Source organism: Candidatus Campbellbacteria bacterium, assembly GCA_028817035.1.
Lineage (GTDB): Bacteria > Patescibacteriota > Minisyncoccia > Phycocordibacterales > JABAAK01 > JAPPQH01.
The window spans coordinates 1-55443 of record JAPPQH010000008.1 but is presented as its reverse complement, the minus strand read 5'-3'; the positions used below and the strand labels follow the sequence as shown (position 1 = coordinate 55443).

The window sequence follows — 55443 nt, the reverse complement described above, 5'->3', positions numbered from 1 at the left end:
TCATCACATTTCCTCCTTTTTCTTTGCGGAGCCCTTTTGCTCCACTGGTTTTATTATACCATATGCCAAGTTGGTTGTTACTACTTGAAAAATATAGCACTTTTGTCTGCTCTTTCTGTCCGAGATGATTTTGATATAATTATTATATGTCTAATCAAACAACAAAAAGAATAAAGGAGATAGAGGAGGAGATGCAGATCCCTGGTTTTTGGGATGATAAGAAGCGAGCAGCAGAGCTTACACAGGAACTTCATGAATTAAAAAAGTCGGGTGGGGGTTCAGAGAATTATCCAGCCATATTGACTATTATCTCAGGGGCAGGGGGTGATGATGCTGAAGATTTTGCGAGGATGCTTTTTGAGATGTATTATAAATTTTTTGAAAGAGAGGGGTGGGAGGTTGCTATTATTGAAAAAAAAGAGACAGAGCACAAGGGTCTAAAAAGCGGGAAAATGGAGGTCCTAAAAAAGGGTTCTTATGCGACATTAAAAAATGAATCGGGTGTCCATCGGCTTGTTAGGGTTTCTCCTTTTAATGCAAAGAAACAGCGACACACTTCTTTCGCGCTTGTTGAAGTTATACCCAAACTTCCGCCACTCAAAGAGGTTATAATAAACCCAGAGGATGTGGAGGTGTTTCTTGCTCGTTCAAGTGGTCCTGGGGGTCAGAATGTAAACAAAAGGGAGACATCAGTTCGTATAAAACACAAAGAGACGGGCATACTGGTTCATTGTGAGGGTGAGAGGTCACAGGCAAGAAACAAAGAGTGTGCACTTGAGATTTTGCGTGGAAAACTTTTTACGCTGAAAAAAGAGCAGAGGGAAAAAGCAAAATCAAGTTACTCTTCTAAGGATGTTTCTATTGAATGGGGCAATCAGATAAGGTCTTATGTTCTCCATCCTTACAAAATGGTGAAAGATCATAGGACAAATTATGAAGAGAGGTTTCCAGAAAAAGTGTTTGATGGGCATATAGGGTGTTTTCTAAAAAACAAAAATGATTAAAAGACGCAGATACAAAAAAATACAAACGGTGGGCAAGGTCATTTTCTCGTTTGTGATTGCGTTGCTGATTTTTTTTCTATACTATTTCTTTTTTAATATCATAAGTGGTGAGAGAGCGGCATATCATTCTAAAGACAAGACAGAGGATGTGGCGAATGATGAAAAAACACTACCAATAAAAGTAATTCATTTGGAAACTCCAGATGAGGTAAGGTCAATTTATGCGACTGCTTGTGCTGTTGCGACGCCAAGTTTCAGAAAGAGGATTAAACACATATTAGACACAACTGATATAAATTCAATAGTTATTGATGTGAAAGACTTTTCTGGGACAGTTCAGTTTATTCCTCACAACAAGCCGCATAAAACAAAAGACGCTGATGGTTGTGTTATTAAAAATTTGAGGGAGTATCTGCACGAACTTCACGAAAGGGGGATATATACTATCGCAAGGGTTACTGTGTTTCAAGACCCATACTTTGCGACTCGCAACCCTCACCTTGCGGTTCAGAAAGAGTCTGACAAAAGTGTATGGAAGGACAACAAGGGGCTTTCTTTTGTAGATCCGCTTGCTGCTGTCTTTTGGCAATACATAGTTGAGATAGCGGTTGATGCATACAATGAAGGTTTTGATGAAATAAATTTTGACTATATAAGATTTCCATCAGATGGTGATTTGAGTGATGTGTATTATCCGCTTTCAGAGAGTAGGGTTTCCCAAGACCCTGACTTTGGAAAGGCAGAAGTGATAGAAGATTTTTTCAAGTATATAAATGATGAAATGAGAAAGAAAAGAAACATCCCTACATCTGCAGATATATTTGGTCAGGCAGCGGTCAATACTGACGACTTAAACATTGGTCAGGTTCTTGAAAAGGCGTTGCCTTATTTTGATGCGATAGCGCTTATGTTGTATCCATCACACTTCTTACCAAACTTTGCCGGTATCCCAGATCCGAACAGACAACCTGGTAAAGTGATTGAGCATTCACTGTCGGTCGCAAAGATAAGAGCAGTTGAAGCAGGTTATGGGGCAAAGAACCTTCGTTCTTGGGTTCAAGATTTTGATTATCCAGTTGCATACGGCAAAGATAAAGTCGTTGCACAAATAGATGCGATTGATGATGCGAGTGTTGGAGGTTTTATGGTTTGGGATCCGTCAGTCCGATACACGCCTACGGCTTTTGCGGGTTCGCAAAAGGTGAATAAAAAGGGCGTTGAAAATTGATGGCGTGGGGTATATAATTACTTTTATATGATTTTTTCAGGTGCCGAAGAAAGGATTACATACATAGGAGAGACCCAAACCCGAGGTCGCTTGCAAAAGTTCGGCATAAAAGCAAAGGACAGGGCAACGCACATGTATGTCATAGGGAAGAGTGGAATGGGAAAATCAACTCTTCTTGAGAATATGGCAACTCAAGACATAAACAACGGCGAGGGGCTTATGCTTATAGATCCTCACGGAGCCAGTGTTGAGACATTGCTTGATATCATACCAGAGAGAAGGGTTGATGATGTGGTTTATTTTGCACCTTTTGATACTGATTATCCAATAGGGTTTAATATAATGGAAGATGTGGGTTATGAGAAAAGACATCTTGTTATGTCTGGTCTTTTAAGCGCTTTCAAGAAAATATGGGAAGAATCTCAGTGGTCATCTCGTATGGAATATCTTTTGAGCAACACAATTCTTGCTTTGCTGGAATACCCCGACTCAACGATAATTGATGTTGGAAGGATGTATTCTGATAAAATATTTCGAAAAGATGTTATATCTCAGATTAAGGACCCACAAGTAAAAAAATACTGGGTTCAGGATTTTGCAAGTTACACGGATAGATATGCCGCTGAGGCAACGCCAGCAATTCAAAACAAGATTGGGCAGTTCGTGGCAAATCCTCTCATAAGAAACATAGTCGCACAAAAGAAGTCTACCTTTGACCTTCGTGAAATAATTGATAACAGAAAAATATTTCTTGTTAATATATCAAAGGGGCAGATAGGTGAGGTTAACGCTTCTCTTTTGGGTAGCATGCTTACCACGAAACTTTATCTCGCTGCTCTTTCAAGGGCAGAAACATCACCGAGTGAAATGAAAAAACTTCCGCGATTTTTCTTTTATGTTGATGAGTTTCAGTCCATAGCCAACGGCTCTTTCACAGACATCTTGGCAGAGGCAAGAAAGTATAAACTCTCTTTGATAATCGCACATCAGTTTGTTGGGCAGATGGAGGATGAGATACGCGATGCTGTCTTAGGAAATGTTGGAACGATAGTGAGTTTTAGGATAGGACCGCTTGATGCAGAACTTCTTGAAAAAGCGTTCGCCAATCAGGTGTTACAGGAAGACCTGATTAATCTTGGATTTAAAGAGATATACACATCCATAAGCATAGATGGCGTGGCGACAGATCCGTTTTACGCTGAAACACTCCCACCTATTGAGTCAGATCAAGAGTCTTTTCGTGATAGAATTTTATTTGCATCTCGTGAAAAATACGCGAGAAGGAGAGAGGAGATAGAGAAAGATATAATGGTAAAAATAGAGATGGATATGAAACAAGCGGGGGCTCTTGGCGGACAAGGGGGCAAAGGCAAAAAGGGTTCATTTGGTGGTGGCGGTGTTGGTGGCAATCATGGCAGTGGTGGCGGTGGTCGACCAAAGGATAAAAATGGTAGTAATATAAACATACCACCAAAAGAAAAATCATTAAAAAATCTTCTTACGGATATTAAGAAAGAAGGAGAACAAAACCAAGAGTATGTGAAAAAACACAAGGAAGAGGTCTCCAAGATTAAAAAGGGCGAGATACCGCCAGGTCCAGAAGAAAAAGGGGAAAAAGATGAAGGGTGGGAATCAATATCATCTTTATTAAAAAAAACACAAAGAGAAAATGATAAATAAAGTAACTTCAATAGTATTATTAAACTTCTTGTTGCTTGCGGTGATGATGCCGCAATCTGTTTTTGCAGCAATTAGGATAACCGAGGTGATGTATAATCCTGAGGGTTCAGACGCTGGCAAGGAGTGGATTGAAATAACAAACGATGGCAGTAATGCGGTTGTTATTTCTGGTTTGCGTCTTGAATACACCACAAGCACTGACCCACGCAACATACCCATAAACGAACACACAGGAGGTGGCTCTATCTCGGCAGGGGAAACCGCGATAATAGCGCAGAGAGCAGATGAGTTTCTTAACATTGACGGCAAGTCGTATAGTGGAAAAATATTTGAAAGTCGTTCGTTAAGTCTTCCACAAAGAGACGATTTTGAGAAAACAATATCAATAAAAGTAAAAGACAGTCCTACAACAATTGCAACCATAACATACAACCCATCTTTAGGGGCAAATGGTGATGGCAATTCACTTCATTTTCCATCAAGTAGATCTTCCTACGCAGACTCTCCCAACCCAGGGACATTGCCATCAAGAAGTTCTTCGCCATCTTCTGGCTCAAGTTCAAGCGGTGGTTCATCATCAGGTGGCGGTGGGTCAAGCACTTCACAGCGTCAGCCAAAATCTTTATTTATTGATGAAATTTCAATAACAACAAAACCAAAGTATGCATTTACGCGATTGCCCATAGAGTTGAGCGTGGAAGCGCTTGATAACAACGGCAATAAATTAAAAAACCTATCTTATGTTTGGAATTTTGGTGATGGAAAAACTAACAAAGACAATCATGTAAAACACAAATATTCAATAGAGGGCAGTTATGAAATTGTCGCCATGACGACTTATCGTAGTAGGGAGATTATCGCAAGAAAGACAATTGATGTCGTAAAACCAGATTTTAATATCAGTCCTGCCGCAGAATATGTTGAAATACAGAACAACCACAATTTTTCTGTTAATGTTGGTGGCTGGCGTATTGTAAGCGAAGACAAATCATTTGTGTTTCCACCGTTGTCAATGATTACATCAAAGGGAAAAGTCCGCATTGATCACAACACACTTAACTTTTCTTTTTCAGAAAATGAATACCAACTAACTTATCCAAACGGCACAATAGTTGCAACATCATCAAAAGAAACTAAAGAAAAGGAACCTGTCGTCACTCCACCTCCTGCGACCACAACCATACCACCAGCGTCACCAGCATCACCGACAACGCCAACAACGGTAGTGCCTGCCGTCTCGCCAACACCTCCTTCTAATCAAGTAGCTAATAGGGAAGTAGCACAACCACAGCAGAGCGAAGAAAAACCATTTAACCTTTTACTTTGGATTGTTATAATAATTGCTTTGGTATTTGTCGCTTTGATTCCCATATTTACAATTCTTTTGCGGACAAGGTTGGAAAACATAAGCGAAAAAGAACGACTCCAAAAAATCAGCAACAAAATGAAAATTGAAGAAGTTGAGGGGTAGGGGAGACTTATTCTCCATTTATACTTTGATAATTATATATTTTTTTCTATAGTGTCTATTATATTTTTAATATCTTCATTATGTTGAGAAGAAGATATGGCAAAAATCTTTATTACATCAATAATAAAATTATTTTTATTTCTCTTTATTTCAAGTGTCACTTGCTCGTTTTGTTCTGCTTCTCTAACTATTAAACCCTTTTTCTCCTCAAATCTTGTTATTGGTATACATAAGAAAAGCATTGCCTGAACCCCAATTGCTTTTTGTTTTCTATCAATTTTAACCTCAATGGAATATTCATCTTTATTTTGAAAATATAGCAATAATGGATAATGTTCCATAAACAAATCAAAATTTACCCCCATTAGAGACATTTGCTTTTGTTCTTCTCTTTTTATATTGAACCTCTCTTCAATAAATGCTGTTTCAATTCTTGCTTTTTCAACGAATTTTTTTAACTCTTTGAATTCTTCTTTTGTAACCAAGTTATTTTTTATAGCATCAATTAAATATTCACTCAATTCAAAAGTATATTTTGTTTCCCCTTTTCTTTGAAAGCTAAATTTGGATTTGCTAAGTTTTTTCTCTTTTGTATCATAGCCAATCTGCCATTCAATATAATTATCTTGTGTCAATTTATTTTGTCTTGTGGCAAAGGGAATACCATAATCCTTTTTATCTTTACGATATTTGACTCTTGCTTTTCCAGTATGTTTTGTTAGTGGTAGGGATATCTTTATCATATTTTTTTATGCAAAACATTCAGGATTTCATTTTTGCTTAATGATCGAACTCCAGCAGTATTATTTATTATATGAGAAAAATCTGTCTCCTTTAATTTATCAATTACATCATTTCTTAATGCTCTACAAAAATAATTTGATTGAATACTGTATTTGCTATAATCTTTATCAATAAAAACCTTTCCTGTATTTCCTCCCACTCTTCTTATTGCAAATTCTGCTTTATCTGGTGTTGTATATTCAATAAAAGTATTTTCTAAATCCTCGTATACCCTTTTTACCCCCCTTTTTACCCATATTTGAAAAATGGATGGTACATCGTGTTCTTTGTTATCAACCAAGAAAGACCTTTTTGGCAAATCTTCTTCATAAACTACGTGAAAATTTAAATTCAATTTTTTTTGTATACTTTCTTTTCTAAATGTCTTTGGCAATATAAATACTATGTGAGTTGCCACCTCACTTGCTTTATTGAAAAATTTTATAGCCAAACTGCTTGCAAAACCAAATGGTGGGTTTCCTATAAATATAGCATTTTTAATATTTTCTTTTTCAAAATCTATCTCTAAAAAATCCCTTTGCCTTGCTTTTGTCTTTGGGTTTATATCAAAAGCAACAATCTCTTTTGTAGTATATTTTTTCATAGGTTTTATAAATGAGCCATTGCCAACAGAAGGTTCAACAAATATAGTATTCTTGTCAACTTTTCCTATTTTTTCAAAAAAAGTTTTAACAACATACTCTGCAATTTGTGGTTTAGTAAAAAATTCATCATTTCCTCCATTTATTTTTCTTTGCCTTAAATTGTTCATAGTATAAAAATTATAACAATATAATGAAGACTTTTGTGAAAAAATCACAAGAAGTTTGGGCATCCTATCAATCCGTGGATTAGGGCTGCTGGGCAAGGACTCGAACCTTGATTACTTGGGCCAGAACCAAGCGTCCTACCATTAGATGACCCATTTCTTGCTCTACATTATAGCACTCTCTGGTCTTGCGACACTTGTCCAGCTTTTGGCAAACCTCACGGGTTGGAAGGCAGAGCGAAACAAACAAAAAGTCCTCAAAAAAGAGTTGGGGAGACTTATAAATGAGGATTTTTAGTGTATAAAGATTTTCCCTGTTTTTGTAACACTAATCATTTGTCCATCTTTGAGAATGTTTTTTGCATTTTTAACGCCTATCACACAGGACTTTTTCCACTCTCTTGCGTGTATTGCAGCGTGTGACAATTCTCCTCCATTCTCAACCACCACACCATTTGATTCCTCAACCAACTTGTAATATTCTGGTCCAAACGAAGACGCGACAAGAATAGATCCTTTGTGAAACTTTTTCATATCTCTTACAGACCTTAATATGCAGACACGACCTTTTACATCTTTAGGATAAATTGGGTTGCCGTGCAACACTTTTACCCCTTTTATATTTTGCTTTTCAAAAGACATATTAAGTTTTTTAAGATGTCGTTGGACATCTTTACTGGAAACTATAGACCCATCTATAAAATACATAGTTTTTTTCATCTCTTTTGTCTTATTCTCCTTAAACATATCAAGAGTTGATGTCATCAGTGCTTTTCTCTGATTATTTTTTAGGGATTGTATAAATGGTGCTACGATATCCATATCAACATCCGAATATTTTTCAAGAAACTTTCTGTGTTTTATCGCCATCTTATTCTCTCTTTTTCCCACTTCAGGGTTTAGTGCAAAAGAGTGTGTTAGGGAATAGAGTGGTGTGAATTTCTCCACCACCCTCATATAACGCAAAAACTCCGACTTATTTGTCACCAACCTCTTCTTGTCCAAATAATCTTTATTTTCGAGAATCATATTTTTCATATCCTTGTATAGAATTTTATGGAGCCACCTTTTATCTTCCTTCGCTCTGCTTATCACCAGTCCTATATATGCCTTGAATTCCTTTTGGTCTATATATTTTGTTATCATTTTCTTTTTTGGGTTGTATTTCAAAACACAGGATTTCAGGTAAAATCCATTAAATTCTTTCTCAAGAAACTCATTCATTGACTTTAACAGATGGTGGTCTAATATGAATAAATCTGCATATTCTCGAACCTCTTCCAGTACATACATCTTGTTTGGGAATTTGGTTATAGGACGAGACTGAAAAATATAGAGCTTGTCTCCTATAAACGCCCATTCCACATCTTGGGGACATCCAAAAAGTTTCTGGAGATTATCTCCAGCCCTCTTAAGACGGGAGATTTTTTTGGGCGATATTAATTTTCCGTCATATATGACACGATTCCGAACAATTTCGCACACCTCGGGAGTTGTCTTTCCTGATACAATTCTGCTGACCCCGCCCTTCGCCAGCTCTATCCTTACATCACCCCTTCCGTTATCAGTGAACATAACACCAGATATATCGGGTTTTTTCATCTCCTGTATCACCACTGCCATCCCATCTCTACCCCCAACAACCTCCTTTATCTTACTGATAAGTTTAGATCTACCTACATTTGTTATGGAATTAAAAACCCCAGCATAACTTCTAGTTTTTTCATCCTCACTAGAGAATGATGATCTGACTATAACCTTGTCCGTGCCAAGCTGGTCAAATTCTTTTAGAACCTTTTCCTGCATCTGCTCCAGTGGATATTTAGTAGGCACAATAAAACCACTTGCAACATTGTGTCCTGCGATTTTAATTTTTTGTAAACAATAGCCCTTGTTACAAACATCACGCCTACGGGATATTTTACTGAGCGAGTGAAGTCTCATTATAATTATTATACATCAATATATGTATAATGTAAAATATAATTATTGCTGCTGGGCAAGGACTCGAACCTTGATTACTTGGGCCAGAACCAAGCGTCCTACCATTAGACGACCCAGCAATTAATCTATTGTATCAAATTATCCTCTAAAATGATAAACTGGTATTTAATGAATAAGCAGATTTCCAAATCGGAATATATGATGTTTCTGAAACACCCTGCGTGGCTTTGGCTTAAAAAGTTTGATAAAGATAAGATTCCGCCACCAGATGAAAATTTATTGTCGCTTTTTCGTGAGGGTCAGAGGTTTGAAAAAGTTGCAGAGCAGATGTTTTCTTCTGCCACAAAGCTTGGTTTCAGTGATTTTGGTGAATATAAAAGACTTACAGGCAAAACAGGTCAAGCAATCCGAGACGGAGCAAAGGTCATCCTACAAGCGCGTTTTGAAGCGCCATTTGAAAAAGAGGGGAGTATAACCTGTATATCAGATGTAGTAGAAAGAGTGGAAGACAATACATTTAATCTGTATGAAATAAAGTCAAGCACATCTCTAAAGCAAGACCACATAAAAGATCTTGCATTTCAAAAAGCAGTTCTTGATAGAGTGGGCATAGATGTCTTCAAGGTGTATGTGATATATGTAAACAATCAATACACAAGAAATGGTGAGATAGACCCAAAAGAAATTTCTTCTATAGATGATATAACAAGAGATGTGTCAGAACTTAAAGAAGAGACAGAAGATAAAATAAGAAGTGCTTTCAAAATCTTAAACGAAGAGACAAAGCCCGATTTCTCACCGAAGCTTGCAGAGCAGGTGGCATTAAAAGAATGGCTGGATATTTGTGAAAACATTTACGGAAAGATACCAAAAGAAAGTTGCTACAATTTGTGTAGACTGAAAGTAGATCAGTTAAGCGAGTTTGAAAAATTGGGAATAAAAAAAATAAAAGAAATTCCAGATGACTTTGATCTTAATTCGTACCAACAGAGACAGGTTGTTATAACAAAGAAGGGGGGGAGGGAGATAGACACGGAAAACATAAAAAATTTTCTCTCAAACATAAAATACCCGTTATATTTCCTTGATTATGAGACTTTTTCAAAAGTAATACCGCCTTTTGATGGTCTTAGACCATATCAGCAGATACCTTTTCAATATTCACTACATATCATAAATAAACCTGGTGAGGACTTGGTTCATAAAGAGTATTTACACAAAGAAAATAGTCTATCAATTGAACCCCTTGTTCAACAATTAAAAAATGATTTGGGGGAAGAGGGTAGCATTGTGGTGTGGTACCAGACATTTGAGAAAGGGTGTAATACGCTTATGTCTGAGTTTGTCCCTGCAGAGAAAAATTATTTAAAAAGTGTTAATGAAAGAATAGTGGATCTTATGATTCCATTTTCAAATGGCTATGTGTCAGATGCGGAGTTTTTCGGCAGTTCTTCCATAAAGAATGTTCTTCCGGTTATCATCCCAGAGTTGTCATATAAAAAACTCAATATACAGGAAGGCGCTTCCGCACAGAGAATTTGGGCAGAAATTGTGTTGGACGGAAAAAACCCTACAAAGAGGGAATCTTTATTCAACGATTTATCAAAATATTGTGAGCTTGATACGCTTGCTATGGTAAAGATATTTGAGAAGCTGGATTATTACACAAAACAAAATTGATTTTTTATCACATATCACCTTTTTTGTAGTATAAATATTATTAGGCGTTCTTTATACGCAAAAAGGAGGAAGTGTTATGGAAGCAGTAGCGGGTGAACTAACCCAAATGTTCGGACAAGTGACTCTTAGTTTGCCAGAAGGTGGGCAGTCGCTTTTCCTTAAGGGTGGAGTGGGAGGTACGACTCTTGAGGGATGTGCCGGAAGGAAGGATTCTTCGCTAGATTCTGATCCTTGCGAAAATACACCACAGCATTCTCTCGGCAAACTGGACCCCCACTCAACTACTCTTTATCTTTGTGAAAAGTGTCTTCAAACCTTTTTTGCAAAGGTAGAAGGAGAAGGAGAGGCCAAAGCCAACGAGTGGCTCTCACTCTTTGATAGAATCAAAGAAGACAAAAGTGGGCTAACAGTCTACTAGCCTCTGTTTTCCCCCCAAAAGGGAAAACAGAGGCTCTTATTTTTTTATATCTCATCTATAAAAGAGAATGTCGCAATAACAGGCAAGTGGTCGGAGCCATTGCCCACTTCTTTCAGAGTTCTTTCATTTATTAAAGACAGTTCGTCAGGATCATAAAGTATATGGTCAATCCTAATTTTTGCATTTGAAGAAGGGTAGGTAAAGTCATCCTCCTCAAATATTTTTTTGGTTATCACAATCTCATCCGAGTCAAAGAATGCATCAAGCGTTGTGTTTCCCTTGTCGTCCCGTATGTCGTTGTTAAAATCGCCAAGCAAGATAACAGCCCCTTTGTCTTTGTATTCTCTGTAAATTTCAAGGACTTCTTTTGATTGCACAATTGCACCATCAGCAGAGAACGCATCAAGGTGTATGTTTATAACAAACAATGGATAAGACCTCCCAACATCCAACTCAACAACTTGAGCCAAGCGATCAAAATAAAAACTATCACGAAGGGGTAGTTGTTTTGGTCGGGTAAGTTTTATTGATTTGTGATTGACTATTTTAAATTTTGAAAAAATTGCCTGTCCGGAAATTGTTCTTCCAAACCAACGGCTCGGTTTCGTGATTGGGTAGGGGATAAAATTCTTATTCCAATTTACAGCAAAAGCAGAATACGGTGATGAGAGCGCATCGGCAACCTCATCCACTTGGTCTATATCTTGCGACCTTTTTGAGTCCCTATCAATCTCCTGTGTGGCAAGTATGTCTATCTCAAAATCTTTTAATATCTCTTTCGTTTCCTCAATGATAATGTCGGGAGTGCGTTTTTCCTCAATAAAACCAACACTTTTATCTACCGCAAGCCCCTCATTTGCAAACCCTGAAAAATAACCAACATTATAGGTCACGATATTAAAAACATCCCCCTCTTTTGCCACTTCAAATTCTTTTTTATGAGCCACCACTTCGCCTTCTTTTAGGGCATCTCCGCTTGCCCAAAAGAACCAAAGAAAAAACAATAAAATGACTATTAATAAATACCTAAACATAACACTATATTACCATAACTGGATATTGCTTGATTGACGATATGTTGTATAATAAAGTTACATTAGTAAGTATTAACAAAAATAATAACTATATGGAAACACAACAGCAAACGCCTACAGTGACTACTGATAAAGTAAAACTATTTAAGAGATTTTTGATTGCAGATGTTTTAATTCTGATTGCTCTTGTACTAACAAATACTTTAGGAGATTCAATGTATGAAACAGCAGCGCCAGCTGTTGATATGCTTGAGATTGGTTCTCTTGAAATATCTTTGTTTCTTGCAAACCTTGCTCTCATCATTTTTCTATTCTTTGGGTATCTTGGTTATGTTCTTGGTCTAAAGAATTGGGGAAGAGTGTCATACACAATCGGGTTTGCTGTCTTCATTGTATTGGCTTCCATTTCCTCCCACTACACAAATTCTTTTCTGATTGAAAATCCAGAAATTCTTATGGACTTGGATAACACAAGTTCCTCGCCTGCTTTTGTAACAGCACTTGGTCTTGTGAAGACATCCTTGAGCGCCATTTTGGTTTTTATGTCTTGGTCTACAATTAAAGACAAATTCAGATAGGATTCGCAGTATACAAAATAAAATTAATAGTATAATTTGTTGTATATATGGATGACAAAGAAGAGGAACTTGTATTATCCAAGCGCTTATTAAACAAAAACCTAACTTAAGATATGTCATTGTTTTTCGCTTTCAAAAATATTACACAAGAGCAAAGAGAGTCAACGATAAAGACCCTCATCACATACAGCACGCCCGACCAGGACTTCTTTATAGCCCTTGTTCTTTCAACGGTGATGGCAACATTTGGGCTATTGCTTGACGATCCTGTGATAATAATAGGAAGCGTTTTCATTGCTCCACTTCTTTATCCTTTTATGGCTTTGTCGCTTGGTTTCTCTCTGTCTGACTCCACCCTCATATCCCGTTCAGCAAAAACAATTTTTCGCTCTGTTGTTTTGGCTTTTGTTGTGTCTGTCGTTGTTGTTCTTTTGTTCGGTCAGATAGGTGATATTGAAAGTAGTGAAATAATCGCAAGAAACAGTGCATCACTACTTTACTTCTTTACAGCAATAATCGCTTCAACTGCGGCTACCATATTCATAGTTCGTAACAAAAGAACAAATACCGCTCTTGCGAGTGCCGCAATCTCTGTATCTCTTATCCCTGTTTTATCAACATTTAGCATAGCAACGGCAACTCTAAATCTTGAGTTAATGCGTGGCTCGTTTTTGCTGTTATTGATAAACATACTTGGTGTTATTTTTGCAAGTATCATACTGTTTTCCATTTTTGATTTAAGGGAAAAGAAAAAAGTAGCAGAAAAAACAGTAATATCAGAGGAAAATCGCGTTGAAAAAGAGGCAAAGAAGGCAGAGGCACTTGAAAAGAAAGAGGACTATGTTCAAGAGAAAAAGAAAGCGCAAGATAAAAAAGAAAAGAAAGCAGAAGACAAAAAGGAAGTAGCAAAGGAAGAAAAAATTGAAAAAGCAGACGACCCAACGCCAACCACACCGCCAAAACCCCAACAAAAACCCAAAGAATGACACCGCAAAAACAAAAAGAAAGAAATGCCCGTGCAACCAAACTCATAAAAGGGCTTAATAAACTTTTTCCAGATGCAAAACTCGTGTTAAATTACAAGACACATTGGGAACTTATGGTTGCTGTTCAACTCTCAGCACAATGCACAGACAAGAAAGTTAATCAGGTTACAAAAACACTTTTTAAAAAATATCCAAAGTTTCAGGACTATATAAACGCCGACAGGGCAGAGTTTGAGAAAGACATACACTCAACTGGTTTTTATCATAACAAGACCAAAAACATTCTTGCTGCCGCTAAAATGTTAGACAAAGATTTTGGTGGTAAAATGCCGAGAAACATGAAAGAGATGCTTAAGTTGCCAGGGGTGGCGCGCAAAACTGCCAATGTCATTTTAGGCAACCTTTTCAATGTGGTTGAGGGAATCGTTGTAGACACCCATATGATCCGTTTTGCGCGCCGATTTGACCTTACGGACTACAAAGACGCAGTAAAAATAGAGAGAGATTTGATGGAGGTGATACCAAAAAAAGACTGGTTTGCTTTCACCTACAAGGTCGTTGAGTATGGAAGGTCATACGGCAACCCAAGAGGGAATAAAGACCTACACCAGAAAGACCCATTAACAAAAATCTACCCAAAAGCAAAAAATTTCTGGCCTTAATTTCTGTCACAACCTTAACCAACCCCCACTCACTCAATTAAATTAAACAGTAAATATAGTTGGAATTATAAGAGGTCGTTTGGTTGTTTTTTGGAACAAAAAGTCCTCCAAATCGTGTGAAAGATTTTTCTTTACTACATCAAGGTTGATAGGGTACATATTCTTTATGGTCTTCTCAACCGATTTTTTAATCAACACCCTTGATTCCTGCAATAGAGTTTGTGATTCTCTCAAATACACAAAACCTCGTGAAATTATGTCAGGAGATTTTTTCAGTTTTCTTGTTCTCTGATTGATGATAATAATTGTGGTAAATATCCCATCTGCTGCAAGCATGGTCCTGTCTCTTATAACCATGTCTTGTATGTCTCCAATTGTCAGACCGTCAACTGTTGTCATTGCTGATGGCATTTTTTCTTTTAGAATCTTACCCTTAACTTTGCTACCACTTTTTGTGAACTCTACTATTGACCCGTTGTCTGGGATAAATATGTTTTCCTCTGGAATTCCTACCACTTTTCCTATTTCTGCGTGAACTCTAAGCATATAATGATGACCGTGTACAGGAATAAAGAATTCAGGGTCCATTTTTTTATGTATCCACTCAAGCTCTGCTCTGTTGGCATGCCCACTTGCATGAACATCACTCGTGTTGTAAGTGATTATCTTTGAGCCCTGCCTTGAAAGGTTGTCTTTAAGGATCTGAACAGCAACCTCATTTCCAGGAACAACGGAAGAGGAGAGCACTATCGTGTCGTCTTTTTCAAGTCGGATGTGTTTGTGGGTTTTGTTTGAAACGCGCATAAGAACTGCGTATCTGTCGGCTTGTGCTCCGGTCGCCAATATCACAATTTTATTTTTAGGATAATCACCCATTTTTTCAATAGGTATAAATGTCCCTTTTTTAACTTTTAGGTATCCTGTTTCTTGAACTATTGCGACATTTGTTTTTAAGCTACGACCATCAACAATAACTTTTTTATTGCAGTGCTCAACGGCTCTTATTATGTTTGAAACCCGTTCAAGTTGAGATGCAAAGGTTCCCATTATCAACCGTCCCTTTGTGTTTTTAATTATTTCAGCAAGGTTTTTGTCAATTAATTTCTCTGGAAGTGAAAAGCCTGGGTTTTCTGCGTTTGTGGAGTCCGCGAGTGAAACGAGGACCTTGTCTTTCTTGAACCTTGAATACTCTTTTACTTCGTGATCAGCGACCACACCATCCGTATGGTCAAGTTTTACATCACCAGTATACACAACATTTCCAAGTGGCGTGTTGATTATTATTCCCATAGAATCGGGAATTGTGTGCGTGACAGAGAAGAATTTTATAACAAAGTTTTCACCCAACTCTATAACGCTGTCCGCCTGAACATCGTTGTAATCAAGTGGTTTGTGTCCTATGACTTCTTCTTGTCGCCTTTTTATAAATATATTGGTTAGGTTTCTTGAATAAATAGGGGGGTAGCCAAGCCTCTCAGCAAGAAACATTATCCCGCCTATGTGGTCTAAGTGTCCGTGGGTGATAAGCATCGCCTTTATCTTGTCTTTGTTTTCTTCAAGGTATCTTATATTAGGAAGAACATAATCTATACCAGGAGCGCTTGGGACACTAAACTGACATCCACAATCCACTATCACAATCTCATCACCACATTGAACGGCAGACATGTTTCTGCCAATCTCTTCCACTCCGCCGAAAAACAATATGCGAACATCACCTTTTGCTATGGGCGGTATTTTTTTAATCAAGTCTTTCGACATGTGCTTCTCAGAAAGTTCAAGGTGGATATATTTTTTCTTCTGCATTATTTTTCTGCCTCTGCCTACTCTTCGGACACGATTCTCAAAAGGTTTCTTCGTGGCTATAGATGATGACCTTGATGGAGTGGTTGAAGGCGTTCTCTTGGAATTTGTCATACCCCATTTGTGCTCACTACCTGTGTTTGCCACAGAACGAACACCACCGACCCTTTTTCTTTTTATGTCGGAACTTGAAAAATATGAACTTGTCTTTGCGTTTGTTTTTGACTCCCTTTCCTTATCAGAGGAAGAGGAAGTACTTTTTCTGTAAACCATAATTTTCGTTAACTATATATAAATTATATTTCTAAATGTTTTCTCGAGCCAAAATCTTCCAAACTTTTGTAGTTCTGAAATGCCACCTGTCTATGTTTATAAAACGATTCTCTGGGCTTATCACTTCATTCACTGAAATTCCTTTTAGAGAATTTGGAATCAAATAACCGAAAAGTGGGGAGTAGAGAAATACAGCAGGTAATACATCCTGTATTTCTTCCTCAACACTATTATATAACTCTTTCCTCTCCACAATGTCAACCCCCCTTGCTTTTTCAAGGAGATCATCCACCACAAGATTAACATATGCAGGGATATTAAGCCCAGGATCGTTTATCTGTGAGGAGTGCCAGAAATGGAACAAATCAAACCCGTGTGACAACCCATACCCAAACAACGCCGCCTCAAAATCTCTGGGTCTTATGTTTTCCTCTATAAATTTATCACGAGATTTTGTAAATATATCAACCTCACCGCCAATTTTTTCAAACGCAAGACTGACTTTGGTTGCGACTGAAATCTGTTCGGGTGTGTCTATTGTGATTAGGTCAAAAGAAAGTTCGTGGTCGTCTTTCTCAAGTACACCTTCTTCATTTTCACTCCATCCTCGCTCTTTCAGAAACTCAAGAGCATCATCCAACTCACTCTCACCACTCTTTGAATTTTTTGTTGGCGGAATCGGTCCTGTGGCGCTTTCTGCGATACCAAACAAAACATCATCAATAATTTCTTCTCTCGGAACTGTTGCATTAAGTGCATATCTTACATTTTCATCTGCAACAACTGCCGATCTATTTCTGTTAAAAAAGATACCAAATATCCTCAAAGAATTTGCGGTATAGAAATCATACGCATCATTTTTTTCTGCAAGGTCTCTTAAAAACGCATTACGATTCTGAAGAGATACAGAAGTTACATCTCCGCGGTTTATCGCCTGAAACAATTCATCTTCACTATCATGTAGCGCAAACTCAAGTGTTTTTATGTATGGTTCGCCCAACACATTACCACTAAAAGCCCTCAATACATATTTTCTCGCCCTTTCGTCACCAAAGGTCTCAATATCTTCAATGAGATATGGACCTGAACCAATAGGTCTTAAATTCTGTTCGTGAAATATGATGTCGCTATATGTTTCTGTTCCTTCCGACCACAGATGGCTTGGCAACACACCAACAGTTGTATTGTAAATAAAAGGGGAATACGGCTGTTGCAGAGTAAATATCACTTTATCTTTTGATGGCGCAAACACAGAAACACCCTGCCAAGTTATCGCAAGGGGACTCCTTACATCAGAATCTTGAATTGCTTCTATCGTGTAAAGCACATCATTTGAGGTCACTTTTGTCCCATCGTGGAATATCGCATCATCTCTTATCTTAAATTCATAGTTTATACCGTCATCCGAAACAGTCCATGACTCCGCAAGGTTGGGGACAATTTTCCCATTATCTCCCAGCCTTGTAAGACCAGAGAAAATAACCGAAGCTATATCTTTATCAGTTTGAGTTCGCGCAATGACAGGGTTTATAAACCGAACATTTCCAACAAGACCCTCAACAATAACCCCGCCATCCTGCGGGACAACAACCGTCAAATCTGTATTGTTTGAGAATAGATAAGAAAGCGGTATTACGATTATAAGCAATACAAGAACTATTTTTAATTTGAAATCCATGTTCTATTAGATAGATGCACCCATCTATACGAAAATAGGAACAACAACCGTAGCGATGAACAAAATTGCAACGATTATCGTTATATAAAACAAAAACTTATCAAAACCTCTTCGTGTCTGATGTCCCGTGCTTGTTGTATCACCACCACCAAACGCACCACCAACACCCGCCTCTGATTTTTGGAATATAATCAGGACTATCAGTAGGAACGAAAGTATTATCTGTATGTAAGGCAACGCCTCAATCAACCATTCAAACATAATTTATTAAATAGATTATATCACAGCTTATGAAATTGTGGCAATTGCTTATCGGCAACCCCCATACCCCATTGTCACCACCACCGCTTTGCCTCACTTGACATAAATCTGAGTTTAATAATATAATGCCTTTTAATTAAAGCAATTTTTATATGGATAAAAACAAAGTAATACCCCTATATGACAGGGTTTTGATTAAAAAGCGCGAATTAAATGAGGTTTCAAAAGCAGGAATCATACTTCCTGAGATGGCAAAAGGTGACTCTACAAATATAGGAGAAATTATTGCCGTTGGAGAAGGAAGAAAAGATGAAAAAGGCAACCTCCAAAAAATAAGCGTAAAAGAAGGTCAGACCGTTGTTTTCAGTTGGGGCGACAAAATAGAGTTAGACAGAGAAGAATACTTCATAGTAAATGAGAATAACATTTTAGCAATTATAAACAATTAATTTAACAAAACAAAAATTATGGCAAAAGATATAGCATTTCACGAAAACGCGAGAAAGAAAATAAAAAAGGGAATAGACAAAGCTGTTAAATCAGTCGCAGTAACCATCGGACCGCGAGGCAGAAATGTCGCACTTGAAAAAAGTTATGGCGGACCAACCATAACAAATGACGGTGTTTCAATAGCAAAAGAAATCTCTTTCAAAGATCCGTTTGAAAATATGGGCGCAGAGATGGTAAAAGAAGTCGCAAGCAAAACAAACGACCTCGCAGGTGACGGAACAACAACATCAGTCATCCTTTTTGACGCCCTTGTGTCAGAAGGTATGAAATACACAACACTTGGAGTGGATGCTATGAGTGTTCGCAGAGGAATGGAAAACGCGATGAAAGATGTCATAGCAAAACTCAAAGAAAACGCAAGAGAAATAAAAGGGCAGGAAGAAATAGAGCAAGTCGCAACAGTTTCTGCAGAATCTGAGGAAATAGGAAAAATAATAGCCGAAACAATCCAAAAAGTCGGTAAAGACGGAGTTGTTACCGTTGAAGAGTCCCAATCTTTCGGCATTGAATATGATGTAGTAGAGGGGATGGAGTTTGACAGAGGGTATGTCTCGCCATATATGATTACAAACCCAGAGAGAATGGAAGCGGAATACAAAGATGTCGCAATTTTGATAACAGACAAAAAAATATCAGGGATAAAAGAAATCCTACCTTTTCTTGAGAAAGTCGTTCAGGGCGGAACAAAAGACATAGTTATAATGGCTGATGAGATAGAAGGAGAAGCGCTTACAACATTCGTGTTAAACCGACTTCGCGGAACATTTAATGTCCTCGCCATAAAAGCCCCAGGGTATGGCGACCGAAAGAAAGAAATGCTCTCCGACATTGCAACCGTTGTTGGCGCGACTGTCATATCAGATGAAACAGGTCATACATTTGAAAACGCAGACCAAAGCGTTCTTGGTCGTGCAAGCCGCGTGATTTCCAAAAAAGAAAAAACAGTTATCGTTGGTGGCAAAGAACAGGAGAGCGCGATTGAAGAAAGAGTAAAACAAATAAAAACACAAAGAGAGCAAGCGACCTCAACTTATGAAAGAGATAAATTTGATGAAAGGATTGCGAAACTCACAGGCGGTGTTGCCGTGATAAAAGTCGGAGCCGCAACAGAAACAGAAATGAAATATCTGAAATTAAAAATTGAAGATGCGGTAAACGCGACAAAAGCAGCGATTGAAGAGGGAATAGTCCCAGGAGGAGGTTCTGCACTTGCCCACATAGCGAGCACATTAAAACCAGATTCCAAAGTTGAAAATATCGGTGAAAAGTCAGGTTATGGAATAGTCATAGGGGCTCTTTCATCTCCGCTCAAACAAATCGTTTCAAATGTCGGCAAAGAAGGCGACGAAGACGGCTCCGTTGTCGCAAGCAAAATACAGGACGGAAAAGAAACCTCTGGATACGATGCGAACAACGACAAAATTGTTGACGACATGATAAAAGCGGGAATAATAGATCCAGTCAAAGTAACACGAAGCGCCCTCCAGCACGCCGTATCCACAGCATCACTATTCCTAACCACAGAAACAGCAATCGTAGACATACCTGAAGATAAAAAGGACGGACCACAAGCGCCAGGAGGAATGGGCGGTATGGGTGGCATGGGCTTCTAAACTTGACAAAAATTTGATATTTTTATATATTAATAAACAGTGCAGATGAAAGTCTGTATTGTTCCTAAGGGGTTATTTATTAACCTCGAAGTGTTTTCTAAATGGTTATCATGGATGGAGGTACCAACTATGTCCGAAAAACCAAGTTTGATAAATCCCAAAGCAACCCCGAAAGACCTTGTAGAGATTTTGAGGGGAGATGTTCCGGTTAGCGTTAATTGGGACGAAGTGATTCGTCACAAAAACGCGACAGAGAAAGTCTTAATGGTTGCCCTCGGTCTCATTCATCTTGATGATGAAGAGGGGTTTGATGCTTGTTTGCGTGGCGACGAAAAAGAGTGTCTTAGGGAAATCGTCAGAAACCCAAACAGGACACCCTTTATTCTTCTGTCAGTAGCCAAGCGTCATCTCGGGCTTCGGGTGATACTGGACTGCTTTCACGAGATTGAGGTCGTGCCAGATGGGCTGTTTCGTTACTTGTACGGACTTATGGGCAAAGGGAAAAAAGTCTGTGAGGTAATTGTAAGGCACCCACAATGTCCGCGTAGCATTGTCAAAGGAGTGCTAAAGAAAATGAACAGCGATGATGGCAAGCTCTACTTTGGCAAGGGAATCGTGATGTCAATTGCTGCTCGCAAGGACTTGACGGCGTCGATGTATAGGGATCTCTTTGAAGGCAAATTTTTCGCCCATGCCACCAAGGACCGGGATGTGCTTGAGAGATTCATTGGAATCCTTGCACGCAACCACGCAACCCCACCTGGTGTTTTGTCAAAGGCTCTCACTTTGTACTTGAAGGTAACCAATCTCAGTTACCAGTTCTTTGTAGGACCTATTCGTCCCTTTTGGGAAAATCCGAATCTATCTTCCAAAGACTTGGAGAGGGCTTTTGAGGCAGCACGCAAATCTGGAGGCTGTTTTCGTTTCTCAGATGTTGAAGAGATTGCTCGCCACCCAAACTTTCCAGAATCCCTGTGTGAAAGGTTCGAGACTGCGTTCGTAAATAGAGAGAAGAAATTCGCGAAAGCAGCTTGAAGCCTTGTGTTTCCGGCGGTTCGGTACTACCCAGTACCGAACCGCCTTTCTATTTATTAACGCGAACAGCTCCGCTGTTCGCTTGACCGCAACTCATAAATTCGTTGCGGTCGGACTCATACCTCTACAACCTATCATTTGCGCTTAGTCGCTTGACGCAACTCGCAATCGCTCACTCCGTTCGCTTCTATTTTATTATCGCTCGTGGCTTCGCCACTCGCTTGACTTGCCTCGCAGGCTCGGCAAGGTCAAGTTTCACGCCCTCCAAATCCCCACTTTACATTATTCGTAATTTTATGTTAAAATAACCATATATGATTTATTTGATAATAATAGGAGCGATATTAGTTCTATTAGTTTTGTTTGTAATAGTCCTTTACAACCGATTTGTTCGTCTAACCAACAGAGTAAAAGAGGGTTGGGCAGACATTGAAACACAACTAAAAAGACGATACGACCTCATACCAAACCTTATAAACACCGTAAAAGGTTACGCAAAGCACGAGAAAGAAACCTTTGCACAGGTTACAGAAATGCGAACAAACGCGATAAACCAACATGGCACCCCTGCAAAACAGGGACTTGCGGAGAACATGCTAAGTGGTGCTCTAAAATCACTTTTCGCGGTTGCTGAAAATTATCCTGACCTAAAAGCAAATACAAACTTCTTGGAGCTTCAAAAAGAATTGACCGACACAGAAAACAAAATTCAAGCAGCACGAAGATTCTACAACACAGTTGTCCTTGATCTAAACAACGCTTGCCAAACCTTCCCATCAAACATCGTTGCAGGTATTTTTGGATTCAAGCAGAAAGAATTCTTTGAACTTGACGAAGCAGAGCGAGATGCGGCAGAAAAACCAGTTGGCGTATCTTTTTAATTAAAAGATAAACCATAGAAAAAATGGCGTCATTATACACCCACAGAGATTCCAACAAAAGGAAGACATTTTTCTTAATGTCGTTTTTCTTTGTTCTTGTAATTGCTTTTGCGTGGGGAATAGGTTGGTATCTTGAGGCAAGCTGGATTCTGTATCTTGCCGTTATTTTTGCGATAGGAGTTAATTTTTTTGCTTACTGGAACTCTCACAAAATCGCACTTGCACTCACAGGCGCAAAAGAAATAACAAGAAAGGAATACTTTGACCTTTGGAATGCAGTAGAAAATCTTTCAATTACAGCAGGACTTCCGATGCCAAAAGTTTATATAATAAAAGACAGATCACCCAACGCCTTTGCGACAGGGCGCGACCCCGAACATGGAGTTATCGTGGTTACAGAAGGGCTACTTGAAATTTTAAACAAAACAGAATTGGAAGGCGTAATCGCACATGAATTGTCCCACATAGGGAACAGAGATATACTCGTCTCAACAGTCACGGTGATCCTTGCGGGCATCATTGCGATTGTCGCTGACATTGCGCTTCGTCTTATGATTTATGGAGGAAAAGGTAACAGCAAAGGCAACACAGTTATTTTTGTAATCGCAATTGCAGGAGCAATACTCATCCCCATCGCAGCGACTATGATAAGAATGTCCGTTTCAAGAAAAAGGGAATACCTCGCAGACACAACTGGCGCACTTTTAACAAGATACCCAAAAGGACTTGCTGATGCACTTGAGAAAATAAAAAATAACTCACGAAGAATGGAAAAAGCAAACCACGCAACAGCCCACCTTTTTATAAACGACCCGTTTAGCGAACCTCCAAAACAAAAACTCCACCCAGAACGATCCTTTTTTATGAAACTCTTTGCGACACACCCACCGATAGACGAGAGAATAAAAATCTTGAGAAACAAAGCCCCAAGAGAATAAAGGGCAAGAAGGGTAAGGGTTGTTTTAAGACAATTAAGACAAAGAGCTGACTATTATTACAATCTCCCCCTTCACCTTGTCTTTGTTTTCTGTGAAATAGTCAAGAACTTCCTGCGCGTTGCCCCTAACAAATGACTCATATATCTTAGTCATCTCCCTCGCAACGATAACCTCTCTTGTCTTTGGCAGATACTCACAAAGGGAAGTCAACGCCTTTATCAACCTATGTGGCGACTCATAAAAAACAATCGTCTCTTCATTCTTTGCGACATTCTTAAAAAAAGTCATCCGTCCTTTCTTGTGTGGTGGGAAACCAAGAAAAGTAAAAGAAGAAGACGGCGCACCAGAAGCCGAAAGGGCAGACACAACAGCAGACGCACCTGGGATGACACGAACGACATCAGGATCTTTTAGAAAATTAACAATACCGCGAACAAACTTCACACCAGGGTCTGAAATAGCAGGCGTTCCAGCATCAGAAACAAGCGCGACATTCATCCCCTTTGAAATCATATCTGCCGCCTTGAATATTATCTTCTCATTGCTATGCGTGTGATAAGCAAAACATTTTGTCTTTATCCCGTAGTGTGAGAGCAACTTTCTTGTGACCCTTGTGTCCTCGCAAAAAATAGCATCCACCATTTTTAACATCTCAATGGCGCGAAAAGATATATCCGAAAGATTGCCTATCGGCGTTCCTATTACATAAAGTTTACCCAACATAATTTATTTTTATCATTGCCTCTTATATATAGCATATAATAATAGTAATGAATATAGAAACCAAAGGACAAGTATTCACCCCAAACGGCATAGTCCAGCAGATGCTCTCGCTCAGGAAGAGAAAGGGGCGTATCCTTGAGCCAAGCGCTGGGAACGGCGCTTTCTCAAGTGGGCTGAAAAATTGTGTAGCAATAGAAAAAGATAAAAATATCGCCACACCAAGCGCCACAGCCCGCGACTTTTTTGATTATTCACCCTCAGAAAAATTTGGCACAATAATCGGCAATCCGCCATATGTCAGACACAACGACATAGAAAACGACACAAAAAAGAAACTTGACTACAAACTTTTTGACAAGCGAACCAACCTTTATCTTTTTTTCATAGAAAAATGCTTAAAACACCTGAAAAAAAATGGTGAGTTGATATTTATAACACCGCGAGAGTTCATAAACCTGACATCAGCAAGACATCTGAACAACCTTATGTTTCAGCAGGGAACAATAACACACTTTATAGATCTTGGAGACAAAAAAGTTTTTGATAGCGTATGCCCAAATGTCGCCATATGGCGATTTGAAAAAGACAACTTCTCAAGGCAGACAAACAAAAATCAGTTTTTCAATTGCATAAACGGAAAAATCACATTCACAAAAAACAAAAACCTACGACTACTCAGCGACATCTTTGATGTCAAAGTTGGCGCTGTAAGTGGCGCAGACACCATTTTTACAAACAAACAAGGCAACGCCGAATTTGTGTGTTCAAAAACATCAGAAACAAATCAGACAAGAAAAATGATATACAACATAAGACACACAGAGCTTTTTAAGCACAAAAACATTTTAATCAAAAGAAAAATCAAAAAATTCAACGAGAACAATTGGTGGAAATGGGGAAGAGACCATCACAAAAGCGACAGCCCGCGGATATATGTAAATTGCAAAACAAGAAACAAAAACCCATTTTTCACACACAAGACAAAAAACTATGACGGCTCAGTTTTAGCCCTCTTTCCCAAAAAACAAATAAACATAAACAAAGCAATCCAAGAATTAAACAAAACAAACTGGCAGGAACAGGGATTCATCTGTGGAGGACGATTTATATTCTCCCAAAGATCTCTCTCAAACGCCATTTTGGATATGGACTTCTAGTCACCCCGTGATACAATTAAATATATGAAAACATCAACAATATTTTATATTATAGGTTTTGTGATACTGGCAATAATTCTTTTTTTCATAACAATATTCATCTTAGTATTTAGAGATATCTCCGACCCTGCAAATTATGAAATGATAGATAGAACTGACAAAGAAATAGAAGAAGTAGGAGAGGTTATCATTGCAAACCCTCTTGTTGAAAGGGCAATTGAGATAGAAACAGAAAAAGAATGTCTTGATGAAGGCGGAAAATGGACATGGCTCAACGCCTTCTTTATGGGATGTGTTTTAAGTTATGAAGACGGTGGCAAAGAGTGTAGTGAAAACTCTGAGTGTAGCAGTGGCAGTTGCATCGCCAAAAACTTTAGAGATCAAAAGAGTGGAAAGGGAATATGCAAAACCACAACCAGTAATCAAGGTTGCCAAGGACTCATAGATTCTGATGTCATTGAGTGCCTATATGACGACATCCTATACAGATGTACCGAGGACTCAACAGAAAGAGAATGCACAGAACTTCAGTAAGTATCCTCTAAAAAGAAAATGTTCTGTGATGTTCGTTTGTGTGTCCCACACTTCCAATTCCAACACTCACACCCTCAAGCGCTTCACCACCCAATGAAACCGGAGTAAAGTAAATCGTTCTCTCCAACTCTGGAACAATAACACCATCTTTTGAAAAAATGCGGGGCAGGGAATTAATGTAGGACATATAATACTCTCCATCTGACTTCTCAAACACAACCAAAAGAGCAGAATTGCCTCTTAACCTAAACTCTAAATCAGTATCCACGCCTCTTTCATTGGCATCCTCTTGAAATTTGTGACGGGACACTGAATTGTCATCAACAAACGCATTTTGCAAAACTTCAGCATCAATCAAGAAATTAACTTTTGGTCTCTTAGAAAAACCGACCACCGCAAACCTTTCAATATCTTCTATCCCCTCATCTGCAATACTCAGAACATAATGTCCCTTAGCAGATGTGGATGAGTTGCCGAAAGCAAAATAAATCAAAACCAAAACAACGACAACAATAACAACCCTCAAAAAATTATTCATACCAATATCATACCACACCCCACTTTTTTAGCAAGGGCACAGAAAGGACAGCAAAATAATGAATTAAGCACTTTTTCACAAGAGGTTAATTTTTAAATACACTATCTATAACTTGTTTCAAGATATTATACCCAATTTTTCTTGTAGAATTATGATTATGGATGTTAGATATAGAGTCGTTTCATTGTTTTCAGGATGTGGAGGTTTAGATTTGGGTGTTTTAGGTGGCTTCACGTCTTTGGGGAAAAAATATCAAAAACATAAATTTGATATTGTATGGGCAAATGATTTTGATAAAAATGCTTGTGACACTTTTCGGAAAAATATTGGGAGCCATATTGTGTGTGGAGATATAGTTGAACTTTTGAAAGACAAGAAAGAGTTTTTGAAACTTAAGGATATTGATGTTGTAATAGGTGGTTTTCCTTGCCAAGATTTTAGTGTTGCTGGCAAAAGGATGGGAGCAAAAACAAAGAGGGGAAAATTATATAAAAGTTTTGTTAAAGCTGTGGATTTATTGCAACCTAAAATTTTTCTTGCGGAAAATGTAAAAGGTCTATTGTCAATAGGAAACGGTATGTTTATGGAAAAAATTAAAAATGATTTTAAAAGTGTTGGGTATAATGTGGAACACAAACTCTTTCGTGTTGCTGATTTTGGTGTCCCACAAAAAAGAGAGAGGGTACTTATGATTGGAGTTCGTGGTGGATTAGACAACTTTGTTTTTCCAAAACCCTCAGTAAAAAATTGGATTCCAGTTGGTCAAGTAATAGCAGATTTGGAGTATGTGCCAGAGGGTCTCGTCCATAATCACTTTTGGAGCAAGGCAAGGAAAAATAAAGGACAAGGCAACATCTCTATCAATAAAAATGACATTGCACCGACTATGCGAGCAGAACATCATGGCAATATAGAATATCATTGGAATAAAAAAAGAAGGTTGTCTGCGAGAGAGGTGGCGCGCATTCAGTCGTTTCCTGATGATTTCATCTTTCTTAATTCAACATCTCAAGCATATAGACAAATTGGGAATGCTGTTCCTCCTGTGATGGGCTGGTATATAGCGATGGCAATAGAAAAGTTTTTGTCAAAGTCTTCATGATTTATACAGAGAAAAAAGACACTAATGAGAATGACTTTATTTCCTTGCTTGAAAGCACAAAAATTGCTCTTTTAGAACGCTTTTTAAAGGTTGCAAGTTGTCAACCTTTAGATTTTGAAAGGATTGTTTATGAAACAATGTGCTCGATTGCCAAAGACACTAGTTTTCAGGACTCTATTAAACAAACGGAAAAACTTGAGTTCCCCGATATCTTGGCAAAAGAGTATTTTGGTGTCGAAGTAAAGATGACAAAGAAAAATACATGGTTATCGAGAGGAAATAGTATATTTGAAACATCGCGAGTGAAAGAGGTTAAACGAATTTATATTTTGTTTGGGAAATTTGGCGGTAAATTTGATGTTCGGTATGGTCCTTATCAAGATTGCATGTCGTCAATTAAAGTGACACATTCTCCAAGATATGTTGTTAATATGGATTTGCCTCAAGATGAATCAATTTTTGAAAAGATGGGAATCAACTATAATAACTTTAGAGAAAGTGATAAAAAGATTCAGTTAGTCAAGGAGTATTACAAGGGACAACTAAAAGATGGTGAAGAATTGTGGTGGATAGATGATGAGAAAGAAGAAACACATATTTCTCCAGTTATTCATCCATTTCAAAATCTTGATGAAGAAGAGAAAGAGAGATTTGTTATTGACGCAATGATTTTATTTCCAGAGATGTTTGGGAAAAGTTCACTAAAGTTTGAGAGAGCGGCAATTTACCTGATTGCAAAGCATAATGCTGTTTGCCCTAATTTGAGAGATATTTTTACGGCTGGTGGGCAGAGAGAGATTGAGGTAGGGGGATTGGTTCATTTAGTTCCACAAATTTATGAAAAATTATTTGAGAGAGCGTCGTTGATTAGAAAGAGAATTTTTGAAATAAAAGAAGACAAACTTTTGTATTATTGGCGTCTTAAAAGAATTGAAGGTGATAGGCTATCTCAATGGAAAAAGTTATTAAGAAAAGAAGGATTGCCAAAATCTTTTGAAATTAAAGACAGAACAAAAAATATTTCTGCTGCTGATTTTTTTGAAAGTGGGATATCAAAAAACATTGACGATTAGTATATAAAACCACCACATTAATACCCAACAAGCAAGATGCCCTTTAGTGGCAAATCTAATCTACTTGAGGAATACAAAGTATCTAGGAATTTTTTTATTTCTTCAAAATCTTTTTGATTTCTATAAAAATTTCTTACACCTAAAATCAAAAAATCTACATCTTGCATAACACAAGCTTGGAATATATCTTTTAAAAACTGATTATTTGTCAATGCTCTTCCTGCCTCTATTTCCATAACAATTTTTTTAGAGAAATTGATTGCGTCAGCATGAAAAGATTTTTCTGGATTGTTATTTCTTCCATATAAAACTGGCACAACTATTTTTTCCTCAGATTTTTTACCTCTCTCAACCCGATATCCCAAACTTTCTAAATCTTTGCTCAGCACTTTCAAAACCTCATTGCTTTTCAGATCTTTATTATTAGATGATATTTGTCCATGATTTTTAATAAAACACTCAATAGTTTTCTTTAACATCCCATTCTCATTTATCTTTTTATCTCTTGGGTAGTATTGATATTGTAATTCCATATCCAAATTATACCAAAAGTCCTCGCTAACTGCGGAGAGAGTGGGATTTTTCATCTGCAGGGCAGATGAAACTGTTTTCTAAACTCGCTTCGCTCGTTAAGAAAAAAGCACCGAACCTATAGCCCTAACGGGCTCGCTCGTTTCACTCGCTTCTATTTATTAACGCGAACGGCTTTGCCGTTCGCTTGACGCAACTCATAAATTCGTTGCGATCAGACTCACGCCCTCCAACCTGCCGATTTCGTTTCCATGCTTGCTCGCAGGCTCGCAAAGGTCAAGTTTCACGCCTTCCAATCTATTTTGTTCGTTGTGCGCAAAGCACATCTTTATTTTGTATGCGGAGAGAGTGGGATTCGAACCCACGGTGCGATTGCTCGCACGCCCGCACTCCAAGCGGGTGCCTTCGTCCACTCAGCCATCTCTCCGTATCGTATTCTACCAAATATATTTTACTTTCGCCCCTCACACCGCCATCACCATCACCATCACACCGCCATCACCATCGCACCATCACCACCCACTCTTCTGCATCTTCACCCCCAACCTTTCTGCCTCCTCGTGTTCTTACTCTTTCGCGCCACCATCACACCGCCACCCTCACGCCACACCATCGCACCATCACCCCCCAACACAACCCACTTGACCGACACAAAAAAATCAATCAAAATATAATACAATGCTTAAAGGCAAAAACAACACAATGGAAGACCGTGACGGATGGATATGGTTTGATGGAAAGTTTGTTCCTTGGCGAGATGCAAAAACCCATGTCTTAACACACACACTGCATTACGGGATGGGTGTGTTTGAGGGTCTTCGCGCCTATGACACAGAAAAGGGCTCAGCCATATTTCGCCTTAAAGATCACACAAAGCGGTTGTTCAACTCGGCAAAAATAGTAGGAATTAAAATCCCTTTCACCGAGGAAGAATTAATCGTAGCGCAGAAAGAATCAGTTAAAAAGAACAACCTCAAAACTGCCTATATAAGACCAATGGTTTTCTATGGGGCAGAGAGCATGGGTCTTCACGCAAATAATCTAAAAGTTCATTGTATTGTCGCGGCATGGTCTTGGGGTTCTTATCTCGGCGAGGAGAATATAAAGCGGGGCATAAAATTAAAGACCTCATCTTTTCCACGATTTCATCCCAAGGCGGAGATGTGCGGTGCCAAAACAAACGGATGCTACATCAATTCCATAATCGCATTGCAAGAGGCTCTTGATGCGGGTTGTGATGAGGCACTGATGCTTGACATTGATGGACATGTCGCAGAGGGCAGTGGAGAAAATATTTTTATAGTATCAAAAGGCGCTCTATACACGCCACATCCCACCGCAGCGCTTAACGGAATTACCAGACAGACAATAATTAAGTTTGCTGAAGATGAGAAAATATCAGTCGCTGAGAAAAAGATCACTCTTGAAGATGTGAAAAAAGCAGACGAAGTATTTTTGACAGGCACCGCCGCTGAGGTAACACCTGTTCGTGAGATTGATGGTTGCAAAATAGGGAGTGGTTCGCGAGGACCCATCACACAAAAACTCCAGAACATTTATTTTGATGTGGTGACAGGCAAGAACGACTCTTACTCTGATTGGCTGAGCGTCGTATAATATAATAAGGTGTTTGACAGGAGAAAATATATTATTAAAATGAAAGCAGGATTGTAAAAATCCAAACATGCACTTTTTAGAGGAAAGAAGTCAAAGATGGAGGTGAAAAATGGGGAACGAGATGGGTGGCAAAAACTCGGTGGGGAATGTCCTCAGTGTCAATTTTTCCGACAAGAGAGGAAAAACCAACAACACCACCAACACCGCGACGGCACACGACTTTATGAGGGATGAACGACAAAGGGCAAGACGCGAAGGCGACCTTGTCGTCCTACCTTAAATTGCTGTTCATAGCCCGCTGGAATTCTCCCTCCAGTGGGCTATAATTTTTCAAACAAACCAACTATTCAACAAGCACTTCAACACTCTGAACGCCAGAGGAAAATGATGCAACCGTGTATAGAGGAAAAGTTATAACAACAACTTTCACACCATCTTGTCCTCTTTTTATATTCCATGTCTCAAAATCATCAAAAGACTGGTATCTGTCCAATCCCTCTTCCAAAAATTCTCCTCCGACACCCTCTCTGCTTTCAAGCTCTACCCTTATCTCATTTTTCACCTCATCAAAAGGTCTTTTAATGATTGATGACAAAGACACATCATCGCCATTAACGACATTATACGACTCAAAGTATGTATTCCCATGCGCACCCCCTGTGTATTCGTAGTTGGAAACACGGACACTATGCCCATTTTCCAAGCCATCAAACAACTCTATATCAGATGAGAAAATAAATGGAAGCAAACCACTGTCAGGGAATTCTTCCATCAACTCCTTTTCATTTTCAAGAACAACAAGTTCGCTTTTTCTTATAGATCTCAAAATCCTCTTTCTCAAGTCTCTAGGCAGGGAGTCCAGTTCTTTTTCATATTCAGCAAGCAGTGTTCCATACTTGTATGAGTCACCCATATCCTTATCGCCGACCTCTTTCTTGTTGTAAAATGAAAATACAACAGCAAGAACGATTAAAATTATTATTACCAATAATATCTTATTCATACTTTAATTATAATTCTCGCTGGGATATCCTGTCAATATGTCAATATTATCAATATTATTATGAATCATATAGTGATTTTAGATAACATAAGAAGCGTGTTTAATGTCGGCTCAATCTTCCGTTCCTCAGAGGGTGCAGGTGTTAAAAAGATATATCTATGCGGCATAACCCCAACCCCGCTTGACAGGTTCGGTGCAGAAAGGGAAGACATAAACAAAACAGCACTCGGAACACAGAAACAACTTGAATGGGAGTATTTTGAAAAAACAGAAGATGCGATAAAAAAATTAAAAGACACACACAAGGTAGTCAGCGTTGAACAAACAAAACAAGCAATGTCTCACAAAGACTTCAAGTGTGAAGAATACACCGCATTCGTGTTTGGTAGCGAGGTTGATGGTGTGTCAAAAAACATACTTTCAGAAAGCGATGCGATAATACAGATAAAAATGAAAGGAAAGAAAGAATCCCTAAATGTCGCTTCTGTCGCAGGGATAATACTCTTCCATTTCACTGATTAAAAATCTGTATTATCGCATCATCACCACACTTGCATTTTGGGACTAAAGGTGATAGTTTCAATATATCTATTAAACTTAATTATAATAACAAAAACCAAACTATGAGCAACGATTCTATACTAAACCAAAAGCAAAAAGATCTTTGCGACCAAAAGAAGTGGGACTTTTCAGATTTGAAAGCAGTTTTTATAAACTGCACTTTGAAAAAGTCGCCAGGTGTTTCAAACACAGAGGGCTTGATGAATGTGTCAAAAGCAATCCTTGAAAAAAACAACATAAAAGTCAAAACATACAGAGCGATAGATCACGACATTGCCTTCGGTGTTTATCCAGATATGACAGAGCATGGATACGACAAAGATGATTGGCCTGCGATTTACAAAGATGTTGAAGAAGCAGATATTTTGGTTATCGGCTCACCGATTTGGCTTGGTGAAAAATCTTCCATCTGCAATCAGATAATTGAACGGCTCTACGCAACATCAAGCGTCCTTAACAAAGAAGGTCAATACGCATACTACGGAAAAGTTGGAGGCTGTATAATTACCGGAAATGAGGACGGCGTAAAACACTGCGCTATGAATATTTTGTATTCACTGCAACATCTTGGTTTTGTCATCCCCCCACAGGCAGATGCCGGTTGGATTGGTGAAGCAGGTCCTGGTCCTTCTTACCTTGACCCAGAAGAGGGAGGTCTGAAAAATGACTTCACAAACCGAAACACGACCTTTATGACATGGAACTTGATACACCTTGCAAGAATGCTCAAAGACAAGGGCGGAGTTCCAGCACACGGAAACCAAAGGTCAAAGTGGGATGCAGGATGTAGGTTTGATTTTGAAAACCCAGACTATCGTTAATTCCAAAAACAAAAGCCCGTTTGATGTTTCCTAAACGGGCTTTTAAGTGTATACTTTATTACCACACAAAGTCGGCGTAGCTCAGTTGGTTAGAGCGTGGGACTCATAAACCCAAGGTCGGTGGTTCGATTCCACCCGTCGGCACTCCTTATTTATTATCGCTCGGCGGTTTCACCGCCTCGCTTGACGCAACTCATAAATTCGTTGCGATCAGACTCATACCTCTACAAACCATCACTTTTGCTTGGTTGCTTGACAAAAATACTTATATGACCTATAATTAATAGCGGGATGGTCTTTGACGACCTCCAACTCACCACGCAGTTGGAGACAATTGCGGACCGATTTTTCAAAATAGGAGGAAGTGTTATGAATATCACAATAGAAGGTGTGGGCGCGAAAGACCTTTGCTCGATTGTAGATAATCACATTGACTATGTGAACGGTCGTAGAAAAAGGGTGCTGGCAAGTGATGGCTCTTCTGTGTATGGCGATGGAGCCAGAAAGGCAGGTGCAGTGTTAGACAAAGCAGACGAGCATCTGAGAAATGGAAATCTTGGTTTGGCAATCAAGGCATCTCTTCGGGCAGATGGCTTGGTAACCGACTCGGAGAAAATGAGGTCAGAGCTCAATGCCTACGTCGTGTAAGACCAAGTTGGGGCAGACAAAGATGTCTGCCCCTTTCCTTGTCCAACTTCCTCTCACCCCTTGCTTGACAAATCAAAGAGTTTATAGTACCATTATAGAAGATGGCAATATTGCCAATGAACTTTTTCAACAGGAGGAAACGGAGAAATGACCAATCAGCAGAGAGCGGTGGCTTTGAGCGATCTTAAGGGATTGCTGGGATTCGGAATTTCCGAAGACCAAAAGAAAATGGTTCGGGGTATAATCGGTGTGATCTGTCAGAAGGGTTCTTTCAAAGGCGGTATGAAGAAGCTTCGCGAAACCGTCTACAATTTGAAGAGGGGTGCAGGCATGATACACTTTATGTCTATAGCAGCCAAGTGGCATCCCGAGCTCCAACTCCCGACCCAACAGCCGACCCACCAATCCTGGATGTCCAGGCTCTGGAGCAATTTCAGGAATTGGTTGTCCTCCTTCTTGCCGAGAAAGCAGATGGTCCACAAGACCTGAAGCAGAAGGGGACTACCAAGTCCGACTTTTGACCCACACGGGATGTGTTACAGCATCCTGTGTGGGTCTCAACTTTTTAGACATGTCCATTGACCCCACACAAATTTTGACAAAGACATACAGATATTTTATTATTAATATGGAATTGTTCCTTACAAAGATGGACAAATCCGCACTTGAAAACCGTCACAGACAAACTCAAAAACAGGAGGGAGTGTTATGCGTCAAGAAGTGCAACCCCACAGTCACATTGTGGAGCAACTGAGAAGAATGCTGAAAAAGGGGGAGCCGACGAATGAGGTGATTGAGTGGGTTAAAAATGTCTCCGTCAAAAATGTAGGTGCGATTTCACATATCGTCTACCAATTCATATGCATGAAGAGTATCAATAAAAACTTAGTAGAAAAATCGCTAAACATTTTCCTTGATGCTCGGAGACAAAACCACATGGAACACAGCCACTTCATAGGTGGCCTCTCCACAATCACACACCCACTTTGGAAGAGTGAAATGTATGACTGGCTCAAGAAGCTCTACTTCTTAGCCCTTGACACAGCCATAAAGACGAAAAATGCATACGGCTGTAATCGTCTTGTTGAGGATTTTTGTAGACATGCGAAGTGGAACAAGGATCCCAGTGACTTCGGAATCACTCACGATGTTCTGCACTTGATAAAACAAGACGGTTTTCAAGAAGGGGGTCAATACCTGTCACTCCATTGCATCAAGCGGCTTTTGGAAGGAAGGTTTAAGTCTGAAAGGCAATACCTAAGGTGGGTATGCAGCCTCAAACCGTCTGAGCAATGGCATAGAGAACAGGCCGAAGAAGCCAAAACTCGTTTGGCAGAACTTCGGGGTGGTAGTGCGATTTACCCCAGCACCTCAAACCAAAATGGTGTAGCGAAAGGTGTCGGATGATGTCCTCTTCGCGATTTCAAAGCCCTCGTTCACCGAGGGCTTTTTCTTTTCAAAATTATTTATGTTTGACAGGGCAATTTTAATACTCTAATATACAAATTAGTTGGGTCAAGCCCAAATGTTCTTTCACAAAAGGGCATCGTGTCAAAGACACAAGAGCGCTTTTTCAAGACCTTTATCTCAAAGGTCGTCCGCAACAGAAACCCGTGGAGGTGTTGTGCAATGTCAAAATTTCAGTCTTTTTGCGATGTTAATGTTATGGGTGTATTTCTTGGTTTCTTAGCTGTTGGGCTTGTATTGGGTATCATCGTTTATCCTGAAGAAGCAAAACTAAAAACCCCCGATTCAGAGTTGAATTGGCATGCACTTGAAGAGCGTATCCAGAAAACACGGAAAGAGATGTTGACGACACAAAAGGAGTTCAATGAACGCCTTGTTGCTATTGAACGCTTTTTGCAAGACCTCAAGAGGGTAGAGTGCGCACAGTTGCACCACATCTCAGGAGGAAAAGAAACCTGTGTAGACATCTTTGTAGAAAGTGACAAGCCCGCCAACGAGGACACCGCTCCGCAATAGCCTCGTCCAAAAGACCCCTGCCCATGACTTCATATGGGCAGGGGTCTTTTTCTCTCTTGTTTACACATATCTCTCTATAAGATATAGTTTATTTATCATCGCAAAAGCGTTGGTAAATCCCAAATCATTAAAACTTAAACTTAAGTTTATTTATTATATTCATAAATATGAAAAACGAAAAAACAAATTACGAGTCAGGAGGCGTAGTTCTATGGATTATTATTCTTATAATAATCGGAACAGTCATCTACTATTTCTTCTTCCGCGATTCTTCAGACGAAGTCGTAGTAGAGCCAACAGTTGAAGAAGATGTAAAATTTCTCCGAGGACTCTCATTAACACTTGAGAACCTAAGTGACTCACAACCACTATCCCAAGGTGTGATACTAATCCATGATTCTTCTGTTGATTTTGATTTCAAGGGAGAGATTGCTCCTCCAGAGTTTGAATTACTCGCAGAAGTTGGTGAGCCAGGACCTTTCTTGCTATCAATTGATAGAGATCCCACGGTATTTTACGCGATACCAGTTGATAGTCCGATTGAACCAGGTCAAAGCAAAGTTGTTGAACTTCCACCTGAAATACCTTACTTAACAGGCGAGACAGAACCACAATTATCAGTCCTTCAAATGGCAGTAGCTTCAAATGACGGTTATGTTTTTGCAACGACCTCTCTGCTACCTGGAAACATAAACAGAAGTTTCATCGCAGAAAATCACGATGCAGGAACTGAGGAAAACACAGAGATTGGCAGTGGTTTTGCAGGCGGACAGCCTGACCCATCTCGTAGTCTTGAGGAAAACTTAGACAACGGAGTTGCAACTGAACCAAGAGCAGTTGTGATAGTACACCCACAGCTCACAGACGATCTCTTGAGAGTCACGCTTAACGGACCAACACAGTAAAACCCGCTTTCAAAAAGCACAACAAAAATAAAGCCCCTCAAAACAGGGCTTTATTTTTTGCCCCCTCTCTCGCTCCTCGCCCTCCTTTCTCCCTCTCTTTCTCCCTCCACCCCGCATATTGACATATTTTGGCAAATATGATACTATATAAGTGAGGCTAAGGTTTCCTTAGCTACTGAACATCAACAAAGAGAGTTGTAAGTTTCACTTGCGATTCTCAGCAACCACTTAGGGTTGTTTCACAGAATACCAAAAGGAGGTACCCTGATGAGTAAGTCCAAAAAGAAGACTCCTCGGAGTCATTTTCAGCGCTTCGTAAGGCAGTTTCGGAATATGTGGAAGAGCTTCTGGTCGTGGATGTTTTCTCTCATGCTTGGTGCGTGGGGGGCAATTCAGCGACCCATTTGCTACACCCTTGCAGCCGCTGGCTTTTTCCTCCTCGGCTATCTGTTTTCGAATTTCTCCTCGCGAGAAGAGACAGATGACCTGAGGGCAAAAGTGGCGACCACGCAAGCGGAGTTGGCAGATGCCCGGGAGCGTTTCCTTGAAATCATAGAGAAGATGGGGGCGGATCAGAAAGAGGTTGTGGCTAAGGTAGCCGAGGGCAATGCCGTTGGGGATATTGAACACAATTGTGTGATTAATTTCCCTGAGGGCGAGTTTGTCTCTGAAGAGCGACTCAAAAAAGAGGAGCAAGAGGTTGCCCGTCTGCAGAAAGTCAACGGTTCTCTCACCCAAAAGAATATGGCCTTGACCCAACAAGTTGCGGCCTTGACCCGACACTTGGATGGGACAAAGATGGAGTTGCAGGACGCACAGGCTACTTTGCAAAATCACGAAAACAGCCTGCTTCGGCTTGTCAGCGAGAAGCACACTGATGCCCTTATGGCATGGTGTTATCTCAAAGGCCTCAACGGCAAGGGAAATCCCAACGGCGGAGCGACAGCATCGTTGTTGGGTGTGCCTGATGTCTCCGCGGCTCCTCAAAACGGACCTACTGTGGAGGTTATCCATCGAGATCCTCCAACGGTTCTTCCTGTAGATCCTCCCCCTCCTGAAAAGGAAGGAAAGGAAAATAGGACTGGCTCCGTGTCACACTATCAGCTGACTGGTAGCACAAATCTCTAAGTGATCCAGTGGTTACTAGCCTCTACCAAGACCTTTGGTCGCGGTAGGGGCTTCTTTTTTCTATTTTATTATCGCTCGGCAACTTCGTTGCCTCGCTTGATTTTGCTCGCAGGCTCGCAAAGGTCAAGTTTCACGACCTCCAACCCATTACTTCACTATTTGAACACTTGACTTGCCTCGCAAGCTCGTTGCGGTCAGACTCATACCTCTACAAACCATCACTCGCCCCACACTCCGCAACCCTCTCACCCCTCTGCTTGACATATTTTTTGTGATATGATAATATACAAGCAGTTGGGTTAATCCCAAATGTTCTTTCACAAGGACATTGTGTCATAGACACAGGAATTCACCGATGGGTTGCAATTCTGCAATTCATCTTCTTTCGGTCATCTAAACCAAAAGCATCCAAAGTAAGGAGGTGCACTATGGCTAACGACGACAATACGACAGTATTTGCGGGAAGCGGAGCAGAAGAAACCCAAGACCCCAACCAGAGCGGAGATGGTAAGGGTAGTCCTGGCACCAAGAAGGTTCAACCGAAGGTTCAACCGGGTGATATCTTTGCCAACCAAATTTCCGAACTGAGAGGAGATTTTGAGGGCTGTTTCAAAGAAATGACAAGCATATTTCGGGCAATTTCCTGGTTCAGCGGTTTGATGGCTATCTCCATCCTTTTGACAGCGTTTTTCTTTGTTGGACATCTTATGCCGATGGTAGAAGACATCAAGGAGAAATTCGAGGAGAACTCCGAGGGGATAGCTATTCTTCAAGAGAACTCTCTGCGAGAGGGACCTTTGCAGACAGAATCTCAATGCGTCACTTCCGAGGAGTTGCAACAGGGGTTTGAGGAAATCAAGCAGTGTGCTGCTTGTTATCCCTATCAAGAGGGGTCCGAGCCTATGGCATGTCCTGAGCCTTTGGTGATACCCGAATCTTGCACAGATCCCTACTCTAGGGAGCTTGTGGACTGCGAAGAGCTGACGACTAAGTTGGCTCAAAGGGTTAGCGAGCTTGAGAATGCCCTCAAACAGAAGGTATCCGAATCTTGCATCATTTCTGATCCCACTACTAAGGGGGATAGAAACTGCAAGGAACTGGCGGAGGAACTTGTGGCAAAGTTGGGCATCACGGAGGCAAGGTTGGGCAGCGCGGAGCAAGAGATTGTCCGTCTGCAGGGTGTCATCAAACTCCTCCTTTCCGAAAAAAATAATGCCATTGCCCAAAAAGATGAGGCCGGTAGAAAACTCATTGAGTGTGTGGCTGGAGGGACGACACAACGGTCTCCGCAAAATGCTGATGCAGGGAAGCCGAAAGGCTCTCAGCCCCAGCAAGCGGGTACATCGTCATTTCTCAACCTTGAAGGCGAGAATGTACATTTTCGCTAAGGACAGGCGGTGAGTCAATTGGCCCCTACCATAAACGACTTCGGTCGTCGGTAGGGGCTTCTTTTTTTCTATATTATTATCGCTCGTGGCTTCGCCACTCGCTTGATGCAACTCGCAATCGCTCACTTCGTTCGCTTCTATTCATTATCGCTTGGCAACTTCGTTGCCTCGCTTGATTTTGCTCGCAGGCTCGCAAAGGTCAAGTTTCACGCCCTCCAACCCGCCGATTTCGTTTCCATGCTTACTCGCAGGCTCGCAAAGGTCGGGCTTATACTCCTCAAACCATCACTCGCCCCCACGCCTTGCCACCCCTTCACCCATCGCTTGACATATTTTGGGGGATATGATAATATATAAGTAGTTGGGCATTGCCCCAAATGTTCTTTCACAAAAGGACATTGTGTCATAGGACACAGGAATTCGTTGGTGGGTTGCAATTCCGCAACTCATCTACCTTTCTGCATTCGCAAAAACTTAGGAGGTGAAGCTATGCGATATTCTTTCCGTTTGCGGACTCTCGTTTTGTTTCTCACCACCGCCTTCACCCTCCTTATGGGTGGCTGTGCTGGGATCAAGAATGTTGATTCCAAGCAGGCTGATGAATGGCGGAGAAATCTGCATTTCCCTTATGATACCGTTCCCCTCAAGCAGGTGTTTGCCGATCCCGATCGTTATGAGGTGAAGGAAGGCGACGGAGCGGGTTTCAAGGTTTCTTTCAACGAAGAGATATTTCATCTCTCTCGTATGAACAGTGAAAACCATGACAGGTTGGGTATAGCTCTTGTCAGGAATGCTGGTAAGGGCTGGGTTTTGGTAAACACTTTTGGGGAACATCTTCCCCCAGAGAGATTTTGCCAAGAGGCAGAGAGTGGGACATGCCGTCCTTTTTCTGGCGGATACAAAGTAACCTTCGGCATGTTTATCCATCACAACATAGATGGGGATCGCATAAAGAAGGAGTATTTCGCCTTGGATAGGGATGGCAACATCATACTCGACCCCGCCCTTGTCAGCAAGATTGATGAGACAAGTGGGGTTGTCACAGTTGTTGGAGTTATGCCTCGCAGTGAGTTTCTTAGCCGTTACGAAAAGGGCGGGTACGACGTTATCTATCCCAAGGGATGTGACACTGGCGAAGGCTGTGAAGCAACCACCGACAAGGTTGTGGACGGTCTATTCGCTGGCGGGTTCGCAGATCTTTGGGGTAAGTGCGTAAGGAATCCCGTTAAGTGCATACTCGGCACTGCGCTTGTCGTCTGGGCTGGTTTTGAACTGCTAGACGGTGGTTCCAACTCCAAATCCACTCCTGCTGCTGCCCCTGGTGGTGGCGGAGGCGGAGGTGCTGCCTGCGATCTCGGTTTGCCACCTGGCACCGTGGGCTCTTGCAACTGACACTGTTCTTTTTACTGGGCGTTTGGTTGGTTTTACACCAGCCAAACGCCCCTCTTTTTTATTATCGCGAACGGTTTTGCCGTTCGCTTCTATTTTATTATCGCTCGTGGCTTCGCCACTCGCTTCACGCGACTCATAAATTCGTCGCAAAGGTCGGACTTATGCCTCAGCAACCTATTCCGTTCGCCCCACATCTCGCACTCCTTCGCCATCACACCACGCGACCCTTTCGCCACCCCATATTGACAATTTTCTTTAGATATGACATCATATAAGTAGTTGGGCATTGCCCCAAATGTTCTTTCACAAAAGGACATTGTGTCACAGGACACAGGAATTCACCGATGGGTTGCAATTCCGCAAATCATCTACCTTTCTGTATTCGCAAAAACTTAGGAGGTGTGCTATGCACCGTATTCGCCGTTCGCGGTCTCTCGTTCTGTTTCTCACCACCGCCTTCACCCTCCTTATGGGTGGTTGTGGTGGAAGTCTGATGGATACCAGCAACGATCAAGCTATGAAGTGGAAGGATGAGATGAACTTCATCGCCACCAAAACCCATAACATCAAGGATGTGCTTGCTAACCCTTTGTCTTTCAAGACGATGAGTAGCAAAGAGAAAGGTCATCAAGTTTCCTACGACGGGAAAACCTTTTTGATCACTCGCTTGATCCCTCACCCCAAAAACAAAAATCATTGGAGCATGTTGCTGACCAAGCAATTTGAGAGGGACAGTCATGTTCATGTTCAAACCTTGACGATGGATGTCGACCCAGAGTTTTTCTGCAAAAAGGCAGGGGAAGACCAGATATGTCATCCTTACGAGGGATACACGACAACCTTTGGCGTGTTTATCCATATCAACAGGGATGACGAGATTGTGAAAAATATTCCATTCGTCTTGAACAAAGATGGCGACATCGTGTCTAACGGCATTATCGTCAGCAAGATCAAGAGCGATGGATTCGTCGAGGTGGCTGGAGTTAGGACTTATGATGAGTACAAGAGGGAATACCTCAAGGACGGTTATACCTACCTCAAGCCAGACATTTGCCAAGGAGGGCAGAACTCTGAAAATAGTTGCAGGGCATTCACGAATGATAGGTCGTTTTTTGCGGGCGTCAAGTCAACAATCAGCGACTATTGCCGTGGAAATCGTGTGTGGTGTGTCACGGTGGTGATAATCACCGCCGCAGTCGCTGCCGAGATGATCTTTGGTGGTGGCTCCAGCAAGAGGAGAACTCCTGCTGCCGCTGCCCCAAGTGCTGGTGAAGCATGTGATCTCGGTTTGGCACCTGGCACTGCGGGCTCTTGCAACTGACACTGTTCTTACTTGCCCCTACCTATACTGGTCGTCATAGACGATTGGTATTAGGTAGGGGTTTTCTTTTTTCTTCGCCATCACACCACACGACCCTCGGTCGCAAGTGGGGCATTTTCTTCCATATTTATATGCTAAAATTATTTTATATATGCCTTCAGTTTTTATAACGAGAAAATTGCACAGCGCTGGGATTGATCTTTTGAGAGAGAAAGGTTATGAGATAATCTGCAACCCCCACGACCGCGACCTAACAAAAGAGGAATTTTTAGACATCCTCTCAAAAAATAAATTTGATGCGGTTTTGTGCATGCTTACCAACTCCATAAACGCCGAAACTTTTGACGCATCACCATCCACAAAAATATTTTCAAATTATGCCGTTGGATATAACAATGTAGATATAGAAGAAGCAACCAAGCGGAGCATAACGATAACAAACACACCTGGCGTCCTCACGGAGAGCGTTGCAGAACACACAATGGCGCTCATGCTCGCCTCAACATCCCGTGTCGTTGACGGAGATCGTTTCATAAGAGAAGGTCGCTTCAGAGGGTGGGAGCCACTTTTACTTCTTGGGACCGACCTAAAAGACAAAACACTTTCAGTCATAGGTTCAGGCAGGATAGGTTCTCGTGTCGCAGAGATTGCCCACAAAGGTTTTGGAATGAAAATAGTTTACTTTGACATAAAGAAAAATGAAAAAATGGAACAAGAACTGAACGCCAACTTCAAACAAAACATAGATGACGCTCTAAAACAGGGCGACATAATAACACTACACATGCCGCTCTTGAAGAGCACGGAAAAAATAATAAACGAAGGCAAACTTAACTTAATGAAAAAAGACGCTTACCTCATAAACACATCAAGAGGCAAAATAATAGATGAAAAAGCATTAGTCCGCCACCTCAACAACGGAAACTTAAAAGGCGTCGCACTTGATGTCTTTGAAGAAGAGCCAAAACTCGCAGAAGGTCTGGCAGAAATAGAGCGCGTGGTCTTGACCCCCCACACAGCATCCGCAACAGAAGAAACAAGAGGAAAAATGTCCGTCATAGCAGCAGAAAACATCATCGCAGCCCTTGAGGGGGGCGAGCCAAAATTCAAGGTTTCATAAAAATACTTTTGTGGTATAATGTAGGCAATGTCAAACATTGTATTTCACGAACGAAAAAATACAGGCACAAAGGCAAACAAAAAACTTCGCAAAGAAGGGTTTATCCCTTCTGTCTGTTATGGCGGAAAATCAGAGACAACGCCAATCGCGGTCTCGGCAAAAGAATTTAGCAGAGTATGGAAAGAAGCAGGAGAGTCAACGGTCATAGAATCAGAAGGCGCACTTGGAAAAAAGAGTGTGATAATTCATGATGTCGTCTTTGACCCCATAACAGGACGACCAATACACGCAGACTTTTTGGCAGTTTCAAAAGATGTAAAAATAACCGCGAAAGTTAACATAAAATTTGAAGGAACATCAAAAGCAGTAAAAGAGATGGGCGCCGTTTTAATTCAAGTGATGCACTCAATAGACCTTGAAGCACTACCACAAGACCTCCCACACGAAGTCATAGCAGACCTTTCTTTGTTAGAGGACTTTTCATCACACATAACAGTAGGCGACATAAAACTACCAAACGGAGTAGAAGCAAAAGACAAACCCGACACAATAATTGCATCCGTAACAGAACAAAAAGAGGAAAAAATAGAAGACCAGACAGAGCAAACAGTCGACTCAGTAGAAGTTGAAAAGAAAGGAAAGAAAGAAGCAGAGGGCGAAGTAGCAGAAGAAGGAGAGCAAGCAAAAAAGAAATAAACACAAACACCATGTCCTTTCAAGTGCCGACAAAGGCAAAGAAACCAACAAAATCAATAGCATATTTCCTGTTGTGCATCCTTGCGCTCCAGTTTTTATTTTTGGGAACCCCGACCATCCCAGCCTCAGCGCAATCCGTCTCTGAAAAAATAAAAGAACGACAGGCAGAACTTGAGGGCAAACTCAAAAAAGCAGAAGGTGAAATAGACCAACTAAAAAAAGAACTTGATACAAAAAAGGCAGACACCACAACAATCCAATCAGAAGTCGACAGAATAAACAGACAAATCTCCCAAAAACAGTCAGTAATAAATCAGCACACAGCAGAAATAAACAAACTCTCTACAAGCATCTCACGAAGTGAGAGAAACATAGCGCGATTAAACATAAAAACAGAAAGAGAAAAAGAGATATTGTCAGAGATAATGCGCTCACTAAACGAAACCGACAAAACGCCATACATATATGTCGCACTCGCAGAAGAATCAATCTCCGTTTTGTTCAATGACATAAACGATCACAAAACTCTTCACCAAGCACTCACCGCATCACTTGAAACAATATCAGAAGCAAAACAGGAAACAGAAGAAACAAGAACAAAACTACTTGAAGAAAGAAGAGAAGAAGAAGGGTTTCGCTCCCTAAAAAAAATAGAACAGCGTGAAATAGAAGAAGCAAAAAGTGAAAAACAAAAAGTCCTAGATCTCTCAAAAAAAGTAGAATCGCTTTATGAGGAAATAATAGTAGACAGGGAAAAAGAAGTTAACAGAATAAGAGCAGAACTTTTTGAACTACGCGGAAGCGCAGCAATATCTTTTGGTGAAGCAGTTGAATTTGCCGAACTCGCGCAAAAACTAACAGGGATAAGACCAGCGTTTTTGCTTGGAATAATAAAAATAGAAACAGAACTCGGAAGAAACTTGGGAACAGGGAACTGGAGAGAAGACATGCACCCAGTCCGCGACCGACCCGTATTTGAGGTGATAACAAAAAACCTCGGACTCAACCCCGACAAACAGCCAGTATCCCGCAGACCAAGTTATGGTTGGGGTGGCGCCATGGGACCAGCACAATTCATCCCATCAACCTGGGCGTGTTACGGCGGATATGTAAACAGAATGACAAACTCCTGCGGCGTATCACGAAGCAGCTTCATAATTGACCGCTCACTTGAAACAGGTGATGTCGGCTCTGATGTCCGCGCCCTCCAAAGATTTTTAAATAAAAATGGTTTCACAGTTTCAAACGAAGGCGAAGGATCACCAGGGCAAGAGAACAACATATATGGAAGAAAAACAGCAAACGCCGTAACACGCCTCCAAGAAACATACAGATCCGTCCTACTTGATTTTGACGGACTGACAAGAGGAACAGGAACAGTCGGACCACGAACACAATACTTCATAAACCGTTACCCATTTTGGACAAGCGGTTGGTACTATGTAAAAAGCAAAGACAAAATAAGAGAAATACTTGACCTCTCATCACCCTCAAACCCATGGAACCCACGCGACGCACTCGTCGCCTCAGCGGTCTACCTCAAAGAACTAAAAGGCATAAACGGAAAAACAAATGAATGCACCGCATCAAGAAAATACCTCGCAGGCGGAAACTTCAACAGCAATGTCGCGTGGGGCTACTGCAAAACCGTCACCTCTTATGCCGATGAATTCCAGAGAAGGATAGACTTCTTGAGCCAGTAACCCCCATTTCACAAATCTTTCATATAGTGCTATAATCAAAGGACAATGAAAAAAGATATACATCCAAAAACACACCCCGTCATATTCCGCGACAAAGAAACAAACGCGGAGTTCTTCTCATCGTCCACCATGACAGGCGAAAAAACCGAAGAAAGAAACGGAATCACATACCAAATAATCTCAGTTGAAATATCATCTGCAAGCCACCCGTTCTACACAGGAAAAGAATTCGTTGTTGACACCGCAGGAAGAGTAGAAAAGTTCAAACAAAGAGCAGAAAAAGCACAACCAAAAAACACCAAAGCAAAACCAAAAGTCAGAACCAAAAAAGAAACACAAGACCTAACACAGAAAGAAAGTTAAATAAACCCCTGTTCAAATATGTCAAACAAAAATGTTGGCGACCAATCTGTGTATGAAGAAGACAACAGGACAAAATTTCTCGCAGAAGAATACAAACGCCTAAAACAAAAAAAAGAAGAACTGATACAAATGAGCAAGGACGAAGACCTCGCCGAACTTGCATATGAAGACATTGAAAAAATAGACAAAGAAATCACCGCACTAAAAGAAAAAATGGACTCCATACTTGAAAAAGGAGAAGAACAAGAAGAAATAAAAGAAATCGTCCTTGAAGTGAGAGCAGGAGCAGGCGGCGACGAAGCATCACTCTTTGTCGCAGACATCATTGAAATGTATCGCAGATATGCAGAAAAAAAAGAGTGGAGCATGAAACTGGTAAACGAATCAAGAAACTTAATCGGCGGATACAAAGAAGCAGTCTTTGAACTAAAAGGAAAAGAAGTCTACAACAACCTCCGTTTTGAAACAGGAGTACACAGAATACAAAGAGTCCCCACCACAGAAAAATCAGGAAGAATACACACATCAGCAATCTCAGTCGCCATCCTACCCATAAAAACAAAAACAGAAATAAACATAGACCCCGCAGACATAGAAATGGACTTCTCACGGTCAGGCGGAGCAGGAGGACAAAATGTAAACAAAGTAGAAACAGCAGTCCGCCTCGTTCACAAACCAACAGGACTTGATGTCCGTTGCACCGCAGAAAGAAGCCAACAAAAAAATCGCGAAAGAGCCATGAGAATACTAAAAGCAAAAATCGCCGCACACACCGCAGAAAAAGAAGAAAAAGAAAGAAGAGACCAAAGAAGATCGCAAATAGGAACAGCAGACCGCTCAGAAAAAATCCGCACATACAACATCATGCAAGACAGAGTCACCGACCACCGCATAAAAAAATCGTGGCACGGAATAGAAAAAATCCTCGCAGGCGAGATAGAAGCCATAATAACCGCCCTCACACAAGGGCTCTCAGAGGGAGAAAAATGATGATTTGTTAAAATCACCAAGCTATGCTATAATTTTCCAGCATAATTATGAATATGACAGAAGAGAAAAAAGAAAATAAAGAAAAAACAAAAAAGGTTAAACCAAAAGATGAAATGGTGGACAACCTTTTTAAAGTTGGAGCACATTACGCAATGACAAAAAGCCACAGACACCCATCTGTTGTTGATTTAATTTTTGGTATAAAAGGACAAACAGAAATTTTTAACCTTGAAAAAACAGCACCCCTCTTTGAAAACGCCATTGAATATGTCTACACACTCGGAAAATCCGGCTACACAATCCTATTTGCAAGCAGCAGAAACGAAGTGAAAAATTTAATAAAACAAACAGCAGAAAAAATTGAGATGCCCTACATAGCAGGCAGGTGGATCGGCGGAATAATAACAAACTTCAAAAGCATACAAACCAGAATAGAAAGAATGAAAAAACTGAGAAAAGAAAAAAGTTCTGGCGACCTCGCATCAAAATATGTAAAAAAAGAAATAGTCCTCTTTGAAAGGGAACTAAACAAACTTGAAAAAAGTTTTTATGGAATAAAAGATATGACACGGCTACCACACGCACTCATTGTGATTGACACAAAAAAAGAAAAAATAGCAGTAGAAGAAGCAGCACGAAAGAGAATACCAGTAATAGGAATCACAAGTTCAAACAGCGACATAGGAAAAATCAACCACCCAATCGTAGCAAACATAAGTTCAGGAAAAAGTGTAGAATTCATACTCAGCAAACTCGCAGAAGCATACAAAAAGGGAAGGTCTGAAAGAAAAGAAACAGAAGAAAAATAAATTATGTCAGTAGAAATGGAAAGAATAAAAGAATTACGCGCAGAAACAGGTGTCTCAATAGGAGTATGTAAAAAAGCGCTTGAAACCGCAAAAGGAGACATGGACACAGCAAGAGAAATAATACAAAAAGAAAGCAAAGCAGTCCTAAACAAAAAGAAAGACAGAGACCTCGGTGCAGGCGTTGTCCAATCATACATACACAACACAAACCAAATCGGTGCGATGGTTGAGCTATTGTCAGAAACAGACTTTGTGTCTAAAAATGAAGAGTTTGTAAAACTCGCTTACAACATAGCCATGCACATCTCAGCAATGAAACCACAATACCGCTCCCGCGAAGACATCCCAAAAAATGAAATGGACAAAATAAGAAACAATTTCTCAGAAGAAATTCCAAAAGACAAACCAAAAGACATCCAAGAAAAGATATTAGAAGGAAAAATTGACTCACACCTAAAAGAATTCGTCCTCCTAAATCAAGCATTTATAAAAGACGAAACACAGACAATAGGGAACATGATTGAAAGTGCAGCGCAAAAATTTGGTGAAAGAATTGAAATCGGAGAATACTCCGTATATAGCATAAAATAAAAAATAATTGCTATAATTTAAAACATAGCCATCTTAGCTCAGTTGGTAGAGCACTCCCATGGTAAGGGAGAGGTCATCGGTTCAATCCCGATAGATGGCTCAGTCGCTCGGCGGTTTCACCGCCTCGCTCCTTCGCTTCCTTTTTATTAACGCGAACGGCAAAGCCGTTCGCTTGACGCAACTCGCAGGCTCGTTGCGGTCGGACTTGGACTCTTCCAACCTATTCCGTTCGCTTCTATTCATTATCGCTCGCTTGTTCCACTCGCTCGCTTGACGCAACTCATAAATTCGTCGCGGTCGGACTTATGCCTCTACAATCTATTCCGTTCGCTTCTATTCATTATCGCTCGCTTGTTCCACTCGCTCGCTTGACGCAACTCATAAATTCGTTGCGATCAGACTCATATCTCTACAACCTATTACTTTGCTATTTGAACGCTTGACGCAACTCGCAGGCTCGTTGCGGTCGGACTCACACCCTACAAATCCTGTAATATATATATTATAATAAATATATTATAATATATATATTATAATACTACTCCAAGTCGCCACCCCACACCTCGCCACACCACACGACTCCTCCAACCCCACACCCTCGCAACCCCACACACTCGCCACCCTTTTTAGTATTTTGTGTATAATATAAGTAATCCAATTCTACATTGGAGGCTTTGCCCCAACGGGTGATCGTAAAAGACCTGTCATTTTTGGCGGGTCTTTTGCCGTTTACCATTCATAGAAATATGATATAATAACTTTAATGAGCGTGAACATAAAGAAATATGAAAACGCGGTGCTTTACTTTATAAAACACTGCAATAATGAATATTTAGGAGACACAAAGTTAATGAAACTCCTTTATTACCTTGACTTTGCAAACTATAGAGATACAAAAAAAAGTGTTACTGGCGACATATATCGCCATTTAGACTTTGGACCAGTTCCCATCAAGGCAAGAGAGATTGTCGCATCTCTTGAAAAAGATAAAAAAATTGAAGTAGAGAAAATAATTCTCACAGAAGGAGGTCATAAAAATAAATACAAGGCATACGCCAACCCATCTATAAGCGTCTTTACCGCGAGAGAAAAAAAACTCCTTGAAAAAATCTGTAGAAAATTCAAAAAGTGGACAACAAAAGAAATAGTCGCACAGACCCACCTTGAAGCACCTTGGTTCTATTCTAAACCGAGCGACAAAATAAACTATAAATATTCTGCCGATATAGATTTAATATAGAGAAGAAAAAGGGAAGTATGGCGATTAAGGTAAACAAGGTTGACTACTGCGTATCAGAAAAAGAGTTTTATAAATATCTAAAACAACACGACCGCTCAGAGAAACTTAAAGAATATTTGATAAACAACATGCGCACCTTTGAGTGTGTAAAAACAGGCAGATCAAAACCCATATATAACCCCGATGGCAAAAAAATGATTTGGTTAATACACATACCAAACCCAAGCACAAGTGGAAAAAATGCCTATCGCATGCTGTGTTTTATAAATAAAGAAAAAAGTGAGATTTACCTTGGCTACATTTTCAATAGAGAATACCTCAATTACAAAGGGTCTAAAAATAAAGAACACACTAAAAAATGGGATGAGTGTATTAAATTTCTAAAGAAAAAATACTTTTAATTCCTTAATCCCAAGTTCTTTACATATCAACCCATATATGCTTATATTTAATATATGAAACCCACAAAACACAGACAAACAGATATTGCAAAAGTTGGCGATCGCCTTAGTGGCGACTCCTTTACTCGCCACCGTAGTGGCGACTCCTTTACTCGCCGCCGTAGTGTCGGCTCTTTCACAAGCGCTTTCACAAGCACTCTCACAACCACTTTTACAACCGCTTTCCTCATCGCACTTCTCCTTGCGCTTTTGCTCACCCACAGCCACATCGCCCTCGCTAACAATGAAGTCCCACCACACATAAGAAGCGCACTTGAAAATTCAGACACACACACCGAAGGTGACGGAATCACAAAATGGGAGAGAAAAATAAATGGAGACATTGTTAAACATTTTCCAAATGGAAAAGTAAATGTCGTGTACAAACAAAACGGACAAGTTGTTTTTTATGATGAAAAAGGAACAAAAGTTGCAACCGTTGAAGGAAAAGGAATAACATACTTTGAATCAGACGGAAAAACAATCGGCACCTTTGCAGACGAAGACAGAATTATTGAATACGAAGACGGAGAATTAAAGACCATAAAATCACGCCGTGGCGAGAACGAAGGAGAGACAACCGCGAGAAAATTGAGCGACACAGAATTTGTTTTATTGGTAGAAGGACAAAATATTTTTATAGGAACAAATGGAAATGACAAAGTCAATTCCTTCAGAGTAGTTGGCTTTGGAAGAGATTACAGCTACGATGGAGCAGGAGATATAGTAAAAGAAGAAGCAACCAAAGACGGCGAATTGGTTTGGTATGCACTTGATAGCAAAAAAGAAGAAGGCAGCCTATGGAACTCCTTTATGGTATTTTTGATAAAAAAGTTTGTATCCTGCGGCACACTTGAAAAAGCACAAACCTGCTACAACGAAGCACTTGGACTATAGCACCCAAAAACCAAAAAACCACGAAATAATGCTACATTTCAAGGTTTTACACAATATCTCGCGAGGACTTGCTTTTTCTGTGGGGAGGGTATATAATAAATAATGTATCACGACGAAAGGGGGCTCCAAAGGTGATAGTGCCGAGGACGCCCCCCTTTCATTTTCACACGACGAAAGGGGGCTCCAAAGGTGTTAGTGCCGAGGACGCCCCCCTTTCATTTTTATTTAAGCTCAATTTTTTCTTTAGAATTATTAAGACTGTGCTTATACTTATTATCCAATTTATTATACAAAGATGAACTTTGTTTACCGCTCGGAAATAAAATTTTCTTTAATCTTTTCTTTTTAATAAGATAACTAACCAATTCATAAAAATCACCATCACCAGTAACAAGAATTATTGAATCAAACTCATCAGACCTTTCATTTAAAGTTTTCATAACTTCAAATACCATCAAAGTGTCTACATTACCTTTTTTCTTAGATTGGTGTAATTCAGTATGTTTTTTAAAAGTTAATAAGAAACCCGCTTCTTGTAATTTTTTATACAAATCTTGAAAATCTTCCATAAAAAATCCAGGGAAATAATTGGCTTCACAAACCTTATATCTTTCTTTCAGATATGTTCTAAATTTATTGTGATTTAATTTCCAATTAAGATCTCTTATCCCAAGATGTAAATTCTGTCCATCTATAAAAGCAATGTTCTTTTCCATCTTTCTCTCTTTTTCATTTTTCATCTTCCTAAATATATCACATTTTCCACTTGCATAAAGCGACCAAGCGCAAGTGATAGGTTGCAAGAGTCCAAGTCCGACCGCAACGAGCTTGCGAGTTGCGTCAAGCGAGCGAGTGGAACGAGCGAGCGATAGTAAATAGAAGCGAACGGAGTGAGCGACTGCGAGCAAAATCAAGCGAGTGGCGAAGCCACGAGCGATAGTAAATAGAAGCAGCAGAGGAACTGATTGGGTTGACAAAATGGGGGAAATACTTTGAAAAAGTGCTGATTTTCCACATATAAACATACTTTCACAAAACACTTGCAATTTCTATGGTATGTTTTATCATATTAGTGTAAATTAATATAAAAGTTTATTGTAATATTACCCATATAAAAATTACCCATATGAATACAGAAACTCACAAACCCAATCTGCGAGGATTTTTATCCTTAAGAAATTTAACTTTAGGATTTTTTGCCCTTGCTGTTATCTCTGCATCACTTTTCGCATACACAAAATATGTTGATGCTCAAACGCAGGGAACACCAGACAACGCACAAGCGGAACAAGTAGCACAAACAGAAACAGAAACTACACAAACAGAAACGGAAACGGAAACTACACAAGCCGACACACAACAGCAAGATCAAGCACAACAGCAAGATCAAGCACAACCACAAGGAACGCAGGGTGCACAACAAACTCCACCACAACAAACTTCACCACAAACAACTCCTCCTTCAAATATTCCTGCACCTGTTAATTCACCTCCGGCTGGCACTGACTTTACTATCTCCTTAGACTCTGGTTCTGATACTGGTTCATTAAACAATGACAGAATAACAAGCGACAACACTCCAACTTTTACATTAAGCGATCCAACTACACAATTTGGTGGGACAAATGCTCACGGCGGTGAAAAAGTCCAACTTAGATTAATCAGAAAATCGACTTCTTCTTGTCCTAGTCTTCTCTCTCAGATAACAACTAGAGACACGGGTTCTGAAGTGGCTGTAGATAGCCCAACAAACACACAATCAATAACTTCCTCTACAAGGACTGACGGAGAGTATTGTTTCATTGGAGCGCATTTAACAGCTACCAGTGGAGATTCTACCAATCCCTTTGCAACTCAAGATTCTTTTGGAACAAACAATGTCTTAGAAGTAACAATAGACACAACCCCACCAGTTTTAACAATAACAAGAACACCAACTGGAACACTAACTGGTGGTCAAACGGCAACAGTAACCTTTGCATTCTCTGAGGATATTGGAACAACTTTTACTTCAGGTGATGTCCAACTAAATAATGGTGGTGGTGGCACACTCCCGGCTTCAACCTTTGCCACAACAACTGCTGGAAGAAGTTACACGATGCAATTCACCGCCCCAACGACAGGAAGTGGAACTGCAATTGTTTTTGTTGCAGCAAACAGAGCACAAGATATAGCAGGAAACAATATCGCAGAATCAACTTTAGACATACCTTTTGCTAACGCAGTTACCGCAACAGTATCAGGAACACCAGCAGACGGCTCAGAAAGCAAAGTTACTGAACTTGACTTAACCGTAGCAGGAACAGGTGTTACTCACTACAAAAGTAAAGTAGTATCAGGCAATGCTTGTTCAACCGGTGGTTTTGGCGCAACTTGGATAGAAAAAACAGCAACACCAAAAATAACAACCTCTCTCACAAGTTTTCTTAATGGTGAGGTAAGTGTTTGTATAGTTGGTGCGACAAGTTCAAGTGGAGGAGATGCACAAGCAGAAACTTCAGCAACACGGCACTCATTCACAAGCGACACAGTAGCACCAGTAACAGAAACACCAACCTTTAGCGGTGGAAGAGTAGCAGGTGGAACAAGGTATTTCAAAAATGGTGAAACAATAACCATAAAACTCCCTGTAGAAGAGGCGAACACCATCTCGATTCCACCAACTTTTGTTGGAAAATGGGGCAGTGGATCTGAGAGCAGTCTAACAGCACAAGCTGCAGTAGGTGTAGTCGGAGGCACGAAGGCACCTATTTATCGTGTTACAACACATAGCGCAAGTAATTTTAGAATAACCACACCTTCACTTCCAGCAACAGCAGGAACAGGCAAACAGTTTAGTTATGCAGGAACATCAACACTCCTATCTGTTATTGTATGTGACAATGCGAATCTTACTTCATTGACTGCTTCACATGTAGATGCTCAATGTAGTAGTAGTGCTCGTCAAGTTTTTAATCATCCTGTCAGCAGCCCTGTTACATTTGAAGTAAAGCAGTCACACATAGATGCTGGCGGAGCGTGGGTTATCGCAGATATAACGGGCGATTTTGATGTTGCCAACTGGCTCCCAATAGGAGTAAAAACTCGCACTTATACTTACACTCTTACGACTGGTGCCAGTAATAGTGGTACATTCTCATACAGAACCAATGCTTTTAGAGACGAAGCAGGAAATGAACGACCGGCAGATGCCAACTTTACAGAAGTATCAACCGTGGTGGCCGACACAACAGCGCCTGTCGTAGGAACTGTAACAGCAAGTGGGGGAACAGCATCAGGTGGTAACAACTACTTCAAGCTTGGCGAAACGATAACTTTCAGCGTTCCTATTACTGAGGCAAACACGCTTTCAGCAACAGCACCAGCATTAACACTAAGATTTGGTAGCAGAACTGTAGACAGAGCAGCAACAGCAACCTCAAACACTCCAGTTATATCCAGTGTGCCTGTAACCAAACCAACTATTAGTGATTTAGAAAATACAGAAACTTTTAGATTGACAACGACCTCATTACCAGCCGCACTTGGTTCTGCAACGGTTAATATAGATTCTAATTTTAACGGTCAAGCGAGTATATGTACAACCTCTTCAACACTTCCTGCCCCATCTGTTAGTAATTCCGTAGAAAGTATTTTAAGTAGTAATTGTTCACCAAATACCATAATTGGAGTTATTAGTTCAACATCTACCTCTTTATCAATTACAGTTACACAGGCAATGATAGATAACGGTGGAGCGTATATTAATGTTGAAGGTTCTAATTCAAATAATATCGCCGCTTGGCTCCCAATAGGTGGATTAAAAACACACACATACACATATGAATATGATGTTCTAGTAAATGACGGAGGAGCTGCTGGAGGAGCAGTTAAGTACCAAGTAGGAGCAGTAACTGATATAGCAACAAACACAGTCGCTGCACGGGGAAGTTTCACAGACATACCAACAATAATAGCTGACACAACAGCGCCAACGGGAAGCGTAGATAATTACGGTTTTAGTGTTTCTAGGACGGAGGTTCCTATTGCTGGAAGTGGTACCCCTTCCAGAATATACTTTTTAGGTGCAGGAGATAACCACACCTTTATGCTTGAGGTTACTGAGGCAACGGCATTAAAGAACCCACCAACAGTAAATGTCAGATATGGCGGTTCAGGAACAGGAAGACAACTTAGCCCAACAAACACACCATCACAGGTATCTGGGACGACATATACATATAATTTCAGAAGCACTATTGTAGACGGTGAGAATGGACAACTTGAAATTAGGGTAAACGAGATGGAAGATAGGGCAGGAAACAAAACGGCTGCCAGTGCTTGGATGTTGCGATCAAATACTGTAGCCGACACCACACCACCACTCGCACCAACAGGGGCAGACCTTGATACAGCGGACGATACGCTTACTTCAGTTACAACACACGGAACAGGGACGCTAACCTATGGTTCAAACAGCGACAACAAAACAAACAAAACAACAGGCTTGACATTTTCAGTGACTGGTGAAGAAGGCGGAACAGTTAATCTGATTGTTGATGGAACAGCTCACAGTTCTTCTTTCGCAATTCCATACAATCCAGATGATGCAGACAACACAGAAACAGCAAGTGGAGATTTTGACTTCTCATCTTTTGGAACTTCAGGTGAAGGAACATATAGCTTGACCTTCACGGTAACCGACCCAGCAGGTAATGTTTCTCCCGTATCTTCTGCGCTCTCTCCATCTCTTGAGATAGACACCACAGCACCGGCAGCACCAGGAACACCTGACTTGACGACAGCAACGGACACAGCAGGTGGAGCAGGAACGGATTCAGACAACCTAACAAACCACAACACACCAGAGTTTACATTTACCAAGGAGGCAAACTCGGTTGTTTCAGTTGAAAGGTCTAATGTAGGAACATCTACATTCGCAGACGACAGAGCCAACAGGG

At 40.4% G+C, this 55443-nt stretch carries 55 protein-coding genes and 5 tRNA genes; 43 read left to right on the top strand and 17 right to left on the bottom strand.

The annotated features are described in order from the left end of the window. The first annotated feature begins 146 nt into the window (after positions 1-146). From OXU73_01255 to OXU73_01240, 4 genes are read left to right on the top strand one after another with little or no spacing between them, the layout of a single operon-like run. Complete coding sequence (locus tag OXU73_01255; protein ID MDD9867941.1) at positions 147-1004, top strand: PCRF domain-containing protein; 858 nt, start codon at positions 147-149, stop codon at positions 1002-1004. Continuing rightward, entirely contained in the window at positions 997-2232 is a 1236-nt protein-coding gene (locus tag OXU73_01250; GenBank protein ID MDD9867940.1) for a hypothetical protein, read from the top strand. Before OXU73_01255 ends, OXU73_01250 begins: the two co-directional genes overlap by 8 nt. 27 nt (positions 2233-2259) lie before the next feature. Then, entirely contained in the window at positions 2260-3912 is a 1653-nt protein-coding gene (locus tag OXU73_01245) for a type IV secretion system DNA-binding domain-containing protein (GenBank protein MDD9867939.1), read from the top strand. Further along, positions 3902-5383, top strand: a complete 1482-nt coding sequence (locus tag OXU73_01240) for a lamin tail domain-containing protein (GenBank protein ID MDD9867938.1) — start codon at positions 3902-3904, stop codon at positions 5381-5383. The genes OXU73_01245 and OXU73_01240 overlap by 11 nt, the downstream gene beginning before the upstream one ends. A gap of 32 nt (positions 5384-5415) precedes the next feature. Here the strand turns inward: OXU73_01240 and OXU73_01235 are convergent, their stop codons facing one another. The 5 genes from OXU73_01235 to OXU73_01215 form a co-directional block, all read right to left on the bottom strand. Beyond that, positions 5416-6126: a R.Pab1 family restriction endonuclease gene (locus OXU73_01235; protein ID MDD9867937.1), complete on the bottom strand. Its 711-nt coding sequence runs from the start codon at positions 6124-6126 to the stop codon at positions 5416-5418. Then, entirely contained in the window at positions 6123-6938 is an 816-nt protein-coding gene (locus tag OXU73_01230) for a hypothetical protein (protein ID MDD9867936.1), read from the bottom strand. Before OXU73_01230 ends, OXU73_01235 begins: the two co-directional genes overlap by 4 nt. An 88-nt stretch (positions 6939-7026) precedes the next feature. Next, positions 7027-7094 (bottom strand) — tRNA-Gln (locus tag OXU73_01225). Positions 7095-7229: 135 nt separating this feature from the next. Next, positions 7230-8879 (bottom strand): PEP-utilizing enzyme, encoded by a 1650-nt coding sequence (locus OXU73_01220; GenBank protein ID MDD9867935.1) that lies wholly within the window; start codon positions 8877-8879, stop codon positions 7230-7232. Positions 8880-8927: 48 nt separating this feature from the next. Further along, a tRNA-Gln gene (locus OXU73_01215) sits at positions 8928-8998 on the bottom strand. A 49-nt stretch (positions 8999-9047) separates the two neighbouring features. Between OXU73_01215 and OXU73_01210 the strand changes: the two genes are divergently transcribed. Next, a complete protein-coding gene (locus tag OXU73_01210; GenBank protein MDD9867934.1) occupies positions 9048-10559 on the top strand; it encodes a DUF2779 domain-containing protein in 1512 nt (503 codons plus the stop codon). Positions 10560-10635: 76 nt separating this feature from the next. Beyond that, on the top strand, positions 10636-10977 hold the full coding sequence (locus tag OXU73_01205; GenBank protein ID MDD9867933.1) for a hypothetical protein: 342 nt from the start codon (positions 10636-10638) through the stop codon (positions 10975-10977). Between the two features lie 44 nt (positions 10978-11021). Here OXU73_01205 and OXU73_01200 read toward each other — a convergent pair whose 3' ends face one another. Further along, entirely contained in the window at positions 11022-12011 is a 990-nt protein-coding gene (locus OXU73_01200; protein ID MDD9867932.1) for an endonuclease/exonuclease/phosphatase family protein, read from the bottom strand. 41 nt (positions 12012-12052) lie between these two features. On the opposite strand from OXU73_01200, the gene OXU73_01195 reads away from it, so the two are divergent. The 3 genes from OXU73_01195 to OXU73_01185 all read left to right on the top strand — a co-directional run bounded on the left by OXU73_01195 (position 12053) and on the right by OXU73_01185 (position 14237). After that, on the top strand, positions 12053-12589 hold the full coding sequence (locus OXU73_01195) for a hypothetical protein (protein MDD9867931.1): 537 nt from the start codon (positions 12053-12055) through the stop codon (positions 12587-12589). Positions 12590-12702: 113 nt separating this feature from the next. Beyond that, positions 12703-13575 carry a DUF389 domain-containing protein gene (locus OXU73_01190; GenBank protein MDD9867930.1) on the top strand — a complete coding sequence of 291 codons (873 nt, stop codon included), beginning with the start codon at positions 12703-12705 and terminating at the stop codon, positions 13573-13575. Continuing rightward, the gene (locus OXU73_01185) at positions 13572-14237 is read left to right on the top strand and encodes an endonuclease III (protein MDD9867929.1); all 666 of its coding nucleotides are present in this window, start codon (positions 13572-13574) and stop codon (positions 14235-14237) included. The genes OXU73_01190 and OXU73_01185 overlap by 4 nt, the downstream gene beginning before the upstream one ends. Positions 14238-14279: 42 nt before the next feature. Here OXU73_01185 and OXU73_01180 read toward each other — a convergent pair whose 3' ends face one another. Genes OXU73_01180 through secG form a run of 3 tightly spaced genes read right to left on the bottom strand, consistent with a single transcriptional unit; the run spans position 14280 to position 18252 of the window. Continuing rightward, positions 14280-16313 (bottom strand): ribonuclease J, encoded by a 2034-nt coding sequence (locus tag OXU73_01180; protein ID MDD9867928.1) that lies wholly within the window; start codon positions 16311-16313, stop codon positions 14280-14282. Positions 16314-16344: 31 nt separating this feature from the next. After that, positions 16345-17991: an ABC transporter substrate-binding protein gene (locus tag OXU73_01175; GenBank protein ID MDD9867927.1), complete on the bottom strand. Its 1647-nt coding sequence runs from the start codon at positions 17989-17991 to the stop codon at positions 16345-16347. Between the two features lie 24 nt (positions 17992-18015). Beyond that, positions 18016-18252, bottom strand: coding sequence for a preprotein translocase subunit SecG (secG, locus tag OXU73_01170; GenBank protein ID MDD9867926.1), 237 nt, complete (start codon positions 18250-18252; stop codon positions 18016-18018). A gap of 152 nt (positions 18253-18404) precedes the next feature. On the opposite strand from secG, the gene OXU73_01165 reads away from it, so the two are divergent. From OXU73_01165 to OXU73_01145, 5 genes are all read left to right on the top strand, one after another. Further along, positions 18405-18701, top strand: coding sequence for a co-chaperone GroES (locus OXU73_01165; protein ID MDD9867925.1), 297 nt, complete (start codon positions 18405-18407; stop codon positions 18699-18701). Between the two features lie 18 nt (positions 18702-18719). Then, on the top strand, positions 18720-20375 hold the full coding sequence (groL, locus tag OXU73_01160) for a chaperonin GroEL (protein ID MDD9867924.1): 1656 nt from the start codon (positions 18720-18722) through the stop codon (positions 20373-20375). 114 nt (positions 20376-20489) lie between these two features. Then, complete coding sequence (locus OXU73_01155) at positions 20490-21410, top strand: hypothetical protein (protein ID MDD9867923.1); 921 nt, start codon at positions 20490-20492, stop codon at positions 21408-21410. Between the two features lie 314 nt (positions 21411-21724). Beyond that, the gene (locus OXU73_01150) at positions 21725-22291 is read left to right on the top strand and encodes a LemA family protein (protein ID MDD9867922.1); all 567 of its coding nucleotides are present in this window, start codon (positions 21725-21727) and stop codon (positions 22289-22291) included. Positions 22292-22314: 23 nt separating this feature from the next. Next, on the top strand, positions 22315-23229 hold the full coding sequence (locus OXU73_01145; protein MDD9867921.1) for a M48 family metallopeptidase: 915 nt from the start codon (positions 22315-22317) through the stop codon (positions 23227-23229). Between the two features lie 33 nt (positions 23230-23262). Here the strand turns inward: OXU73_01145 and rsmI are convergent, their stop codons facing one another. Further along, positions 23263-23952, bottom strand: a complete 690-nt coding sequence (gene rsmI, locus OXU73_01140) for a 16S rRNA (cytidine(1402)-2'-O)-methyltransferase (GenBank protein MDD9867920.1) — start codon at positions 23950-23952, stop codon at positions 23263-23265. 47 nt (positions 23953-23999) lie between these two features. On the opposite strand from rsmI, the gene OXU73_01135 reads away from it, so the two are divergent. Both OXU73_01135 and OXU73_01130 read left to right on the top strand, forming a co-directional pair. Continuing rightward, entirely contained in the window at positions 24000-25109 is a 1110-nt protein-coding gene (locus tag OXU73_01135) for a class I SAM-dependent methyltransferase (GenBank protein MDD9867919.1), read from the top strand. 24 nt (positions 25110-25133) lie between these two features. Further along, the gene (locus OXU73_01130) at positions 25134-25643 is read left to right on the top strand and encodes a hypothetical protein (GenBank protein MDD9867918.1); all 510 of its coding nucleotides are present in this window, start codon (positions 25134-25136) and stop codon (positions 25641-25643) included. Between the two features lie 7 nt (positions 25644-25650). Here OXU73_01130 and OXU73_01125 read toward each other — a convergent pair whose 3' ends face one another. Then, positions 25651-26181, bottom strand: coding sequence for a hypothetical protein (locus OXU73_01125; GenBank protein MDD9867917.1), 531 nt, complete (start codon positions 26179-26181; stop codon positions 25651-25653). A gap of 157 nt (positions 26182-26338) precedes the next feature. Between OXU73_01125 and OXU73_01120 the strand changes: the two genes are divergently transcribed. Together OXU73_01120 and OXU73_01115 are read left to right on the top strand one after the other, a co-directional pair. Continuing rightward, on the top strand, positions 26339-27283 hold the full coding sequence (locus tag OXU73_01120) for a DNA cytosine methyltransferase (GenBank protein ID MDD9867916.1): 945 nt from the start codon (positions 26339-26341) through the stop codon (positions 27281-27283). After that, positions 27280-28356, top strand: coding sequence for a hypothetical protein (locus OXU73_01115; GenBank protein MDD9867915.1), 1077 nt, complete (start codon positions 27280-27282; stop codon positions 28354-28356). The genes OXU73_01120 and OXU73_01115 overlap by 4 nt, the downstream gene beginning before the upstream one ends. Before the next feature lie 17 nt (positions 28357-28373). Here OXU73_01115 and OXU73_01110 read toward each other — a convergent pair whose 3' ends face one another. Continuing rightward, positions 28374-28889, bottom strand: coding sequence for a hypothetical protein (locus OXU73_01110; protein ID MDD9867914.1), 516 nt, complete (start codon positions 28887-28889; stop codon positions 28374-28376). Positions 28890-29227: 338 nt separating this feature from the next. Further along, a tRNA-Ser gene (locus tag OXU73_01105) sits at positions 29228-29314 on the bottom strand. A gap of 251 nt (positions 29315-29565) precedes the next feature. Between OXU73_01105 and OXU73_01100 the strand changes: the two genes are divergently transcribed. Beyond that, positions 29566-30504: a branched-chain amino acid transaminase gene (locus OXU73_01100; GenBank protein ID MDD9867913.1), complete on the top strand. Its 939-nt coding sequence runs from the start codon at positions 29566-29568 to the stop codon at positions 30502-30504. Positions 30505-30847: 343 nt separating this feature from the next. On the opposite strand, the gene OXU73_01095 is transcribed toward OXU73_01100, so the two are convergent. Then, the gene (locus tag OXU73_01095) at positions 30848-31507 is read right to left on the bottom strand and encodes a hypothetical protein (GenBank protein MDD9867912.1); all 660 of its coding nucleotides are present in this window, start codon (positions 31505-31507) and stop codon (positions 30848-30850) included. Between the two features lie 60 nt (positions 31508-31567). Between OXU73_01095 and OXU73_01090 the strand changes: the two genes are divergently transcribed. The 10 genes from OXU73_01090 to OXU73_01045 all read left to right on the top strand — a co-directional run bounded on the left by OXU73_01090 (position 31568) and on the right by OXU73_01045 (position 38941). After that, on the top strand, positions 31568-32029 hold the full coding sequence (locus OXU73_01090) for a TrmH family RNA methyltransferase (protein MDD9867911.1): 462 nt from the start codon (positions 31568-31570) through the stop codon (positions 32027-32029). Between the two features lie 101 nt (positions 32030-32130). Next, positions 32131-32889 (top strand): flavodoxin family protein, encoded by a 759-nt coding sequence (locus OXU73_01085; protein ID MDD9867910.1) that lies wholly within the window; start codon positions 32131-32133, stop codon positions 32887-32889. Positions 32890-32959: 70 nt separating this feature from the next. Continuing rightward, positions 32960-33033, top strand: a tRNA-Met gene (locus tag OXU73_01080). Positions 33034-33180: 147 nt separating this feature from the next. Beyond that, on the top strand, positions 33181-33537 hold the full coding sequence (locus tag OXU73_01075) for a hypothetical protein (GenBank protein MDD9867909.1): 357 nt from the start codon (positions 33181-33183) through the stop codon (positions 33535-33537). A 147-nt stretch (positions 33538-33684) separates the two neighbouring features. Further along, a complete protein-coding gene (locus OXU73_01070; protein ID MDD9867908.1) occupies positions 33685-34026 on the top strand; it encodes a hypothetical protein in 342 nt (113 codons plus the stop codon). A gap of 219 nt (positions 34027-34245) precedes the next feature. Next, on the top strand, positions 34246-34944 hold the full coding sequence (locus OXU73_01065; protein MDD9867907.1) for a hypothetical protein: 699 nt from the start codon (positions 34246-34248) through the stop codon (positions 34942-34944). A 222-nt stretch (positions 34945-35166) separates the two neighbouring features. Further along, the gene (locus tag OXU73_01060) at positions 35167-35520 is read left to right on the top strand and encodes a hypothetical protein (protein MDD9867906.1); all 354 of its coding nucleotides are present in this window, start codon (positions 35167-35169) and stop codon (positions 35518-35520) included. 167 nt (positions 35521-35687) lie between these two features. After that, positions 35688-36425 carry a spondin domain-containing protein gene (locus tag OXU73_01055; GenBank protein ID MDD9867905.1) on the top strand — a complete coding sequence of 246 codons (738 nt, stop codon included), beginning with the start codon at positions 35688-35690 and terminating at the stop codon, positions 36423-36425. A 333-nt stretch (positions 36426-36758) separates the two neighbouring features. Next, a complete protein-coding gene (locus OXU73_01050) occupies positions 36759-37553 on the top strand; it encodes a hypothetical protein (GenBank protein ID MDD9867904.1) in 795 nt (264 codons plus the stop codon). A gap of 428 nt (positions 37554-37981) precedes the next feature. After that, the gene (locus tag OXU73_01045; GenBank protein MDD9867903.1) at positions 37982-38941 is read left to right on the top strand and encodes a hypothetical protein; all 960 of its coding nucleotides are present in this window, start codon (positions 37982-37984) and stop codon (positions 38939-38941) included. Positions 38942-39415: 474 nt separating this feature from the next. Here OXU73_01045 and OXU73_01040 read toward each other — a convergent pair whose 3' ends face one another. Beyond that, positions 39416-39676 carry a hypothetical protein gene (locus tag OXU73_01040; GenBank protein MDD9867902.1) on the bottom strand — a complete coding sequence of 87 codons (261 nt, stop codon included), beginning with the start codon at positions 39674-39676 and terminating at the stop codon, positions 39416-39418. A 9-nt stretch (positions 39677-39685) separates the two neighbouring features. Between OXU73_01040 and OXU73_01035 the strand changes: the two genes are divergently transcribed. Further along, positions 39686-40333 carry a hypothetical protein gene (locus OXU73_01035; protein ID MDD9867901.1) on the top strand — a complete coding sequence of 216 codons (648 nt, stop codon included), beginning with the start codon at positions 39686-39688 and terminating at the stop codon, positions 40331-40333. 364 nt (positions 40334-40697) lie between these two features. On the opposite strand, the gene OXU73_01030 is transcribed toward OXU73_01035, so the two are convergent. Next, entirely contained in the window at positions 40698-41030 is a 333-nt protein-coding gene (locus OXU73_01030; protein MDD9867900.1) for a hypothetical protein, read from the bottom strand. 6 nt (positions 41031-41036) lie between these two features. Here OXU73_01030 and OXU73_01025 point away from each other — a divergent pair, with 6 nt between their 5' ends. From OXU73_01025 to OXU73_00970, 12 genes are all read left to right on the top strand, one after another. Next, positions 41037-41654 carry a hypothetical protein gene (locus OXU73_01025; GenBank protein MDD9867899.1) on the top strand — a complete coding sequence of 206 codons (618 nt, stop codon included), beginning with the start codon at positions 41037-41039 and terminating at the stop codon, positions 41652-41654. A 151-nt stretch (positions 41655-41805) separates the two neighbouring features. Continuing rightward, complete coding sequence (locus OXU73_01020; protein ID MDD9867898.1) at positions 41806-42774, top strand: D-glycerate dehydrogenase; 969 nt, start codon at positions 41806-41808, stop codon at positions 42772-42774. 27 nt (positions 42775-42801) lie between these two features. Further along, positions 42802-43470 carry a 50S ribosomal protein L25 gene (locus OXU73_01015; protein ID MDD9867897.1) on the top strand — a complete coding sequence of 223 codons (669 nt, stop codon included), beginning with the start codon at positions 42802-42804 and terminating at the stop codon, positions 43468-43470. Positions 43471-43481: 11 nt separating this feature from the next. Further along, positions 43482-45173, top strand: coding sequence for a peptidoglycan-binding protein (locus tag OXU73_01010; GenBank protein ID MDD9867896.1), 1692 nt, complete (start codon positions 43482-43484; stop codon positions 45171-45173). Positions 45174-45218: 45 nt separating this feature from the next. Continuing rightward, entirely contained in the window at positions 45219-45536 is a 318-nt protein-coding gene (locus OXU73_01005) for a type B 50S ribosomal protein L31 (protein ID MDD9867895.1), read from the top strand. 18 nt (positions 45537-45554) lie between these two features. Continuing rightward, the gene (locus OXU73_01000; protein ID MDD9867894.1) at positions 45555-46526 is read left to right on the top strand and encodes a PCRF domain-containing protein; all 972 of its coding nucleotides are present in this window, start codon (positions 45555-45557) and stop codon (positions 46524-46526) included. A 47-nt stretch (positions 46527-46573) separates the two neighbouring features. Beyond that, positions 46574-47335: a 30S ribosomal protein S2 gene (rpsB, locus tag OXU73_00995; GenBank protein MDD9867893.1), complete on the top strand. Its 762-nt coding sequence runs from the start codon at positions 46574-46576 to the stop codon at positions 47333-47335. Between the two features lie 3 nt (positions 47336-47338). Beyond that, the gene (gene tsf, locus OXU73_00990) at positions 47339-47926 is read left to right on the top strand and encodes an elongation factor Ts (protein MDD9867892.1); all 588 of its coding nucleotides are present in this window, start codon (positions 47339-47341) and stop codon (positions 47924-47926) included. Between the two features lie 27 nt (positions 47927-47953). Continuing rightward, positions 47954-48026 (top strand) — tRNA-Thr (locus OXU73_00985). A 663-nt stretch (positions 48027-48689) separates the two neighbouring features. Next, positions 48690-49166, top strand: coding sequence for a Panacea domain-containing protein (locus OXU73_00980; protein MDD9867891.1), 477 nt, complete (start codon positions 48690-48692; stop codon positions 49164-49166). A 17-nt stretch (positions 49167-49183) separates the two neighbouring features. Beyond that, positions 49184-49567 carry a hypothetical protein gene (locus tag OXU73_00975; protein ID MDD9867890.1) on the top strand — a complete coding sequence of 128 codons (384 nt, stop codon included), beginning with the start codon at positions 49184-49186 and terminating at the stop codon, positions 49565-49567. Positions 49568-49621: 54 nt separating this feature from the next. Beyond that, entirely contained in the window at positions 49622-50503 is an 882-nt protein-coding gene (locus OXU73_00970; protein ID MDD9867889.1) for a hypothetical protein, read from the top strand. Between the two features lie 221 nt (positions 50504-50724). Here OXU73_00970 and OXU73_00965 read toward each other — a convergent pair whose 3' ends face one another. Next, positions 50725-51528: an NYN domain-containing protein gene (locus tag OXU73_00965; GenBank protein ID MDD9867888.1), complete on the bottom strand. Its 804-nt coding sequence runs from the start codon at positions 51526-51528 to the stop codon at positions 50725-50727. Positions 51529-51629: 101 nt separating this feature from the next. Between OXU73_00965 and OXU73_00960 the strand changes: the two genes are divergently transcribed. Beyond that, positions 51630-55443: Ig-like domain-containing protein (locus tag OXU73_00960; protein ID MDD9867887.1), on the top strand; the 3814-nt coding region annotated here is incomplete at its 3' end.

Excerpts from the sequence above, each read along its gene's own strand:
- OXU73_01010 (MDD9867896.1), top strand. The coding sequence starts at position 43,482 with ATGTCCTTTCAAGTGCCGACAAAGGCAAAGAAACCAACAAAATCAATA.
- OXU73_01015 (MDD9867897.1), top strand. The coding sequence starts at position 42,802 with ATGTCAAACATTGTATTTCACGAACGAAAAAATACAGGCACAAAGGCA.
- rsmI (MDD9867920.1), bottom strand. The coding sequence starts at position 23,952 with ATGTTGGGTAAACTTTATGTAATAGGAACGCCGATAGGCAATCTTTCG.
- rpsB (MDD9867893.1), top strand. The coding sequence starts at position 46,574 with ATGAATATGACAGAAGAGAAAAAAGAAAATAAAGAAAAAACAAAAAAG.
- OXU73_01210 (MDD9867934.1), top strand. The coding sequence starts at position 9,048 with ATGAATAAGCAGATTTCCAAATCGGAATATATGATGTTTCTGAAACAC.
- OXU73_01125 (MDD9867917.1), bottom strand. The coding sequence starts at position 26,181 with ATGAATAATTTTTTGAGGGTTGTTATTGTTGTCGTTGTTTTGGTTTTG.
- OXU73_01095 (MDD9867912.1), bottom strand. The coding sequence starts at position 31,507 with ATGAATAAGATATTATTGGTAATAATAATTTTAATCGTTCTTGCTGTT.
- OXU73_01135 (MDD9867919.1), top strand. The coding sequence starts at position 24,000 with ATGAATATAGAAACCAAAGGACAAGTATTCACCCCAAACGGCATAGTC.
- OXU73_01045 (MDD9867903.1), top strand. The coding sequence starts at position 37,982 with ATGGCTAACGACGACAATACGACAGTATTTGCGGGAAGCGGAGCAGAA.
- OXU73_01150 (MDD9867922.1), top strand. The coding sequence starts at position 21,725 with ATGATTTATTTGATAATAATAGGAGCGATATTAGTTCTATTAGTTTTG.
- OXU73_01145 (MDD9867921.1), top strand. The coding sequence starts at position 22,315 with ATGGCGTCATTATACACCCACAGAGATTCCAACAAAAGGAAGACATTT.
- OXU73_01025 (MDD9867899.1), top strand. The coding sequence starts at position 41,037 with ATGTTGCTGACCAAGCAATTTGAGAGGGACAGTCATGTTCATGTTCAA.
- OXU73_01075 (MDD9867909.1), top strand. The coding sequence starts at position 33,181 with ATGGTCTTTGACGACCTCCAACTCACCACGCAGTTGGAGACAATTGCG.
- OXU73_01055 (MDD9867905.1), top strand. The coding sequence starts at position 35,688 with ATGAAAAACGAAAAAACAAATTACGAGTCAGGAGGCGTAGTTCTATGG.
- OXU73_00975 (MDD9867890.1), top strand. The coding sequence starts at position 49,184 with ATGGCGATTAAGGTAAACAAGGTTGACTACTGCGTATCAGAAAAAGAG.
- OXU73_01250 (MDD9867940.1), top strand. The coding sequence starts at position 997 with ATGATTAAAAGACGCAGATACAAAAAAATACAAACGGTGGGCAAGGTC.
- OXU73_01195 (MDD9867931.1), top strand. The coding sequence starts at position 12,053 with ATGTTGTATAATAAAGTTACATTAGTAAGTATTAACAAAAATAATAAC.
- OXU73_01030 (MDD9867900.1), bottom strand. The coding sequence starts at position 41,030 with ATGATTTTTGTTTTTGGGGTGAGGGATCAAGCGAGTGATCAAAAAGGT.
- OXU73_01070 (MDD9867908.1), top strand. The coding sequence starts at position 33,685 with ATGACCAATCAGCAGAGAGCGGTGGCTTTGAGCGATCTTAAGGGATTG.
- OXU73_01040 (MDD9867902.1), bottom strand. The coding sequence starts at position 39,676 with ATGAAATATCTCTTCGTTGAAAGAAACCTTGAAACCCGCTCCGTCGCC.
- secG (MDD9867926.1), bottom strand. The coding sequence starts at position 18,252 with ATGTTTGAATGGTTGATTGAGGCGTTGCCTTACATACAGATAATACTT.
- OXU73_01050 (MDD9867904.1), top strand. The coding sequence starts at position 36,759 with ATGTGGAAGAGCTTCTGGTCGTGGATGTTTTCTCTCATGCTTGGTGCG.
- tsf (MDD9867892.1), top strand. The coding sequence starts at position 47,339 with ATGTCAGTAGAAATGGAAAGAATAAAAGAATTACGCGCAGAAACAGGT.
- OXU73_01165 (MDD9867925.1), top strand. The coding sequence starts at position 18,405 with ATGGATAAAAACAAAGTAATACCCCTATATGACAGGGTTTTGATTAAA.
- OXU73_01255 (MDD9867941.1), top strand. The coding sequence starts at position 147 with ATGTCTAATCAAACAACAAAAAGAATAAAGGAGATAGAGGAGGAGATG.
- OXU73_01100 (MDD9867913.1), top strand. The coding sequence starts at position 29,566 with ATGCTTAAAGGCAAAAACAACACAATGGAAGACCGTGACGGATGGATA.
- OXU73_01120 (MDD9867916.1), top strand. The coding sequence starts at position 26,339 with ATGGATGTTAGATATAGAGTCGTTTCATTGTTTTCAGGATGTGGAGGT.
- OXU73_00980 (MDD9867891.1), top strand. The coding sequence starts at position 48,690 with ATGAGCGTGAACATAAAGAAATATGAAAACGCGGTGCTTTACTTTATA.
- OXU73_01205 (MDD9867933.1), top strand. The coding sequence starts at position 10,636 with ATGGAAGCAGTAGCGGGTGAACTAACCCAAATGTTCGGACAAGTGACT.
- OXU73_01245 (MDD9867939.1), top strand. The coding sequence starts at position 2,260 with ATGATTTTTTCAGGTGCCGAAGAAAGGATTACATACATAGGAGAGACC.
- OXU73_00970 (MDD9867889.1), top strand. The coding sequence starts at position 49,622 with ATGAAACCCACAAAACACAGACAAACAGATATTGCAAAAGTTGGCGAT.
- OXU73_01035 (MDD9867901.1), top strand. The coding sequence starts at position 39,686 with ATGAACAGTGAAAACCATGACAGGTTGGGTATAGCTCTTGTCAGGAAT.
- OXU73_00965 (MDD9867888.1), bottom strand. The coding sequence starts at position 51,528 with ATGTTTATATGTGGAAAATCAGCACTTTTTCAAAGTATTTCCCCCATT.
- OXU73_01175 (MDD9867927.1), bottom strand. The coding sequence starts at position 17,991 with ATGGATTTCAAATTAAAAATAGTTCTTGTATTGCTTATAATCGTAATA.
- OXU73_01200 (MDD9867932.1), bottom strand. The coding sequence starts at position 12,011 with ATGTTTAGGTATTTATTAATAGTCATTTTATTGTTTTTTCTTTGGTTC.
- OXU73_01230 (MDD9867936.1), bottom strand. The coding sequence starts at position 6,938 with ATGAACAATTTAAGGCAAAGAAAAATAAATGGAGGAAATGATGAATTT.
- OXU73_01235 (MDD9867937.1), bottom strand. The coding sequence starts at position 6,126 with ATGATAAAGATATCCCTACCACTAACAAAACATACTGGAAAAGCAAGA.
- OXU73_01065 (MDD9867907.1), top strand. The coding sequence starts at position 34,246 with ATGCGTCAAGAAGTGCAACCCCACAGTCACATTGTGGAGCAACTGAGA.
- OXU73_01240 (MDD9867938.1), top strand. The coding sequence starts at position 3,902 with ATGATAAATAAAGTAACTTCAATAGTATTATTAAACTTCTTGTTGCTT.
- OXU73_01110 (MDD9867914.1), bottom strand. The coding sequence starts at position 28,889 with ATGGAATTACAATATCAATACTACCCAAGAGATAAAAAGATAAATGAG.
- OXU73_01060 (MDD9867906.1), top strand. The coding sequence starts at position 35,167 with ATGTCAAAATTTCAGTCTTTTTGCGATGTTAATGTTATGGGTGTATTT.
- OXU73_01180 (MDD9867928.1), bottom strand. The coding sequence starts at position 16,313 with ATGGTTTACAGAAAAAGTACTTCCTCTTCCTCTGATAAGGAAAGGGAG.
- OXU73_01000 (MDD9867894.1), top strand. The coding sequence starts at position 45,555 with ATGTCAAACAAAAATGTTGGCGACCAATCTGTGTATGAAGAAGACAAC.
- OXU73_01085 (MDD9867910.1), top strand. The coding sequence starts at position 32,131 with ATGAGCAACGATTCTATACTAAACCAAAAGCAAAAAGATCTTTGCGAC.
- OXU73_01005 (MDD9867895.1), top strand. The coding sequence starts at position 45,219 with ATGAAAAAAGATATACATCCAAAAACACACCCCGTCATATTCCGCGAC.
- OXU73_01185 (MDD9867929.1), top strand. The coding sequence starts at position 13,572 with ATGACACCGCAAAAACAAAAAGAAAGAAATGCCCGTGCAACCAAACTC.
- OXU73_01130 (MDD9867918.1), top strand. The coding sequence starts at position 25,134 with ATGAAAACATCAACAATATTTTATATTATAGGTTTTGTGATACTGGCA.
- OXU73_01090 (MDD9867911.1), top strand. The coding sequence starts at position 31,568 with ATGAATCATATAGTGATTTTAGATAACATAAGAAGCGTGTTTAATGTC.
- OXU73_01220 (MDD9867935.1), bottom strand. The coding sequence starts at position 8,879 with ATGAGACTTCACTCGCTCAGTAAAATATCCCGTAGGCGTGATGTTTGT.
- OXU73_01190 (MDD9867930.1), top strand. The coding sequence starts at position 12,703 with ATGTCATTGTTTTTCGCTTTCAAAAATATTACACAAGAGCAAAGAGAG.
- OXU73_01020 (MDD9867898.1), top strand. The coding sequence starts at position 41,806 with ATGCCTTCAGTTTTTATAACGAGAAAATTGCACAGCGCTGGGATTGAT.
- OXU73_01115 (MDD9867915.1), top strand. The coding sequence starts at position 27,280 with ATGATTTATACAGAGAAAAAAGACACTAATGAGAATGACTTTATTTCC.
- groL (MDD9867924.1), top strand. The coding sequence starts at position 18,720 with ATGGCAAAAGATATAGCATTTCACGAAAACGCGAGAAAGAAAATAAAA.
- OXU73_01155 (MDD9867923.1), top strand. The coding sequence starts at position 20,490 with ATGGAGGTACCAACTATGTCCGAAAAACCAAGTTTGATAAATCCCAAA.